This window comes from Bifidobacterium pullorum subsp. saeculare, assembly GCF_016899725.1.
In the GTDB taxonomy this organism is placed as follows: Bacteria; Actinomycetota; Actinomycetes; order Actinomycetales; family Bifidobacteriaceae; genus Bifidobacterium; species Bifidobacterium pullorum_C.
Map to the genome: position 1 here is coordinate 172,750 of NZ_JACLYU010000002.1, position 57,180 is coordinate 229,929.

Genomic DNA, 57,180 nt, shown 5'->3' on the forward strand with positions numbered 1-57,180 from the left:
CTCATCATGCGCGAGGGGTGGCGCACGGAGGCGAAGTCGTTGGAGAAGGTGCCACCGACGCGGTGCGTGGGCGACTGCGGGTTGTCGAGCGCGGGGAACGCCGCCTCCAGGTGTTTGAGGCAGCGCAGGCGAGCGTCGTAGGCGGCGTCGGAGGAGACGGGGGCGTCGTCGATGTAGTAGGCGATTTGGTCGGATTCGACCCAGGCGGCCACGCGCGCCCACAGGCGGTTCGCGCGCTCCGCGTCCAGCGTGGTCACGTCGAGGCGGTCGAGGCGCTCGGCGTCCGCGTCGGTGCGGGCCAGGGCCGCGATCCACGCCTCCGAGCCGGGCGTCTGGCGCGCGGCCCCGGTGTCGGCGACGACGGCGGGCGTCCCCGGGTCGTCGAAATCCCATGCCAGCTGTTCGTCCGCCATGCCAGGCTCCCTCCGTTCGATGCTGTGCGGCCGTCCCCATTATGGCCGCGGCCCTGGCCCGGGGCCGCTCAGGCGTTGAGCGAGCGGAGGAACTGCGCCTGCGTCACGTCGATGCCGTCGGCCTCGCCGTCGTCCATGCGGGCGGCCGCCACCGTCAGGGTGCGGGCGGGCACGAACATGCCCTCGTCCACGCAGACGCGGGCCGCGTCGTGCACGATGCCGGCCACCTCGGTGTGCGGCCAGACGGGCAGGTCGTGCGCGGCGAGCGTGGCCACGGCCTCGTCCACCGACTCGGGCACGCGCACGCACTGCGATTCGGCGCGCGAGACGAGCTCGCCGAGCTCGCCCTCCAGCGCGGCGATCTGGCCGGGCGCGATGCGTTCGGCCATGATGTACGCGGCCGCGGCCGTGTCGAAACGGTCCTGCATCCACTCGGCGTAGGCCAGGCGGTAGTAGGCGAAGGCGGCGTCGTCGCGGTCGAGCGCCACGCGCAGCGCGTTGAGGCAGGCGGCGCGCGCCAGGTCCCAGTCCTCCTCGCGGGCCAGCTGCACCGCCAGGCGCATATGCGACAGCGGGTAGGCGGGCGCGTACTTGACCATCGCGTTGAGATGCGGCAGCGCGGCCTTGGCGCCTTTGAGCTGGGCCAGCACGTCCGCCATCTCCATATGCGCGTAAAAGAGGTTGTCCGGGATGAGCACGGTGGTCTCGTCGCCGGTGGCGAACAGGCGGTTGTACACCACGCGCTCGGCGTAGGAGTTGAAGTAGCGGGGCACGCCCGGCCCTTGCGCGAACAGCGCGTCGAGCCTGGCGATGGCGGCCTCGGCCGTGTCGATGGCGCGGTCCACCTGGCCGGAGAACAGCTGGTCGCGGGCCTTGACACGCTCACGGTCGAGCTCGTCGGCGAGCGTGAATTCGAAGTCGGGGGTGTCGCGCCCGTCGATGAGCGCGCTCGTGGCCTGCGGGGCGAGCTCGGTGAGCTCCGGGTCGCCGAGGCGCCGCACGATGCGCATCGCCTCCTGCGCCTTGGCGACGGATGGCTTGCTCCCGTCGGCGGCGAGACGGTGCAGGTCGGCGACCGCGCGCTGGAGCAGGTCGGCGCGTTGGATGGCCAGGCCGGTGGCGTCGGCGGTGCCGAGGACGCGCCGCGCCCCGGGGGTCAGGTCCTTGTCGATGAGCTCGGGTTCCTCCTGGGCGCCGGCGGGCGAGAAGCGCGCGTCCCGCAGGTCGAAGGCCGCCTCGGTGGGCAGCAAGTTGCCGTGGCCGTCCATCTCCAGCGTGGCATGGAACCTCAGGTAGGCGTCGATCGGGTGGGCCAGTCCTTCCTGCCACAGCATGGCGAGGAAGGCGTCGCGGTCGAAGGTGACGGTGACGAGCGTGCGCACGGTGGGGTTGCGGCGCACCGCGTCGAGCGGATTGCCGTCCTGGCCGGAGCCGTCCTGCGGCCGAGGTTCCTCCCCGTCCGGGGCCGGGGACGGCTCGTCCGCGGTCCCGCCGTTGGTCCGACGGGCGTCGGGGCCGAGGCTGAAGACGGTTTCGTCGATGTCGCCGCCGCGCATGAGCTCCTCGAACTGGCGATCGAGGCTGTCCTGGACGTCGGCCGGTTCGGACGGGGCCGCGCCTTCCCCGGCGTCGGTGCCCTCGCCGGAGGCGGGGCCGCCCGGCTCGCGGCCGGGGCCGGGCATCTCGCCGGTCATCGCGCGCAGGGTGTGCGTGGGGTCGCCGTGGACGTCGCCGTCCTTCGGGTCGCCTTTGCCGCTGCCCGCGCCCAGGTCGCCGGCCGGCATGCGTTCGAAGCGGGCGAGCGCGTCGTTGGTCATCGCGGCGATGGCGGAGTCCTGTTCGGCGACGGCCTCCTCCAGGCCGATGGAGTCGATGTGCAGCGAGACGCGGCGCACGCGCGCGTCGGCGCCGAAGGCGAGCGCGGCCATCATGAGGCCGACGCGCAGGTTGTACACGGCGCTCATCGCGGCGCGGGCGTCGTCGTCGAGCTGCTTCCAGCCGTGAGTGGCCTCGTCGTAGCGGCTGTCGGGCATGAGCGCGGCGCCGGCGGTGGTGAAGCCGAGCGCGGCCTGGCCGCCCTCCAGGTCCACGCGGAAATCGGCGTCGAAACGGTACGGCAGGCGCAGGCGCCGTATGAGCGTGGCCAGGGTCTGGCGGTACACCCATTCGGAACCTTCGGCGTCACGCGGCAGGTCGTCGGGGTCCGCGAAGCCGGCGCCGGGGTCGGTGGGGTCGGGGCTGGCCGCGGCCATGCGCGCGGCGGCGCGCGCCTCTTCCACCAGACGCCATGCGGCGGCGGTGCCGTCGTCGTGCACGGGGTCGAATCCGACGCCAGGCTTCTCCTCGCCGGGCAGGGCGAGCAGGGCGGGGTTGGCCAGCAGGGCCATGTCGATCTGCGCGGCCTGGGCGCGGGTGACGGTGTCCTCGGTGGGGCCCACGCCGATGCGCGCGTTGCGTTCCAGCCAGGCGCTGACGGCGGCGAAGCGGTTGAGGTTGCCTTCGATCTTGAGGGAGGCGAGCGCCGGCTCGACGGCCATCTGGGAGCTCCAGACGAAGAAGTAGTTGCCCGAGTAGCTGGAGGTGTACAGGCGCAGGGGTTCTGCGCCGTGCACGGGTTCCAGGCCGCGCACCTCGCCCAGGGCGCCGGCCTCGCGCATGAGGTCGGCGAAGAGGTCCTCCAGGCCGGAGGCGCGCAGTCCGTGGGCGCGGGCCTCCATCGTGTCGTGCACGGCGCGGCGGATGGCGCCCATCGGCGCCTCGCGGTTGAGACGGCGGAAGATGTTGCCGGCGCCGAAGCCGAGCAGCAGCCCATTCATCGAAGGCAGCAGGTAGGTGGCGAGGAACGCGATGGCCAGGGCGTCGCGGTATTCCAGGCCGATGCGCATGGCGGCGGGCAGGTCGGCGCGCATCTGCTCCAGCGTGTAGCGGCCGCCCGTCTTGAGCCAGGAGGCGAGCCAGGTCATCCTGCCGTTGGCATCGCGGCCGACCACGCCGCCGGTGACCACGTCGAGCATGCGGGCCGTCTCGCCGGCACGGGGCGCGGCGTGCCCGAAGCGGGGGCCGTCGGGCAGCCGGGCGGTGCCCTCCTTGCCGAAGAGGAAGCGGGGCTTCAAGTCATGGGTGTCCATCGTCGGGTCGGTGCCGGCGAAGACGCGTCCCTTGGCGTCGGCGAAGGCGATCTGGGAGAAGTGGCGGCGGTCGGTGAACATGCCGATGGAGAAGCCGCGGCCGCGGGTCTGGGGCAGCTGGGCCCAGCCGAGCGTGAGTCCCGCGGGCACGCCTTCGAGCCCGGGGAACGTGCGGCGCTTGACCAGGGGTCCCAAGGCGATCGCATGGCGGCGCAGCTCGGCCACCGGGTCGGCGGGAGCGCCGGAGGCGCCGTCCGCGGCGCGCAGGGCCGCGGCCTCGACGGGGTCGTCGGCGAACAGGGCGCTCAACGTGGCGGCGAAGGGATTGGTGGCGGTCTGTTCGCCGCGCCGGCGCAGCCGCCTCCATTGGCGCCCCACCCGGGCCAATGCGTCGCCGAAGGCGTGGTCGCGGGCGCGATGCCGCTGGTCGGAGTCGTGGTGAGGCATGGCGCCATTGTCCCAATCCAGCCCGACATGGCCCCGCCCGTTCATGCCGTTAGAATAAATGGCGTGCCGAAGACCTCCCGTCCCCTCCCCTTAGCCGCCCGCCGCGCCATGGGTCCGCTCGCGCTCGCCGCGGCGGTGCTGCTGGCGCTGCTCATGGAGACGGTGGTCTTCAACCTGCCGTTCTGGCGCACCGTGGGCGCGAGCACCGACTCCGCCGCCCCCTACAACACGCTGGGCACGGGACTGGAGCGCACGGCGGAGGGGTTGCTGCGCGTCACCGACCCGACGCGCGCCTATCTGGAGCTCACGGCGGACGGCACCTCGGGCTACGCGCGCATCGACCCGGTGAGCGACGACCAGCTGCGGCGGGCGAACGAAGCCGCGGACCGGGCGGCGAAGGCGCTCGAGGAGGCCCTGGAGGCCGACCCCGCGCAGGCGACCACGATGAAGCCGGTCAAGAGGCCGGTGTCGACCGTGCATGTGCGCGTGGACGTGGGCAGCGCGCATGGCCGCGCGCAGTCGGCCTGCGCCGGCGCGCCGCGCTCCCTGTATCTCAAGGCCTCCGGCGCGGGCACGATGCGCGTGTGGATCGAGGAGCCGGCCGGCGCGGTGGTGCCGGTCGAGGCGGTGCGGGCGAATGTGCGCGTGCCGTTCTCGATCAGCGTGCCGCGACTGCTGGCCATGGCGTTGGCCATCGCGGCGGTGGCGGCCCTCAGGCCGGGATCGCGCCTGTGGCGCGTGCGGCTGGACACGCGCCGGCGCGGCCAGCGCCTCGCGTTCGCGGCGGTGTTCTCGCTGCTCGGCGTGGCCACGCTGGCCGCGGTGTACCTGACCTGCCGCTGGGCGGGGCCGATGGTGTTCCACAAACCCGGCGAATACACGTATGACTTCGACCAGTACGGCCATCTGGGCGACGCGATCCTGGCCGGCCACCCCTGGCTCGACCTGCCGGTGCCGGACGGCCTGGCCGCGGCGGCCGACCCGCATGACGTGCCGACGCGCAACCGGCTGCTGGCGCAGGGAGAGACCCTGTACTGGGACTACGCCTTCCGCGACGGCCACTGGTACTCCTACTTCGGCGTGCTGCCGGCGCTGCTGCTGTTCGCCCCGTACCGCGCCATCACCTCGCTGTTCGTGGACGGCGGCCTGATGATGCCGGCCGCGGCGGCCGTGCAGATCGAGATGTTCCTGTTCGCGTTGTTCGGCTCGCTGCTCGTGGTGCGCCTGGTCCGTCGCCTCATGCCCCGAGCGTCGCTGGCGGCCACCGTCATCGCGCTGGCGGCGTTCCTGCTCGGCGCGAATGCCCCGTACCTCATCTACCGCCAGAACTTCTACACGGTGCCCGTCGCCGCCTCGCTGGCGCTGACCGTGGCGGGCCTGTGGCTGTGGATGGGCGCGGACACCTCGCGCCCGCCGATGGCCGCGCGCGACCGCTGGCAGGTGGACGGGGCCCGGCCGCTGTCCCTGCCGCGTCTGGCCGGCGGCGCGCTGTGCATCGCGGCGACCATGGCCTGCCGGCCGACGTTCGCGCTGGCGGCGCTGCTCGCCTTCCCGCTGTTCTGGACGCAGATCCGCGCGATGCTGCGTGGGCTGGCGGCCGGACGCGTGCCCTGGCTGCACGCGCTGGTGGCGCCGGCCGCGATGCTGGCGCCGGCCCTGGCGGTGGCGGTGCCGCAGATGCTGTACAACCGGGCGCGTTTCGGCTCCCCGTTCGACTTCGGCGAGACCTACCAGATGACCGTCACCGACATGACGCGTTTCTCCCTGCCGGCGGCGAATGTGCCGGTGATGGTCGCCGAATACCTGGTCACGCCGCTGCGCCTGACACCGTATTTCCCGTGGATCGGCATCAGCCCGACGCCGCTGCCGGAGTGGGGGTATGCGGAGACGGTGATGGGCGGCATCTTCTTCGTCTGCCCGTTCCTGGCGCTCGCCCTGGCCACGCCGTTCCTGCGCCGCCGGCTGATCCGCGGAACGGACGGCGCCGAGGATCCGGCGCCATGGCGCTGGTCGCTGCCGACGGCGGCGCTGGCGCTCGCCCTGGCGCTCGTCGTCTTCGACTCGCTGCGCGGCGGCCTGGGCTGGCGGTACATGGCCGACTTCGGCTATCTGTTCGCCATCGCGGCGATGCCAGCGTTGCTGCTGCTGACCGGCGGCGTCCCCGGTCCGGACTCCCCCTCGTCCGGACGGCGGACGCTGGCCTGGCTCCGGCCGCTGGGGCGCGCCCTGGTGCGGTGGGCGGTCGTCCTGCTGCTGCTGGCCTGGGTGGTGCTCACGGTGCTCATGTGCTTCGCGCCGGGCCGGTCGGACGAGATGCTGGGCAACAACCCGGCGCTCTATCACGCCGTCGCCTCCTGGTTCACGCTGCTCTAGTCGGACGGCTGGCCCCGCGCGGGCGGCGTTTCAGCCGTTTTTCAGGTGGCTGCCAGCGTTCCGCCACCCCGGCCCCATGGCAATGCCAAGGCGGTTGTTTATCATGCTTCCTGTCGTCTGTCAATCATCTCAGGGAAGTATGCGACGCATGTCCACCAGCGCACCATTACACAAGCGGGCCATCCTCTGGGGCACCGCGATCCTCACCGTCCTCGTCGTGGCGGGCCTGTGCCTGACCTCCGAATCCGATGTGACCGCCTCAGTCAGGCAGCGGCGCGTGGAACGGCTCAACGCGGCCGTCGAGAACGTGTACACCGAAGGCTACCAGCGCATGGCCGACGAACAGCTCGCCGAGCTGCGCGGCGAAGGCGGCCAGGGGCTCGACGCCATGGTGCTCGCCGAGAACCCCTATGGCACGAACACCACCTCCCTGTACGTCTACTTCACCACCGACGCCCCCGCCAAGGTGACCTACACGGTCTCGGCCGAAGGCTACCCCGACTTCACCCGCACCGCCCAGGAGGGCGGCGCCGGCGGCGTGGCCGGCACCATGGCCGCCTCCGCGGACCTCGACGGCTCCGACGCCTACCAGAGCGTCCATGAGTTCCTCGTCCTCGGCCTCATCCCCCGGGTGAGCAACACCATCACCTTCACGCTCGAGGACACCGACGGGAACACCACCGAGCGGACGATCACGCGCCAAGGCCCCAAGCTGCTCGGCGACGAGGAGGTGCGGCTCGAGGCCACGGTGGCCCCGGCCGCCGGTGCCGACCTGGGCGACGGCCTGTACGCCGTGCTCGGCAACGATTCCGACGATCAGGACTTCATGTACCTCTACGACACCGCCGGCGTGCTGCGCGGCGAGATCCCGCTGCTCTATTACCGCGCGCACCGCCTGCTCTTCGACGGCGACGGCCTCATGTGGTTCTCCGCCTCCACCAAGCATCTCGTCGGCATGAACCGGCTGGGCAAGCTCGTGAAGATCATCGACCTGGGCGACCGGTTCATCCTCCACCACGACTACGCGCTGGACGCCGACGGCTCCATCGTCTCCCTGGCCACCGAGCTCGGCCGCGACGACCACGCCGTCCAGGACCAGGTTATCAAGGTGGACACCCGCACCGGCAAGGTCAGCCGTCTGCTCGACGCCGGCGAACTGTTCGCCGATTACAAGGCCTCCACCACGCACGCCGGCATCGACGAGTCCGACCCGACCGCCACCGGACGCTGGGATTGGATCCACTTCAACACGATCCAGCTGACGGACGACGGCGGCGCCATCCTCTCCGCCCGCGAAACCTCCACGATCATCAAGATCGACGACCTCGAGACCGACCCGACCGTCGCCTGGATGGCCGGCGAGCGCAGCGTCTGGGACGGCTTCCCCGCCATCCAGGACCTGTTCCTGGACAAGGACGGCGACTTCCCGGACACCGGCGGCCAGCATTCGGTGACGGTGGAGACCGATCCGTCGCTGGGCGATGGCCGCTATTACCTGACGATGTTCGACAACAACTTCGGCTACGCCTCCACGCGCCCGGACTTCGACTGGACCGTCATCGACGGCATCTCCACCGCGCAAAGCTCGAAGGACCCGCATTCGCACTCGCAGTTCCGCCGCTGCCTGATCGACGAGCGGGCCGGCACCTACGCCGAGGTGGACGCGTTCGACGTGCCGTATTCGCCGTATGTGAGCTCCGAACAGGTGCTGGACAACGGCGCCATCCTGGTGGATTCGGGCATGCAGGGCCTGATCGGCACCTACTCGCCCGACGGCGAACTGCTCGCCCAGTACCGCATGGAGCCGGACATCAGCTACCTGTACCGCGTCTACCAGTACGGGTTCCACGGCTTCTACTTCCAGTGATCGTCCAGCGGGAGGCGGGGGCGGGCCGGCGCCCCGCTGTCCATGCCGCCCAGGCCTACAATGGGCCCATGGGATTGTTCAGGCACCGCGCGGCCCCCGCGCCCGCATCGCTCGTCTTCACACTGGACCAGGCCGGCCACACCTATGACGACGGCACCATCGGCCTCGGCCCCACCACGCTGACCATCGCGGAGCGCCGCACGGCCGTCATCGGACTCAACGGCTCCGGCAAATCGACGCTGCTCGGCCTGCTCGACGGCACCCTCGCCGCGACCTGCGGACGGGTGGCGCTGGCCGCGGCCGACGGCGGCGAAACCCTCGACCCGAGCGTGAAACGCGACGTGAAACGCATCGACGCGATCGTGGGCCGCGTGCGCCGCGAGGAGGTCCCGAATTCCTTCCGCCGCGCCGCGAACGTGTCCGAGGCGGTGGACGCCACGCTCAAGAGGCTGGGTGTGCCCGAGGCGGAACGCCAGGCGCGCATCGGCGCCGTGTTCGCGCATTTCGACCTGACCACCTCGGCCCGGCGCCATGTGGACGAGCTGGATTCCGAGCACCGCCATCTGCTGGCCATCGCGGCGGCGCTGGCCAAGGCCCCGGCCGCCGTCGTGGCCGACGAGCCGACGAAGGGACTCGACGAGGTGGGTTCGGCGCGGGTGGCCCGCGCGCTGTTCTCCTACGACCGTCAGGTGGTGTTCGCCACGCATGACACGGCGCTCATCCAACGCCCCGAATACGCGGTCGACCGCGCGCTGCTGCTCGATTCCGGACGCGTCGTGTTCGACGGGACGCCGGCCGAGACCGCCGCCCGCTACGAGGAGCTGGTGCGCCGCCGCTTCGAACAGGCGCGCGCCGCCCGGGGTTGAGGGACGGCCGTCAGACGCCGCACATGCGATTGACGGTGGCGAGCACGGCGGCGACGTTGCGGCGGAACTCCTCCGGCTCGGGCAGCAGGGACAGCGCGAGATATCCGTTGGAGGCCATGTCGAAGAAGTAGCCGGGCTGGCCGGTGAGCCCCTGGCCGTGGATGAGCGCGAGCACGAGCTCGTTCTCGTCGAGCGTGGCGGGCACGCGCAGCAGCACGTTCCAGCCGCCTTCGGCGCGCAGCACGTCCACCAGGCCCGCCGGATCCGCGTCGAGCATCCTGTGGAGCGCGGCGAGGTTGCCGCGCACGCGCTCCCCCACGCGCGCGGTCTGCCCGGACGCCGCGGCGAGCAGTGCGGGCAGCCGGCCGGCGATGAGGTCGCTCATCGGCAGGTAGTCGTCGGCGATGACGTCGAGGCGGCGCAACGCCTCGTCCACATCCGCCCGCGGGCCGGAGACCTCGATCCAACCGACCTTGGCATGCGGGGCGGCGAGCATCTTGGAGAAGCCGTCGAGCGCGAAGGTGAGCACGCCGCGTTCGCCGGCGAGGCGCGCGTTGCCGTCGAAGGGTTCGAGCGCGTAGTCGTAGAACACCTCGTCGGCGATCAGCGCCACGCCGTGCTCCCGGCACAGCTCCACCAGGCGCGCGCGTTCGACCGGCTTGACGTAGGAGCCGGTGGGGTTGTTGGGGTTGATGACGACGAGCGCGCGGATGCGCGGGCCGTCCGGACCGTCCAGGATGCGCGCCAATTCGGCCAGGTCGATGGTCCAGGAGCCGTCGAAGCCGAGCTGGTAGGCGATGGCGTCCACACATTCGAGACGGGCGATGGATTCGATGAGCGGATAGCCGGGCTTGGGGGCGAGCACCGCGTCGCCCGCGTCGCACAGCAGCTTGATGAGCCAGGAGTAGGCCTCGGAGGTGGAGCTCAGCAGGTACAGCCGCTCCGGGTCGACTCCGGCGCGGGTTCGGCCAAGGAAAGCGGCGAGCGCCTCGCGGGCGGTGCGGGGGCCGCGCGGGTCGGCGGCGTACACACCGGGCACCTCGGCGGGGGCCAGTCCGTGGCGGGTGGGGTTGGAGTCGTTGAGCCGGCCGAGCGCGACGCCGGCGCGGCGCGCGTCGGCCTCGGCCGCCGCGATGGGGTTGGGCGCGCTGGCATCCACGCGCCGGGAGAAGTGCACGGTCATGCGCTCCACCCTACTCACGGCCCGGCATACGCCGAGGGGCCGGGACGGCGAACCGTCCCGGCCCCTCATGACGGACCTTCCGTATCCCGGACAATCAGGCCTTGGTGCTGGCGTAGTAGGCGGCGCCGACGATGCCGGCCTCGTTGCGCAGCTTGGCGGGCACGATCGGCGTCTTGATGTCGATCAGCGGCAGGAACTTGTCGCTGTTACGGCTCACGCCGCCGCCGACCACGAACAGGTCGGGGTTGAAGTACTTCTCCATGAGCGCATAGTACTTGGTCAGGCGCTTGGCCCACTTCTTGTAGCTGATATCCTTGGCGTCCTTGATGGAGGAGGCCGCGTACTTCTCGGCATCCAGGTGCTTCTCGTCGAGGATGATGTGGCCGAGCTCGGTGTTCGGGATGAGCACGCCATCGTAGATGAGGGCGGTGCCGATGCCGGTGCCGAGCGTGGTGGCGATGACCAGGCCCTTCTCGCCCTTGGCGGCGCCGAACTGCTGCTCGGCGAGGCCGGCGGCGTCGGCGTCGTTGACCACGACGACCGGGCGGCCGCACATCTCGGAGAACACGGCGGTCACGTCCACGCCGATCCAGGACTGGTCGAGGTTGGCCATGAAGTCGAGCGGCTTGCCCGGCTTGATCGGCGCCGGGAAGGCGATGCCGACCGGGGCGTCCTCGGGCACCTCGAAGTGCTCGAGCTGCTGGCGCACGACCTTGGCGACGGCCTCGGGGGTGGAGACCTCCGGAGTGAGGATCTTGAGGCGGGGTTCGGCGAACTTGCCTTCCTCCAGATTCACCGGCGCGGCCTTGATGCCGGAGCCGCCAATGTCCACGCCGAACGCCTGTGCTGTCTCAATCATCGCTGACCTCTTTCTTCGTTGTTGGAGGTGATGGTGGTTTCGAACCGACAAGGGGCATTGTAACGCACCGGGCAAGCCGCCGGAGCCGTTGCCGCACAATCGGTGCAAACGTATGCATAACCTGTTGCGCGCCCGGTGTTTCGTGAGCGCTCACGGCCCCGGCGGCCCGAGGCGGCCGCCCGCCCGGCCGCAGGGAGGCGCAACGGTTGCGCGGCGCATGGGCGGCGTGTATATATGGGAGGCGCCAAGTTCAGGGAAGGTGCAAGTCCTTACTGGCGGTGACGGAGCGCGGGCCAGGCCCGCCGTCCTCCGAAGCCCGCGACCCGCGCAAGCGGCCGATCCGGTGCGAATCCGGGGCCAACGGTGACAGTCCGGATGAAAGAACGGAGCGCTCGCATGAGCATGATTTCGCATACCCAATCCAAGGATTCCGGCTCCCGCGCCGACCACGGCACGCGCGCGCACGCCACGGGCGTGGCAGACGCGGGGCGGTGGTCGACGCACCGCATCGCCGTGTACGCGCTGTTCGTCGCGCTGGCGATGGCGACGAGCTTCCTCGAATTCCCGATCTTCCCGGCGGCGCCATGGCTTAAATACGACCCCTCCGGCATCGTGTGCCTGGTGGCGGGCTTCGCGTTCGGCCCGGCGGCCGCGGCCATCGTCTCGACGCTCGGCTTCGTGCCGCATGTGTTCACGGATCCGTGGGGCGCGCTCATGGCCATCCTCGTCGCGGTGTGCCTGTCGGTGCCGGCGGCGCTGGTGTACCGCCGCATGCGCACGCGCGCGGGAGCCGCGCTCGGCCTGCTGGCCGGCGCGGCGCTGGCGCTGGCGGCGGCCATCTGCGGCAACCTCGTCATCACGCCGATGTACGCGGCGATGTCGGTGGCGCAGGTCGCCGCGCTGGTGGTGCCGGTGCTGCTGCCGTTCAACCTGCTCAAGTTCGCGATCCACGCGGCCGTGACCTTCCTGGTGTACAAGCCGGTCGTCGCGCTCGTCGACCGCTGAGGCGCCGGACGATGACATCCTTTCCCGGCCCGCCCGCGCCCGACGCCGCGCCGGCCAAGCTGGAGCATGTGCGCTTCTCCTATGACGGCGGCGCCACCTGGGCGCTGGACGATGTCTCGCTGACCATCCAGGCCGGCGAACGCGTCTGCCTGGTCGGCGCGAACGGATCCGGCAAATCGACGCTGGCGCGCCTGCTCGCCGGCCTGGCCGCGCCCGACGGCGGCACGGTGACGCTGTTCGGCCACCGCGCCTTCGACGACGCCTCCGGCGCGGACACACACGCCTACCGCGCGGCGCGCCGGCTCATCGGCGCGGTGTTCCAGAACCCGGAGGACCAGATCGTCACCACGGTGGTCGCCGACGACGTGGCGTTCGGCCCGGAGAACCTGGCCCTGCCGCGCCAGACCATCGGCGACCGCGTCGCCCGCACACTGGACGCGGTGGGCATGGCCGGCCGCCGGCGCGACGATCCGACGCGGCTGTCCGGCGGCCAGCAGCAGCGCGTGGCCATCGCCGGCATGCTGGCGATGCGGCCGCGCCTGCTCGTGTTGGACGAGCCGACCGCGATGCTCGACGCCGCCGCCCGCCGCGAGGTGCTCGCCATCCTCGACCGGGTGCAGGAGGCCGGCACCGCCATCGTCCATGTCACCCACCATCCGCAGGAGACGGCGCACGCCGACCGCGTCATCCGCCTCGACCACGGCCGCGTCATCGCCGAGACCCGGCCCGAATCGGACCGCGCCGTCCCCCGCCGCGCCCAGGCGCCGGCGCGCGCGGCGGAGCCCGCCGCCGGCGGGGACGTGGCGCTGGACGTGCGCCAGGTGCGCTTCGCCTACCCGGGGGCCGCGGCGCCGGCCTTGGACGACGTGTCGCTGACCGTGCGGCAGGGCGAGGTGGTGGCGCTTATGGGCCCGAACGGCTCGGGCAAATCCACGCTGACCCGACTGCTGTGCGCGCTCGAACGGCCCGACGGCGGCGCCATCCGCGTCGGCGGGGTCACCTTGACTGGCCGCAAGCCGCGCCGGCGCGAGCTGACGCGCCTCAGGCGCACCGTCGGCCTGGTCATGCAGCATCCCGAACGCCAGCTGTTCGCGCCGACAGTGCGCGAGGACGTGGCGTACGGGCCACGCAACCAAGGACTGGCCGAGACGGACGTGCAGGACCGCGTGGACGACGCGCTGGCGCTGCTGCGCATCGGGGCGCTCGCCGGGCGCTCGCCGTTCCACCTGTCCGTCGGCCAGCAGCGGCTGGCGGCCATCGCCGGCGTCATCGCCTGCCGGCCCGAGGTGCTGGTGCTCGACGAGCCGACCGCCGGACTCGACGACGCGGCGCGCGAGCGCGTCGCCGGCCTCGTCCGCGACCTTAAGGCGCGCGGCGTGGCCATCCTGCTCATCACCCATGAGGCGGACGAGGCCGCGGCCCTCGCCGACCGCGTCGTCCACCTCGACCATGGCCGTGTCGTCCCGGCCGGCGACGCCGACCGGAATACCGGGGCCGACGGGGCGCGGCCGGCTCCGCAGCCGCCGGCGTCGTTCGTCGCCCGGCTCGATCCTAGGGTGAAGACGGTGGCCACGCTGGCGGCCATGTTCTCGGCCTTCGCCATCGGCTCCCCCTGGCAGCTGCTGCTGGCGGCGCTGGCCGTCGGCGCCGTCGTCACGGCGTCCAGGTTGGCCCCGCTGCGCCTGCTCGCCTCGGTGCGCCCGTTCCTCGTGCTGTTCGCCGTGATGGGCCTGCTCAACGTGGCCGTGGTGCGCACGGGCACGCCGCTGGTGGCGTGGGGCTGGCTGCTCGTCACGGACCGGGGCCTGGCCACGGCGGGGCTGTACGCCTGCCGGTTCGCGCTGGTCATCCTACTGGGCGCCGTGTTCCTGGCCACGACGACGCCGACCGCGATAACCGACGCCTTCGCCTCCCTGCTCACCCCGCTGCGGCGCCTGGGCCTGCACACGCAGGAGCTCACGCTGGTGCTGAGCCTGGCGCTGCGCTTCCTGCCCACGCTGACCGGCGAGGCGCGGGCCATCATGGACGCGCAGTCGGCGCGCGGCGGATCGATCGAAACCGGCTCGCCGCCGCGGCGCATCCGCGCGATGGCCGCCATCGTGGTGCCGGTGCTCGCCGGCGCGCTGCGGCACGCCGACGGCCTGGGCCTGGCGTTGGACGCGCGCTGCTACGAGGCGGGCGCCCCGCGCACCCCATGGCACGAGCTGAGGGTGCGGGCCGGCGACGTGGCCTTCGCCGCGGCGACGGCCGGCTTCGTCGCCGCGCTCGTCGCGCTCGGGGCGGTGACGTAGACCCGCCGCGCCGGCCCGCCGCTACAATGAGGCGCATGGATTCGCAGGAGTTGATCCGCCGGCTCATGGACCTGACCGGCATGAACGCCGCCCAGTTCGCCAAGGCCACCGGGTTGACGGAGTCGATGGTCTCGCGCACGCTCAACGGCAGGAACGACCCCTCGTTCAACAAAATCGCCGGAGCCGTGGAACGGCTCGGATTCTCCATCGCGTTCACGCCGATCAGCATGGGCGAGCTCGAGGCCGCCGCCCTGCGCCAGGCGCGCGACGGCTCTCCCGCCGTCGGCGCCAGCGCCGACTGAGACGGCCGGCTGTCCACGCGCCCGCATAGCGTGGGGCGCGGTAAATGCACAAGCAGGGGAACCCCGGGAAGCGCGGGGTTGAGAGTGGCTTTGAGGCCAGACCCTTGGAACCTGTTGGTTAAGACCAGCGTAGGGAGCACCGCATGAGCGCAGTCTCGCCGCATCCATCGGGCGCATCACATCCGCGCCCCCAGACCGATCCCATCCCCGCCGTGGGCGAAGCCGTCGCCGCCGACGACCCGCTGCGCGCGCGCATCGCCGCCGCCGTGCGCCGGGTACGCGAGCAGACGCCGCTGGCGCAGTCGTTCACGAATTTCGTGACGATGAACCTGGTCGCCAACGCGCAGCTGGCGGCCGGCGGCACGGCCGCGATGAGCTTCATCCCGGACGACGTGCTCGCCACCGCGGCGATGGCCGGCGCGAACTATGTCAACGTGGGCACGCTGATGCCGTTCCACCGCGAGGCGCTGGCGGACATCGCCGCCGGCTTCGCGCGCCAGGGCCGCCCGTGGGTGCTCGACCCGGTGGCCGCCGGCATCGGACGCACCCGCACCGCCATCCTCACGGCGATGCGCGAGGTGCCGCCGACCATCGTGCGTGGCAACGCCTCCGAGATCCTCGCGCTCGACGCGATGTGGGGCCTGTCCGGCGGCGAGGCGCCGGCCGCGAACGGTCCGGCCGGCGTCGAGTCGATGGACGAGGTGGACGCCGCCGAGGCCGCCGCCCGCCGCATCGCCCGCCATCTGAGCGCGCACCTGCCCCAGAAGGTCGCCGGCCGCGTCTTCGACGACGGCACCGGCCCGTCGCCTGCGCGCGGCGCGGTCGCGGTGTCCGGTCCCATCGACCTGGTCACCGACGGCGAGACGACCTACCGTCTGCCGGGCGGCAGCGCGATGATGACGAAGATCACCGGCGCCGGCTGCTCGCTGGGCGGCGTGACCGCCACCTACCTGGCCGTGGCCGACCCGCTGGTGGCCGCGCTGGCCGCCTCGCTGCTCTACGACCGTGCCGCCGAGACGGCCGAGGCCGCCTCGCATGGCCCGGGATCGTTCCAGGTCGCCTTCCTGGACGCCCTGTGGGACACGACCGCCGACCAGGTGGCCGCCTCCCCCATCCTGCGCGCCGGCTGACGGCGCCCATCGGATTTCCCGCCGGCATCGGTTCCGCCGGCGGAGGCCCGCAGGAGGGCCAGGGGGAGCCTTCCGGCGGGTCCGCACCCGTTTCCCCACGCACCGCATCCACCAAGGAGCATCATCATGACCGACACCTATCCCTACGCCTCCATGCGCGACAGCTTCGACCTGCGCGCCTACTTCGTCGTCGGACCGGGCGACTGCAAGGGCCGTCCCCTGACCGACGTGGTCGACCAGGCCCTCGCCGGCGGCGCCACCTTCGTCCAACTGCGGGCCAAGGGCGCCGACGCCAAGGAACTGACGGACATGGCGCAGGACATCGCCCAGATCATCGAGGACAACGGCAGGTCGGACAGCGTCGCCTTCGTCATCGACGACCGCGTGGACGTGGTCTGGCAGGCGCGCAACATGGGCATCAAGGTCGACGGCGTGCACATCGGCCAGACCGACATGGACCCGCGCCAGGCGCGCGCCCTGCTCGGCGACGAGGCGATCGTGGGCCTGTCCGCCGAGACGGAGCGGCTGGTCCGCCTGATCAACGAGCTGCCCGACGGCTGCATCGACTACATCGGCGCCGGCCCGCTGCACGTGTCCGTCACCAAGCCGGAGGCCTCCGTCGGCGGCAACGACGGCTCCGGGCGCACGTTGGACGCCGCCCAGATCGACACGATCTGCTCGGCCTGCTCGTTCCCGGTCGTGGTGGGCGGCGGCGTGACCGCGGCCGACATGGACATGCTCGCCCATACCAAGGCGGCCGGCTGGTTCGCGGTATCCGCGATCGCCGGCGCGGCCGACCCCGAGGCCGCCACCCGCGCGATGGTGGACGGCTGGAAGGCCGTGCGCGGCAAGGAACGCCACGGCTATGCGCCGCGCGTCACGGAAACCGCCGAGGAGGAGGCCGCCGAGGCCGCCGCCGCCAAGCAGGTGGCGGACGCGGGCAAGCGCTTCACCAACGCCAAGGAGGCCAAGGACGCGGCCAAGCTCGCCAAGCAGCAGCGCGTGGACATCGCCGCCCGCGGCTCCGCGCAGCGCGACAAGGCGCATATCCGCAAGACCCGCACGGTGCATTTCGAGAACGAGCACGGCGCCTACGACCTGAAGATCCCCTACACCGAGATCAAGCTGTCGGACACGCCCGGCGTGGGCCCGAACCCGCCGTTCATCGACTACAACACCGAAGGCCCCAAGTGCGACCCGAAGGAGGGGCTCAAGCCGCTGCGCGAGCAGTGGATCCTCGACCGCGGCGACGTGGAGGAGTACGAAGGCCGCGCCCGCAACCTGGAGGACGACGGCAAGCGCGCGATCAAGCGCGGCCGCGCCACCAAGGAATGGCGCGGACGCCAGCACAAGCCGCTGCGCGCCAAGGGCCATCCGGTCACGCAGATGTGGTACGCGCGCCATGGCATCGTCACCCCGGAGATGAAGTTCGTGGCCGAGCGCGAGAACTGCAGCGTGGAGCTCGTGCGCTCCGAGCTGGCCGCCGGCCGCGCGGTCATGCCGTGCAACATCAACCATCCGGAGGCCGAGCCGATGATCATCGGCTCGAAGTTCCTCACCAAGCTCAACGCGAACATGGGCAACTCGGCCGTCACCTCCTCCATCGACGAGGAGGTGGAGAAGCTCACCTGGGCCACCAAGTGGGGCGCGGACACAGTCATGGACCTGTCCACCGGCAACGACATCCACACTACGCGCGAATGGATCCTGCGCAACTCCCCCGTGCCGATCGGCACCGTGCCGATGTACCAGGCGTTGGAGAAGGTGGAGGACAACGCGGACGAATTGTCCTGGGAGCTGTTCCGCGACACCGTGATCGAGCAGTGCGAGCAGGGCGTCGACTATATGACGATCCACGCGGGCGTGCTGCTGCGCTACGTGCCGCTGACGGCCGACCGCGTCACCGGCATCGTCTCGCGCGGCGGCTCGATCATGGCCGAATGGTGCCTGTCGCACCACCAGGAAAGCTTCCTGTACACGCATTTCGACGAGCTGTGCGACATCTTCGCCCAGTACGACGTGGCCTTCTCGCTCGGCGACGGCCTGCGCCCCGGCTCGCTGGCCGACGCCAACGACCAGGCGCAGCTGGCCGAGCTCATGACGCTGGGCGAGCTGTGCCGGCGCGCCTGGGCCAAGGACGTGCAGGTGATGATCGAGGGCCCGGGCCACATCCCCTTCGACACGGTGCGCATGAACATCGAGGTGGAGAAGGCGATCTGCGCCGGCGCCCCGTTCTACACGCTGGGCCCGCTGACCACGGACACGGCGCCCGGCTACGACCACATCACCTCCGCGATCGGCGCCACCGAGATCGGCCGCTACGGCACCGCGATGCTGTGCTATGTGACGCCGAAGGAGCATCTGGGCCTGCCGAACAAGGACGATGTGAAGACCGGCGTGATCACGTACAAGATCGCCTGCCACGCGGCGGACATCGCCAAGCACCATCCGCACGCGCAGGACCGCGACCTGGCGATCAGCAAGGCGCGCTTCGAGTTCCGCTGGCTCGACCAGTTCAACCTCTCCTACGACCCGGACACCGCGATCGCGTTCCATGACGAGACGCTGCCCGCCGAGCCGGCGAAGATGGCGCACTTCTGCTCGATGTGCGGCCCGAAGTTCTGCTCGATGGCCATCTCGCAGAACATCCGCAACCAGTTCGGCGGCAGGGCCGCGCAGCAGGGCCTGGCCGGCATGGTGCTGGGCGAGCCCGCGGCCGGCATCGCCGTGCCAGCCGCCGGGGCCAACGTGGCCGACACGGCCCGCAGCATGACCGAGATGACCCGCCGCTGACCCGGCGACGCCCCCGCCCTGCCAACGACAAGGAAAGGACCACCCGCATGACCATGACGCTGCCCGCTGTGCTCGCCATCTCCGGCTCGGATTCCTCCGGCGGGGCCGGGGCGCAGGCCGACCTCAAGACGATGCTCGCCAACGGCGTGTTCGGCATGAGCGCGATCACCGCGCTCACCGCGCAGAACACGCTGGGCGTGCGCGCCATCCAGGACACGGAGCCGGCCGTCCTCGCCGACCAGATCGACGCGGTGTTCGAGGATATCCCGCCGGCCGCGGTCAAGATCGGCATGGTCTCCTCCGCCGCGCTCATCGACGTCATCGCCGCGCGGCTCACGGCCCACCATGCGCGCAACGTGGTGCTCGACCCGGTGATGGTGGCCACCTCCGGCGCCCGGCTCATCGGCGACGACGCCATCGCCGCGCTGACGGGCCGGCTGTTCCCGCTGGCCACTCTCATCACGCCGAACGTGCCCGAGGCGCAGGTGCTGCTCGAAGCCGCCGCCGGCGGCGCCGTGGCCCTCGAGGCGGCCGACTGGGGCGACGGGGCGCCCGAGGCGATCCGCACGCCGCGGGACATGGAGCGGGCGGCCTTGGCCATCGCCCGCGCCTACGGCTGCGCGGCGCTGGTCAAGGGCGGGCACGCGGTCAACGACGCCAACGATGTGCTCGGCGAGCCGGATGGCACCGTCATCTGGTTCGAGGGGCGGCGTGTGGACAATCCGAACACGCACGGCACCGGCTGCACGCTGAGCTCGGCCATCGCCGCGAACCTGGCCAAGGGCGAGCCGCTGGCCGACGCGATCCGCCACGCCAAGGCATATCTGACCGGCGCGCTCGAGGCCGGGCTCGACCTGGGCCACGGCTCCGGGCCCATGGACCACGCCTGGCGGTGGCGCGGCGCACGGGCAGACGTGCGGGCATGATGGAGCGCAACCACCCGACTCCCCGACCGGAGAAGACCACAGCAGACTAGAAAAGGAGGCCATCATGGCCATCGACCGTTATGCCGAACGGCAGGACGTCCCTGTCGACCCGGAAACCGGCAAACCCTATCTCAACACGGTGGCGGCGCTGGCCATCGCGCCGAACGGCGTGGGCGCGGAGCTGAGCGACTACGTGGCCCAGGCCATCGCGGTGATCCGCGACTCCGGGCTGCCGAACGAGACGAACGCGATGTTCACCAACCTCGAAGGCGATCTGGACGAGGTCGTGGCGGTGGCCGTCGCCGCCGCGAAGAAGCTCGCCGAGCAGGGCTACCGCACCGGCGTGACGCTCAAGCTCGACATCCGCCCCGGCTTCACCGGCCAGCTCGCCGAGAAACCGGCCCTGGTGGACCATCTGCTCGCCGAAGGCACCGACGGCGCCCCGCATACGGCCTGAGCCGACGCATCATGCGGCGGGCGGGCGAGGTCCGGCAACACCCCGGACCTCGCCCGCCCGCCGCGTCATTTTCACTGGTCGGCGTCCGGATCCTCCTCGTCGGCGGCCGGCCCCAGCAGCAGACGCTCGGACAGATTCACCACGAGCAACAGCGCGCAGGTCATGAGCACGATGACGACGGTGGCCGCGAACACGAGCGGCGTGCTGAACGAGTTGTACGCCGCCTGCAGCCAGATGCCCATGCCCTGGCGCGCGCCCAGATACTCGGCGGTGGAGGCGGTGGCGAACACGTAGGCGGCGGTGACGCGCACGCCGCCGTAAATCTGCCGCGCCGCCACGCGCAGCTTGACATGCCACAGCGTCCAGGCGCGCGAGGCGCCACAGGTCAGCGCCACGTCGGAGAAATACCGCGGCACGGCGTCCAGCCCCCGCACGGTCTGCACCGCCACGGGGAACAGGCCGAACACGGCGGTGATGACAATCTTGCCGGGGATCTCGAAGCCGAACCAGATGAGGAACAGCGGCGCGATGGAGATCAGCGGCAGCGTCTGCGCGGCCGCGAGCAGCGGATAGCAGGCCGCTTCGAACACCTTCGAACAATGCAATCCCACGCCGACGAGCACGCCGAGCGCCACGGCGAACAGGAAGCCGACGGTTCCCTCGAACCCGGTCACCGCCGCGGCGGCGCCAAGCGTGCCCCAGGTGCCGGCGATGGCGCGGATGATGTCCGTCGGCGCGGCGATGATCGCCGGATCGACATGCCCGAGCGTGACCCAGGCCTGCCAGCCACCCAGCAGCACCGCCACGGCCACGATGGTGGGCACGCGCCGCCGCAGGCGCCGTCCCGCGCGCCGCAGGGCGGCATAGGGCCCGGGCAGGCCGGTGGTGCTGTGGTGTCCGCCGGCCACAGGCCGGCGGCTGATGCGATCGATCGCCATGGTCACCTTGCTTTCCTTCGGATCCGTCCGGGGCGTGCCGCAGTAAGGTGAGGAGCCTGCGCGCCCGCCGGACGGGGAATACGCCCCATGAGTATAGCCGAGGGCGGCGCCGGCCATCCCCGGGACTATGCTGGTGCGCGGCCAGCGTGCGGCCGAGCGGCATGCCCCGGGGTATGGGGACTGCGGCCGGCCAGGGGACGCCGGCCATGGCGACGTCCATCCCTTCGCAGGCCCTCCGGGTCGTTCTCTGCCGTCGGCGCGCGCCTGACATCCCAGAGAACGGCCGCTTTCAGGAAGGACCAGGGATCCTCATATGACGACGCATCGTCCAATGACCCACCGCCCCATGTTCACCGCGCTCCGCCGCCGCGCCGCCAAGGCCGCCGCCCTCGTCGGCGCGGCCGCCATGGCCGCCGGCCTGGCCGCCTGCGGCGCCGGTTCCGGCACGGCCGGCGCCTCCGGCTCGGACGGCGGTCTGCGCAAGGTCACGTTCATGCTGTCGTGGGCGCCCGACACGAACCATATCGGCGTCTACGTGGCCAAGCACCAGGGCTGGTTCCGTGACGCGGGCCTCGACGTGGACATCGTGGCCGTCGCGCAGGCCGGCGCCGAACAGGCCGTGAACACCGGAGTCGCCGACTTCGCGCTGTCGAACCTGACCAACGTGGGCATCTACGACCTCAAGGGCGCGCATCTCAAGGAGGTGCTGCAGGTGCAGCGCAAGTCCAGCGCCATCTGGTGCGCGCTCGCCTCGAACACCGCCATCCACTCGCCCAAGGACCTCGACGGCAAGACCTTCGCGACCTTCGGCTCCAACGAGTCCGACGCGGTGGTACGCCGCATGATCCAGCACGACGGCGGCAAGGGCGAGTTCGACAAGGTCACCGTCGGCACCTCCACGTTCCGCACACTGCAGTCCGGCAAGGCCGACTTCGGCGGCTTCTACGCCACCTGGGAGGGCGTGCAGGCCGAGATGTACGGCCCGAAGCTCACCTGCTTCACCGAGCCCGACTACGGCGTGCCCGGCAACGCCGATTCGATCGGCATCATCACCGCCGACAAGACGATCGAGCAGGACCCCGACCTGGTCCGCGCGTTCACCCAGGCCACGCAGCGCGGCTACGAGTACGCCTACGCGCACCCCGACCAGGCCGCGGACATGCTCGTCGAGGAGGCTCCGGACGCCAACCTCAAGCAGGACTTCGTCCGCCGCAGCATGCAGGTCATCGTCGACGGCCAGTACTGGGGCGATCCGAAGGCCATCGCCGACGGCAGCGAGACGCTCGGCGCCATCGACTACGACGGCGTGCAGCAGTACTTCGACTTCCTCGCCGAGTCAAACGCCTACACCGACGCCAGCGGCGCCACCGTCCGCCAGGCGCCCCAGGCGCGCGACCTAGCCACCGACGAGTTCCTCAAGCGGTGAGCCGCGCATGGCCACGATGACCACGCGCGTCCTCGCCAGCATGGACACCGGCGTCGACGACGCCCTGGCCCTCGCCTACCTCGCCGCCGCGCCCGGCTGCGAGCTGCTCGGCGTGATCGGCACCTACGGTAATGTGGCCATGCCCACGGCCGTGCGCAACACGCGGTATGTGCTCTCGCTGCTCGGAGCCGGCCAGGTGCCGGTGCTGGCCGGCTCCGCGCATCCCACCTGGGCCGACGCCTTCGTCCCGGACGCCGGATGCGCCGCGTTCCACGGGCCCGACGGCCTCGGCGGCTGCGGCCCGGCGTCCGGCGGCACGCCCGGGGCCGGCGCCGTGCCGGCGGACGCGGCCCCGCCCGTCGGCGTCGTGTCGGTGGGCGGCTACCCGTGGGGCGACCCGCATGCGAATCCGGCGCGGACGGCGCCGCAGCCCGAAGACGGCGACGCGGCGGCGGACGGCATCGATTTCCTCGTCGAGCAGGTGCGCCGCCATGGGCGCGGCCTCACCGTGCTCGCCACGGGTCCCCTGACCGACGTGGCCGAGGCGCTGCGCCGCGCGCCGGACATCGCGCCACGGCTGCGGCTGGTCATGATGGGCGGCAGCCTCACCCAGCCGGGCAACTGCTGGGACGCGGTGGCCGAGACGAACGTGATCCAGGATCCGCAGGCCGCCGACCGGGTCTTCCATTCCGGCGCGGACGTCACCATGGTCGGCCTCGACGTGACGCACCGGTGCCTGCTGGGGCCGGACGCCGTGCGCCGCTGGCGAGGGCGGGCCGGCGAAGCCTCGCCGCTGCGCGTGCTGGCGGATATGGCCGACTTCTCGATCCTGGCGAACCGGCGCGCCGACCCCGCGCTGTTCGCCGGCGGCATGCCGCTGCACGACCCGCTGGCGGCGGCCGTCGCGCTCGACCCGACGCTGGTGACGACGGTGGACCTGGCGATGCGCGCCGAGACCCGCACCGCCGACGGCCACGGCGTGCGCGGCCGCACCATCGGCGACCCGACCGGCCTGGTCGATCCCGCCGTCCCGCGCACGCATGTCGCCCTCGGCGTGGACGCGGACCGGTTCCTCGGCCTGTTCGCCGATCGTCTGGCCATGTGGGCCGACCGGGCCATGCCGGCCCCGTCGGCCTGCTGAAGGAGCCGCCGAGCGTGTATCGTTTGACCTATGGTCACGATGAAGCAGATCGCCCAACGCACGGGCGTGTCCGTCTCGACGGTCTCCCTGGTGATGAACCACCGCGACGAGGGCCGGGTCAAGCCCGAGGTCGCCGCGCGCGTGCGCGCCACCGCCAAGGCCATGGGTTATGTGGTCAATCCGATGGCCAGCTCGCTGCGCACGAACCGCACGCATATCCTCGGCTTCGTCAGCGAGGAGGTGGCGACCACGCCGTACGCGGGCGGCATCATCCGCGGCGCGCAGGACGCGGCCAGCCGCTTCGGCTATGTGATGATCACGGTGAGCGTGGACGGCCAGGACGAGGACGCGGAGATCGCCGCGCTCAAACGCTACGGGACGGACGGCTTCCTGTACGCGAAGATGTCGAACTGCATCACGCGGGTGCCGGCCTCGCTGGAGCGCGAACCGCTGGTGCTCGTGGACGCCACCGACCCGGACAACCGCTTCCCCAGCGTGGAGCCGAACGAGTTCCGCATCGGCTATGACGCGACCTGCCGGCTTGTCGACGCCGGCTGCGAACGCATCGCCTACATCGGCTGCACCGAGCCGATGCTCGCGCAGGACGGCCGTCTGGCCGGCTACCGCGCCGCCCTGGAGGAGACGGGCGCGGGGTACGACCCGTCGCTGGTGGTGGACGTGCTCGACAACGGGCCGGCGCTGCGCGCCGTGTCCGCGCTGTTCGACCGCGCCCGGCCGGACGGGTTCTTCTGCTTCAACGACGCGCGCGCCTGGTACGTGTACGAGTGCGCGGCTCGGCGCGGGCTGACGGTCGGCCGCGACCTGTCCGTGGTGGGCGTGGACAACCACCGCGTGCTCGCGGAGACGCTCGACCCCCGCCTGACGACGGTGGAACTGCCACATTACGAGATGGGCTACTGGGCCGTGTGCCGGCTCGTCGCCGGCATCGAGGACCGTCCGCTCGACGGCATCGACATGCCGCGCACCACCGCCGCGATGCCGCCGCTGGACGCCCCCTCCCCCGCGCGCATCCACTGCGCGCTCATCGAGAAGGAATCCGTGCGCACGGCGTGAGGCGAGGGGCAGACGCACCCGCCTGCCCCTCCCATGGTCGGCCGCGCCGCACTCACCCCCGCCCGTGACCCGCCGCCTGCGACACGCCGGCGACGGCGACGCCCAGGTCCACGCAACGCCAGTAATTCAATCGTTTGACGACCATAGCTCGCAAACCCCTTCTTCAATCGTTTGACGTAAATCGTTTGACAAACTATGCTGACGCCCCGTCCGCATCGGCACGGCAGCCGGAGGCGGACGGGGCCCGGACCGGCCGCGCTGACGCTGGCCCGTCCCCGCGCACCGATCCAACGCGACACAAGGGAGAGCAGCTATGGCACGCACCGCCACATCGGCATGGAGGAACCCCTCCTATCTGCAAAGTTCGTTCGGCATCTTCATGTTCTTCTGCTCGTGGGGCATCTGGTGGTCCTTCTTCTCGAGGTGGCTCACCGACCCCACCCACGGCCTGGGCATGACCTCGGCCGAGCAGGGCACCATCTACTCGGTCAACTCGCTGGCCACGCTCATCATCATGTTTGTGTACGGCGTGATCCAGGACCAGCTGGGCATCAAGCGCCGCCTGGTCGTCGTGATCGCCGTGATCGCCGCGCTGGTCGGCCCCTTCGTCCAGTTCATCTACATGCCGATGCTCGTGGCCGGCGGCACCACCCGCTTCCTGGGCGTGCTCATCGGCTCCGTCGTGCTGTCCGCCGGCTTCATGTCCGGCTGCTCCCTGGTCGAGGCGATCACCGAACGCTACTCGCGCAAGTTCAACTTCCAATACGGCCAGTCCCGCGCCTGGGGCTCCTTCGGCTACGCGATCGTGGCCCTCGTCGCCGGTTTCCTGTTCAACATCAACCCGCTCATCAACTTCTGGGTGGGATCCGCCTGCGGCCTGGGCATGCTCCTGGTCTACCTGCTGTGGGTGCCCGCCGAGCAGAAGGACGAGCTCGCCCGCGAGGCCGATCCGAACGCCCCGCGCACCAACCCCACCGTGCGCGAGATGCTCGGCGTGCTCAAGATGCCGGCCCTGTGGGTGCTCATCGTGTTCATGCTGCTGACCAACACCTTCTACACCGTGTTCGACCAGCAGATGTTCCCGAACTACTACGCCTCCCTGTTCCCCACCATGGAAATCGGCAACGCCACCTACGGCACGCTCAACTCCTTCCAGGTGTTCCTCGAGTCCGCGATGATGGGCCTGGTGCCGATGCTCATGCAGAAGATCGGCGTGCGCAACGCGCTGCTGCTCGGCGCCTTCGTGATGTTCGCCCGCATCGGCCTGTGCGGCGTGTTCCATGACCCGGTGAGCGTGTCCATCGTCAAGCTGTTCCACTCCATCGAGGTGCCGCTGTTCTGCCTGCCCGCGTTCCGTTACTTCACGCTGCACTTCGACACCAAGCTCTCCGCCACGCTGTACATGGTGGGCTTCCAGATCGCCTCCCAGGTGGGCCAGGTCATCTTCTCCACCCCGCTGGGCCATCTGCACGACACGATGGGCGACCGCCCGACCTTCTTCACGATCTCCGGCATCGTGCTCGCCGCGCTCATCTACGGCTTCTTCGTGATCAAGAAGGACGACCAGCAGGTCGACGGCGACCCCTTCTACACCGACCGCCAGCTCAAGGCCATGGCGGCGGCCAAGCCGCAGGCCTGACCCGTCCCCGTTCCCGGCACGTTTTCGAAAGGCATCCGACGATGAGCGACCTCATCCCCGCACCCCACTCCATCCCCAACATCGATACCCCCGTCCTCGACCCGATCCGCGACCACGCCCAGGAGCTGGCCAAGGCCGAGGCCGGCGTCGCAGCGCTCGCCGCGACGCGCGACGACCGCTGGTACCCCGCCTTCCACATCGCCTCCGACGGCGGGTGGATCAACGACCCCAACGGCCTGTGCTTCTTCGGCGGCCGCTGGCACGTGTTCTACCAGCTGCACCCCTACGGCACCCAATGGGGGCCGATGCACTGGGGCCACGTCTCCTCCGAGGACATGGTCACCTGGCGCCGCGAGCCGATCATGTTCGCCCCCAGCCTGGAGCAGGAGAAGGACGGCGTGTTCTCCGGTTCCGCCGTCGTGGGCGACGACGGCCGCCTGCGCTTCTACTACACCGGCCACCGCTGGAACAACGGCGTGGACGACGCCGACGGCCAATGGCAGGTGCAGATGCTCGCCGAGCCGGACGACGACACGCTGACCTCCGCCACCAAGCGCGGCATGGTCGTCGACTGCCCGCGCCAGGCCGTGGACTCCCACTTCCGCGACCCGAAGGTGTTCAAGGCCGGCGGCGTGTGGTGGATGGTGTTCGGCGTGTGCTCGGCCGCCCGCCGCGGCCAGATGTGGCTGTACCGCTCCGACGACATGGTCACCTGGCGTTTCGAACGCGTGCTCTTCGAACACCCGGACCCAGACGTGTGGATGCTCGAATGCCCCGACTTCTTCCCGCTGCGCGGCGCCGACGGCCGCGAACGCTGGGTGATCGGCTTCTCCGCGATGGGCGCCCGGCCGCGCGGATTCGCCAACCGCAACAAGGACAACGCCGGCTACCTCATCGGCTCGTGGGAGCCGGGCGGCGAGTTCGTGCCCGAGGAGGCATACCGCCCGTGGGACGCCGGCCACAACTTCTACGCGCCTCAGTCCTTCACCGCCCCCGACGGACGCCAGCTCATGCTCGGCTGGATGAGCCCCTTCGACGAGCCGGCGCCGATGCAAGCCGACGGCTGGTGCGGCAACCTCACCCTGGTCCGCGAGGTGAAACTGGACGACGCCGGCTTCCTGGTCACGCCGCCGGCCGCCGAGATGACCGGGCTGCGCCTCGGGACGACCGACATGGGCGCGCTGTCCCTCGGCTACGACGAGGAACGCACGCTCGCCGCCGACGCCGGCCCCATGGAGATCGAGATGACGCTCGACCTGGCCGCCTGCGCCGCCGACCGCGCCTCGCTGCGCGTGCACGGCACCGACGACGGGTCCTTCCTGGCGGTGTGCTACGACGCGCAGATCGGCGCCGTGACCGTGGACCGCGCCGCCGCGCCGGCCGGGGCGCCGCACGGCTGCCGCGTGGCGCCGCTCGACCCCGACGAGCTCGCCTGCGGAACGCTCGATTTGCGCGTGTTCGTGGACCGCGGCTGCGTGGAAGTGTACGTGGACGGCGGCCGCCATGTGCTCAGCGACTACAGCTACCCCGGCGCGGGTCCCCGCGCCATCAGGCTCGTCGCCGAGGGCGGCCCGCTCGAGGTGCGGGCCCTGGCGACGCACCGCCTGCGCTCCATCGGCCTGGAGTAATCGAACGACGACGGCCGCACCGGAGGATCTCCGGTGCGGCCGTCGTCGGTTATTTGGTCACGCCGCCGAAGCGGCGGTCGCGGTGGATGTAATGGTCGATCGAACGCCACAGCACCTCGCGGCCGCAATCGGGGAACAGCTCGGGCACGAAGTCAAGCTCGGCGTAGGCGGCCTGCCAGGGCAGGAAGTTGCTCGTGCGCTGCTCGCCAGAGGTGCGGATCACCAGGTCGCAGTCGGGAATGTCCGGGGTATACAGGTGGTCGGCCACCATTTTTTCGGTGACGCGGTCGCCGCTAATCTTCCCGTCGCGCACCTCGCGCGCGATGGCCGCGCAGGCGTCGGCGATCTCGGCACGGCCTCCGTAGTTGATGCAGAACACCACGTCGATGACCTTGTTGCGCTTGGTGCGTTCCATCGCCACCTCGAGCTCGTCGATGACGGACTTCCACAGCCGGGGCCGGCGGCCGGACCAGCGCACGCGCACGCCCCACTCGTCCATCTGCGCCACGCGGCGGTGGATGATCTCACGCGAGAAGCCCATGAGGAAGCGCACCTCCTGGGGGCTGCGCTTCCAGTTCTCGGTAGAGAAGGTGTACAGGCTCAGATAGCGCACGCCCGCCTCGATGGCGCCGGCGATCGTGTCGAACACCACCGGCTCGGCGGCCTGGTGGCCGCAGGTGCGCGTCAGGCCGCGCTGCTGCGCCCAACGGCCGTTGCCGTCCATGATCACACCGACATGCCGGGGCACCTTGCCCTTGGGGAAGTCGGGGATGCGGGAAGGGTCCGAGAACGGGGCGGCGGGGACGTCCAACGACGTGTAATCGACGTGTTCAAAAGCCATAGTCCCCCAATCTAGCAAGCGGCGGGGATGCCGCCCTCCCCCAGCAGGCGCATGGAGCGCAGCGGACGCTCCAGATAATGCTCGCCCCAGTCCTCCACGGCCTGCTCCGTCTCCGGCAGCAGCGGGGCCTCGTCCAACACCTGCCAGTCGCCGTTGACCAGCGCGTCGAGCTGCTCGCGCACACGCGGGTCCAGCGGCCGCGACTCGGGCGTGTGGTCGAGGTGGCACATCACGCCTCCGGCGGGCACGGACAGGTACATCGCCCCATCCGCGGAGACGCCGAGGGGCCGGCCGCACACCACGCAGGCGCCGAGCCGCGGCTCCCAGCCGGCGAGGGTCAGCGCGCGCATCACATAGGAGGCGCCGATGGCCGCCGGCGCATGCGCCCGCCTGGCGAGCGACGCGAGGGCGGCGATGAGCAGCCGGTACTGGGCGGCGGTGCGCTCGCCCTCCGCGCTGACGAGCTTGTCCGCAGTCTCGACGATGAGGTTGGCGGCCGCGTAGGCGCCGTAGTCGGCGCAGATGGACGCCGCGTACGGCGCGATCGACTCGGCCTGGGAGATGACGTCCAGGGACCGGCCGGAGGCGATGAGCAGGTCGACGCGCATGAATGGCTCCAGCCTGCCGCCGAAGCGCGATTTGACGCGCCTCACCCCTTTGGCCACGGCGCGCACCTTGCCATGGGAGCGGGTGAGCAGCGTGATGATGCGGTCGGCTTCGCCCAGCTTGGCGGTGCGCAGCACCACGCCCTCGTCACGGTACAACGGCAACGGGCACACCCCCTCAGTACACGAACAGACCCCAGAAGGCGAAGACCAGCAGCACGGAGAACATCGCGAAGCTGGTGATCCAGAACAGCGCGCGTCCCAGACGCGTGGCGGCGATCACCGGCTCGCGTCCGGTGACGATGCCTGCGATGGCGCCGCGGCTGGGCGGCCAGCGCAGCACGCCGCGGCCGATGGACACCTCGATGAGCCGGGCGATCACCCGCGACCACGCCCACACCACCGCCGTGCACACCACTTCGATGAACGGCCAGCTCCACTGCATCACGCCGGGGTCCTCGGCGGGGGCGGCGCCCCACGCCAAGTGCACGACGCCCATGACCACCTGCCCCAGGCCGGCGCCGAACACGACGAGCGCGGCCAGCGTGGCCAGCGTCACCGTCAGCAACATACCGCCGAAGCCATGCGCATAGCCGAGCGCCGGAGCGGAGCGGCGGCGCGCCGTGCGCCAGATCCACCGGCCGAGCGCGACGAGTCCGGTCACGGCGGCGGCGAGCAGGGACAGGATCATGAGCGCGTGCAGCGCCAGCCCGTAGATGGTGCCGGCGCGGTTGGGCCGCAGCCCGGTGGGCACGGCGATGGACTGGTAGATCGTGGCGCCGGCCACGCGTTCGCTGGTCTGCGTGAGCCCATGCGTGGTGCCGACGGCCCAGTCGATCAGGTCGTCCACGTACCGGTCGGCGAAGGGGGTGTCGGACTGGGCCTCGTCGCCGAGGCGGAGCACATGGTTGGCGATCGGGTAGCTGCGGATGGTCATGTTCCGGTTGCCGGCCCGCTGCGCCTCGGTCACCATCGCCTCGGCGCCCTCGACCTGCGCGGTCATCACATCCTTGGAGCCGTAGGCGATGAACGTGGGGATGGCGTAGGTGGCGGGGTCGAGCACGGAGATGTCGAAATTGGCGAAGCCCAGCATCCCCGAGTCGATGCTGAACACGCGCCGGACGATGGACTGGTAGCCGTCGTGCGCGCCGACGAGCGCGAAGTCCTGGGAGACGAAGAAGCCGAGCGCGTGCCGCGGCGAATACACCATTGGGCTGAGCAGCACCTGGAAGGCGACGTCGGGGTCGTCGGCGAGGAGGTAGCCGGAGATCCACGTCGATTCGGAGGTGGCGTAGATGCCCACCTGGCCGGCGTCCACGCCGGGCAGGGAACGCAGGTAGTCGATGACGAGGTCGTAGGCCTTGGCGGAGGCCGGGTAGTCGCGGTCGAGGTCGGTGGTGGACCAGACGGGCTTGTCGAGCACGGCGGTGACGAAGCCGGCGGAGGCGAGGTCCCGGGCGACGTCGCCGAAGGAGTCGTCGCAGCTGCCGTAGCCGGCCCCGTGCATGAACACGACGCCGGGCCGTCCGCCCGCCGCGCCGACGGGCTCGCGCACCAGCACGCGGATGTCCTGGATCTCCTGGCCGGCGGCGGAGGCGGGGCGCGGCGCCGGGTCGCGGCCGTCGGCCTGGGCGACGAGCGAGCCGTCGCGGGCGACGCTCATCGTCACGTACCGTTCGCTCACCTGGTAGTCGCCGCGCGCGTCGAGCCGGATGCCGTCGGGGTTGGCGAAGGTGACGGCCGTGTCCGGGCTGAGCGTGGCGAACGTCTGCCCGGTGGGTTCGTTGTTCCATGGCACGGTGGTCAGGCCGGAGATCGTGACGAGCAGCGCCATGAGGATGACGAAAATGGGCAGGGAAAGCATGAGGCGCCGCCCGCGCGACCAGGGCGCGGGGCTGGCGGTGACGGGTTCCTCTTGCTTCGGCACGTCGGTCATTGTACCCGCGCGGCCTCGACGCCCCATGGGCGCCGCCGCGCACGGCCGTGGCCCGGGCCGCGCAAGCCGCCCGCCGGCTCAGGTGTGGTGGGCTCCCCCGGTGACCGGCACGACGACCGGCCCGCTGGAGGCGGCCGGCACCTGGCCGGCCGCCTCCATCTCGGCGGCGATGCGCTGGGCCTGCGTCAGCAGCGTCTCGACGATCTGGTCCTCGGGGACGGTGGCGATGACCTTGCCCTTGATGAAGATCTGGCCCTTGCCGTTGCCGGAGGCGACGCCCAGGTCGGCCTCGCGCGCCTCGCCGGGACCGTTGACGATGCAGCCCATGACGGCCACGCGGATCGGCGCGGTCACGTCCTTGAGTCCCTCGGTGACGGCCTCGGCCAGTTGGATGACATCCACCTGGGCTCGCCCGCAGCTCGGGCAGGAGATGATGTCGAATTTGCGCGGGCGCAGGCCCAGGTATTCGAGCAGCTTGCAGCCGACCTTGACCTCCTCGACCGGCGGCGCGGACAGGGAGACGCGGATCGTGTCGCCGATGCCCTCGGCCAGCAGCGCGCCGAAGGCGAGGCAGGATTTGATCGTGCCCTGCCAGGCGGGGCCGGCCTCGGTGACGCCCAGGTGCAGCGGCCAGTCGCCTTTGGATGCCAGGAGCCGGTAGGTCTCCACCATGGTGACGACGTCGTGGTGTTTGACGGAGATCTTGAAGTCGTGGAAGCCGACGTCCTCGAACATGCGCGCTTCCTTGAGCGCGGAGGCGACCAGCGCCTCGGGCGTGGGGCCGCCGTATTTGGCGTAGAGCTCCTTGTCGAGCGAGCCGGCGTTGACTCCGATGCGCAGGGAGATGCCGGCGTCGGTGGCGGCCCGGCAGATCGAGGGGCCCACCTCGTCGAATTTGCGGATGTTGCCGGGGTTGACGCGCACGGCCGCGCAGCCGGCGTCGATGGCCTCGAACACGTACTTGGACTGGAAGTGGATGTCGGCGATGACCGGGATCGGGGACTTGGCGCAGATCTCGGGCAGCGCGTCGGCGTCGTCCTGGCTGGGCACGGCCACGCGCACGATGTCGCAGCCGGCGGCCGTCAGCTCGGCGATCTGCTGGAGCGTGGCGGGCACGTCGGCGGTCGTGGTGTTCGTCATCGACTGTACGGAGATGGGCGCGCCGCCGCCGACGGGCACGGGGCCGACCATGATGCGGCGCGAGGGGCGGCGCGGATGCAGCGGCGACTCGCTGGTGAGCTCGGCCGCGTCCCCGGTTTTGCGGAAGGGTTTGTTCTGGTTCTCGGGCATGGTTTCGGGCATGAGGGTTCCTCGGAGGCGCCGGCGTGGCCGCCGGCGCGGTGGATTGGTTCGGATGGGTGGGGCCGCTCAGGCGGCCTTGCGTGCGATGAGCTCGTCGGCCAGGCGGCGGGCCTCGGCCTCGACGGCCAGCATCTCGGGCACGTCGGCGAAGTACGGGTCGCCGCGCAGCCCGGCGTCCATCGCGTCGATGACCTCGCGCACGGTGTCCACGATGCCCAGGTACGGCAGGCGGCGGTCGAGGAAGGCGTGCACGGCCTGCTCGTTGGCGGCGTTGAGCACCGCCGTGTGCTTCTCGGAGGCGGCGAGGCATTCGCGGGCCAGGCTCACGGCGGGGAAGGCCTCGTCGTCGAGCGGCTCGAAGGTCCAGGTCGCGGCCTGGGTCCAGTCGCAGGGCGCGGCCACATGGTCCATGCGCTCCGGGGCCGACAGTCCCAGCGCGATGGGCAGGCGCATATCGGGCGGGGAGGCCTGGGCGATGGTGGCGCCGTCGCGGAACTCGACCATGGAATGGACGATGGACTGCGGGTGCACGGTCACGGCGATACGCTCGGGCGGCATGCCGAACAGGCGGCTCGCCTCGATGACCTCGAGGCCCTTGTTCATCAGCGTGGCCGAGTTGATGGTGACGACCGGGCCCATATGCCAGGTCGGATGGTTGAGCGCCTGCTCGGGGGTGATGTCGGTCATCTCGTCGCGCCGCATGCCGCGGAACGGGCCGCCGGAGGCGGTGACGACCAGGCGCGTGACCTCGCCGTGGGTGCCGCTGCGCAGGCACTGCCAGATGGCGGAATGCTCGGAGTCGACCGGGTTGATCTGGTCGTCCTGCGTCTGCGCGGAGAAGAGCAGATGTCCGCCGGCGACGACGGATTCCTTGTTGGCCAGGGCCAGCTGGGAGCCGGCCTGGAGGGCGGCGATGGACGGTTCCAGGCCGATGGAGCCGGTGATGCCGTTGAGCACCACGCCGGCTCCTGCGCCGGCCAGCGCGACGACCGCGTCGGGCCCGGCCTGCACGCGCGTGTAGCGCGCGCCGGCCTGATCGAGGGCCTCGCGCAGTTCGCCGGCCTTGGCGGCGTCGAACACGGCGACGTCGGGCACGTTGAAGCGCGCCGCCTGCTGGGCGAGCAGGTCGATGTGCGCGCCGCCGGCGGCGAGGCCGGTGACGGTGAAACGGTCGGGATGGCGGGCGATGACGTCCAATCCCTGGGTGCCGATGGAGCCGGTGGAGCCCAGGATGGTGACGGTGGTGGTGCTGCCGTTCACTCGGAGGCCTTCTTCCCATCGTCGGTGGTGCGCGGAAGTTCGTCGTCGAAGGTGGGGAACGACAGGTCCGGGATGTCCGCGTCGAAGGACAGGGAGGGGCGGAAGGAGAATTCCGAGGTGTTCAGCGACGGCTGCTCGAGGTCCGGGATCTTCGGCACGAAGACGGGCTGCGGCTCGCTGACGGCGGGCTGGATGACCGGGACGGCGGCCGTGGGCATGGAGGAGGGCGCTGGCATCGCGGGGGCCGGCGGCTCCTGGGGTGCCGCGGGCGTCGTGGGGGCTGGGGCGGCGGAGGGAGCCGTGGACGGGACCGGCGGCACGGGATGGTAGGCCGGTCGGGTCGCCTGGGTCGTCGGTGCGAAGGACGGCGCGACGGCCGGGACCGGCGTGTGCGTCGGAGACGACACGGTGCGGGCCGGAGACGCGGTGTGGGGCTCGGCCGCGGCGTGGGTCGGCGACGACGCGGCGGTGCGGGGCGTATGGCTCGAGGCGACGGTGCGGGCCGACGCGGCGGGCGCGAACGACGGGATCGTCGGCGCCGCGGCAGGCGCGGCGGCGGGCGCGGCGGACGCGGTGAACAGATGCTGTTCGGCCTCGTGCAGGGCGTCGAACGACTCCCGCGTGGTGGGCGCGAAGGCGCGCGGCGCCTCGTCGTCAGCCGGCTGCGGCGGGGCGGCGGGGGCCTGGCGTTGGGTGTCCGGGGAGAACAGCGGGGCCACGCCGCCGGGCAGTGCGGCGGGGGCGGGCGCGGCGTCCGCGCGGGCGGCCTCGTCCTCGGCGAGGGCGTCGCCCACGCGCTCATAGGATTCGATGCGGCTGAGCAGCTGGGCGCAGGCGTTGAGGAAGTAGTCGACCTCACGCTCGTCGTACCCCTTGGCACCCTTGCGCTGGGTGAACACGCTGTTGGACACGGCCGTGGCGGTCACGCCCTCCAGGGTCTTGGCGTCAAGGCCTTGGGGCTGCGGCAGCCCCAGGTCGAGGGCGGCTTTGTCCGCCACCCGGTCCACCAGGCGGTCCACCTGCTTGCGGTCGTAGGAGGGATGCTTGGGCTTGCCGCCGTCGAAGCGTTCGCGTGGCTTGCGCTCCAGATGCCGTTCGATGGACCGGTACAGCTCCTCGGTGGCGGCGCGCCATGCGACGCGGCCCTTCTGCCCGATCTCCCAGGCGGTCTGCTTGTCCACCACGGCTCGCTCGAGGCGTGCGAGCGCGGCGTCCACCTGGGCGATGACGTAGCCGTCCTTCACCGCGTCGAAGGAGACGTTCTGGATGTCAGCCTGGGTGAGCTGGGCGCCTTCGCCGTCGTACAGCTTGTGGGCCTTGCTGAGGAACGCGTCCACCTGGGCGGGATCATAGCCCCATTTGCGCTTGCCTGCGCGCGCGATGCCGGTTGCGGCTTGCTGAACCATCGGTCCTCGACCTCCTCGGGATATGCGTGGCACTGGGCACCACCATACGCGTCGTTTGGGACGCGCGGGCCGCCGTTCACAGGATTTTTGCGGCGCGCGCCGCGGGAATCAAAGTGGTCCCGCCCGGGCTCGAACCGGGGACACCCGCCGTGTAAAGGCGGTGCTCTGACCAACTGAGCTACGGGACCAGGGGGTCGGGGCCCCGGTCAGCGCCCCTTGCCGAAGGCGCGCAGATGGATGCCGTTCCAATCGTCGCTCACGGTGATCGGGGTGGCGGCGTTCATGCCGGCCGTCTTGGCGGCGGACTGCACGGTGCTGGAGCTCGCGGCGCCGGGGCGGCCGGGCTTGGGGGTGAGCACCCACAGGGGCCCGTCCTGGCCGAGCACGGCGTAGGCGTCCACGATGGTGTCGGACAGCTCGTCCTCGTCGTCGCCGTCGCGCCACCAGATGATCGCGCCGTCCACCGGGTCGCCGTAATCCTCGTCGACCAGGTCCTCGCCGGTGAGATTCTCGATGCGGGCGCGGATGGCATCATCCACGTCGTCATCCCACAGCCATTCCTGCACGATGTCGCCGGCGGCGAATCCGAATTCCTCAGCGTTCTGCGATGCGGTTTGATTCACGTCAGCCACAATACCAACACTCGGCGAACAGCCATGTGAACGACTCGCTCCGCGGAACGCCGGCTCCGGCGACTCCGGTGGATCCGGCCGGCGCCCTCTGGGCGCCTCACCGCTTGGAGTCGTCCACGGCGCAGTGCGGCAGGCTGTCCCCCTGTCCCTTGCCGATGGCGACGAGCGCGTCGTAGGCCTCGGCCAGCGTGGAGACCCGCACGTCGCGCAGGCCCTGGGGCACATGGCCGACGACCTCGTCGCAGTTGGCGGCGGGGGCGAGGAACCAGGTGGCGCCGTCGCGCTTGGCGCCGAGCATCTTGAGACGGATGCCGCCGATCGCACCGACCTTGCCATCCCGTGCGATCGTGCCGGTGCCGGCGATGGTGTGTCCGCCGGTCTCCTCGGTGGCGGTGAGCTTGTCGACGAGGCCGAGCGCGTACATGAGGCCGGCGGAGGGGCCGCCGATCTCGTCGACGTGCATCGTCGCCGTGGCGCCGTCGGGCACGGCCATGCCGCGTCCGCGCATGAACGCGAACGCCGCGGCCACGGCCTTGTCCTGTGACGAGGCCATCTGCCGGGCGGTGCGGTCGGCGTATTCCTCGCCGCTTTCCCCGATGGGCACGACGGCTTCGCTCGGCAGCACGACCTGCTGCGGGTCGAACCACGCCCACAGCGTCTGCGCGGCGGTGACCGGATAGCCGGGCACGCCCTCGGCGGTGACCGTGACGAGCAGCAGCCGGCCGGAGTCGCGGTGCGTCTCGGCGCCCTTGACCGCGATGACCGGCCGTCCCCCGGATTCGCCGAGCACGTCCTGCGTGGGCCCCGGCCATTCGACCGTGTAGCCGCCGGGCAGGCAGAGCATGACGACGGCAAGGGCGACGGCGGCGAGCCCGGCGAGGCAACGGGCCGAGCGCGCGGCGAAGTAACGGTGCAGGCGGCGCAGGATGGGCATGGTCTCCCAGTGTAGGCGGCGCCCTGGGCGCCGGCCGGGCCGGCCCTTGCATATTCCCGTATGCGCGGGGCGCAACGGCGCCGCGGGCCGTACACTGGGCCGTATGGATGAGAACGCGATTCACGATTGGCTGATCCGCTGCTTCGGCCCGGTGCAGGGCGAGATGGCGTGGGACCAGATCTCCCGGCTGCCGGACGCCATCAAGGAGCAGCTGCTGAGCCAGGACCCGAGCACGCTGCCGGACCCCTCGCAGGTGCAGCAGATGATGGCCGCGTTCACCGCGGGCGGGCTCAACACGATGGGCGACATGCAGCAGGCCGTCGAATCCGGCCCGATCAACGTGCGGCTGGCGAAGTCGCTGGCTCTGCAGCAGGCGAGCCAGGGCGCCCAGAACTCGGTTTCGGCGGCCGAGGCGCAGTCCTTCCGCGGCGCGCTGAGCGAGGCCAACCTGTGGCTGGACACCGCGTGCGCCTTCGACCCGGCGCCGGGCGAGCCCGAGGTGCTCACCCGCGCCGCGTGGGTGGAGGGCACGATCGACGCGTGGGCGAAGTTCGCCGCGCCGGTGGCCCAGTCGATGAGCGACGCGCTGGCCTCGGTGCTGTCCGAACGGCTGGGCGGGGCGCTCGGCGACGGCGAAATCGCCGGCATGTTCGCCGGCCCGGTGCCCATCCCGATCCCCGAGGGCATGAAGGACCCGGTCCAGCTCATGAAGCTGCTGGGCAACACGTCGTTCGCGATGCAGCTGGGCCAGGCGGCGGGCGCGCTGAGCCGCGAGGTGCGCGGCAGCTTCGACCAGGGCATCGCGCTGCTGCCGAACCCGGCGGGCGGCCTCATCGCGCAGAACGTCGTGGCCTATGCGAAGTCGCTCAACGGCGAGGCCCCGGCCGCCGGCGAGTCCGGCGAGACCGGCCATCCGATCGGCTTCGCCAGCGCGAAGGCCGGCGCTCCGGTGCCGGAGGGCGCCGCGGGCACGCTGCCGGTGGACGGCATCGGCGAGGCCGAGCGCATCCCGCAGGACGAGGTGACGGCGTTCCTCGCCCTGGTGGAGGTGGCGCACGCCCGCCTGTTCGCGAACGTGCCGTGGCTGATGCCGCGCTTCGAGGCGCTGATCGGCAAGTACGCCCGCGGCATCGCCATCGACCTGGACGCGATGGAGGAGCAGATCCGCGGCGCGGAAAGCATGGACCCCGAGTCGCTGTCCGACGCGGTGAACCTGACGAAGGTCGCCATCCCGGACACGCCGGAGCAACAGGAGGCCCTGGCCTCGCTGCAGAACCTGCTGGCGCTGGTCGAAGGCTGGGTGGATTGCGTGGTGTGGCGCGCCGGCATGGCGCATATCCCGCATATCGAACAGCTGCGCGAGATGCTGCGCCGCGAACGCGCGGTGGGCGGCCCGGCCGAGCGCACCTTCGAAAGCCTGCTCGGCATGCGCCTGCAGCCGAAGCGGATGCGCGAGGCGGCGGCACTGTGGGAGATGACCGGCGCGGCCGAGGGCGACGAGGCGCGCGACGCCAAGTGGACCCACCCCGACCTGCTGCCCGCCCTGCCCGGCGCCGCGAAGCCGAAGGACTCCGCGCCCGGCGCCGGCCCGGCCGCCGCCGACGGCGCGGCCAGCGGCGACGCCCATCCGGCCGGCGGCACGGCCGCCGGCGCGAACGACGCCACGCTGTCCGGCGACTCCTCCTCAATCGATTGGGATGCCGAGCTCGCCGCCCTCCTCGACGCCGAACACGGCGACGACGAGGGTGACGGCGACAGCGACGGCGGTTCCGACGACGCCAAGGACGCCCCCGATTCCACCGACTCCCCTGACTCCCCGAATTCCCCTGACTCCGCCGACTGAGCCCGCTCAGCCCAGGAAGCGGGAGATGCGGCGGCCGGCGCCGGAACCGTCCTTGGTGCGCGCATAGGACAGGTGGAGCGAATCCTCGGCGCGGGTGACCCCCACGTACAGCAGGCGCCGCTCCTCCTCCAGGGCGGCGCCGGGCGCCGGCGAACCGTAGGGCAGCAGCCCCTCGCTCAGCCCCACCAGGAACACATGGCGGAACTCCAGGCCCTTGGCCGCGTGGATTGTGGAGATCGTGACCTCGCCTTCGGGCGCCTGCCCGCCGAGCCGGTCCTCCAACGCCTTGGCGGCGTCCTGGTCCGGGGCGAGCGCCGCGCCCGACCAGCCGGCGTCGCGGCGCACCCGGCACCGCAGTCCCTCGCGCCTCAGCGCCGCCACAAAGGCGGGGCCTTGCGCGTTGATGCGCGTGAGCACCGCGAAATCGCCGGGACTCATGCCCTTGCCCACGCCGCGGGCGATGCGCGCGGCCACGCCGGCGGCCTCCTCCTGGTCCGAGCCGTACACGGTGCGGGTGATGCGGGTGCCGGAAGCGCGGGCGGACCTGAGGCGCAGGTAGTCGCCGCGCTCGGGCGAGGCGGCGAGCACCCGGTTCGCATAGTCCACCACCTGCGGCGTGGACCGGTAGTCGACGGCCAGGTCGATGTCCGCGGCGATCGGCGCGAACTCGTCCGCGAAGGCAGTGAGATAGTAGCTGGTGGCGCCGGCGAAGGAGTAGATGGTCTGCGCCGGGTCGCCCACCACGCACACGTTGGCGTTGGGCCGCCCCGCCCCGGCCCCCGCGCCGCCGTCGCCATGGCCGAGCCACAGGCGCAGCAGCCGGTGCTGCAGCGGCGAGACGTCCTGGTACTCGTCCACCGTCAGCCAGCCGATGGACCGGCGCACACGCGCGGCCGCATCCTCGAAGTCCTCCATGACATGGCACATCACGAGCAGGATGTCGTTGAAGTCGATCCGGCCGTACGCGCTTTTCTCCCGCTCATAGTTGACCAGCACGTCGGCGAAGCGGCCGGCGTCGAGCCCGGCGGGCGGCTCGCGGTGCGTGGCGGCGACCACGCGCGCGTAATCCTGGGGCGCCACGAGCTGCACCTTCGTCCAGTTGACCTCGGCCTGCACGGCGCGCACGGCGGCCGCGTCCCAGTCGGAGGAGCCGGTCGCGAAGCGCAGCGCCCGCTCCACGGTCGTGCCCATGTCCTCGGCCACGCGGGGCGGCTCGGTGTCGCTCACGTCGTCCCACACCCGCCACAGCTGGTGCAGGGCCGCGGAGTGGAAGGTCTCGGCCGTCACCTCCTGGCCCACGCCGAGCGCCGTCAACCGCGAGCGCATCTCGGCGGCGGCCTTGCGCGAGAAGGTCACGGCCAGCGTGCGCGCCGGATCCCAGGCGCCGACGGCGCAGGCGTGGGCGATGCGGTGCGTGATCGTGCGCGTTTTGCCGGCGCCGGCGCCGGCCACGATGCGCACCGGCCCCTCGAGCGTGGTGGCGGCGCGTCGCTGCGCCTCGTCGAGCTCCCCCAACGCCGCGTCGACGGCCGTGTTCCCGCGAGATTCCATACCGTCATTGTATTAGTGTGGAAGGGTGACTCAACGTAACGACCTGACGCTGGCGGCGCTCGCCTCGGCCGCCATGCCCAACGTCCCGGTGGCCGGTGTGCGCGCCGTGGCTCCGGCCGGCGGCACCGATGCCAGGCTCGGCATCGACCGCGCGGTGGTGCAGGACGCGGCCGGCAGGATGTACGACGTGTACGCGGCGGACGACGAGGCCGCCTGCAAGCGTCTGCAGGCGCGGGTCCAGGCGGCGCGGACGCTCGCCGAGGCCCGCGAGCCCAACGGCCTAGGCTTCGCGATGGACCGCGTGGTCGCCTTCGTGCCCGGCGGCACCGAGGACAGCCGCAAGGGGCCGACCGGCGGCACCGCGGTGATGGTGCTCCAGCACCAGGAAGGCGAGGCCCGCGACCTGGCGCTGCTCACCCATGACGACTGCATGGCCATCGGCACCGCCATCGGCGCAGTGCACCGCCTCAATCCGGCGTTCCTCGCCCAGGCGAAGTACCCGGTGTACACCAACGGCCAGATCCGCGCGCAGCTGCTCGCCTGGATCGCCAACCTGCGCCAGGCCGGCCATGTGCCGCAGGAGATCACCACGAGCTGGTCGCGCATCGTGGACACCGAGGGGCTCTGGTCGTTCGCGACCTGCATGGTACACGGCGGATTCGAGGACGGCGACGTGCGCTTCTCCGGCTCCACCGTCACCGCGATCGGCAACTGGCAGGACATGCAGGTCAACGATCCGGCCCGCGACCTGGGCTGGATCTTCTCCAAGCTCGACGAGGACCACCGCAACGCGGTGCTCACCGCCTACGGCCGCATGATGGGCAACCGTCTGGACGACCTCATCATGCTGCGCGCGAACCTGTGGGTGCAGATGGAGCAGGTGGGCGATTTCATCCGCGCGCTGAGCCGCGCGGACAGCGCCGCCATCGCCCGCTTCCGGGCCCAGGTGGACCAGCTGGCGCACCGTCTGGCCGCGGTGGCGCCGGCCGCGCGGCCCGCGGCCGCCCCCAAGGCGGGCGCCGCCGGCGACACGTCGGATGCCACCAACCCCTCGACGATCACGGTGGGCACGCTGCTCAAGGAAGGCGAGCGCCGCCAGGCGGCCCGCGCCGCCGAGGAGCGCGCCCGTGCCACGGTCCAGACCGCGCGGCCGGCCGCGACCGTCGACCGCACGGCGGACGGCGACCGCACCGGCTCGTCCTCGGTCACCGCCGTCGCCGCCGCCGATTCCGCGGTGACGATCGCCATCGCGGACCTGCCCGACGACACGCATGACACCGGCGAAGCCATGGCCGCCGACGCCACCGCCGACGCCACGCCGACCGCGACCCCCGCCACGCCGCGGACCGGCCGTGACGCGCATGACCCGGTGACCATCGCCATCCCGTTGCTGGAGCGCGAGGAGCGCGCGCTGCGCGACGCCCGCGCCGGCCTGGACGGCACGGCCGACGACACGCATGACACCGGCGAGGCCGCGGTCAGCGCCACGCCCACCGCGTAACCCGCCCGCGCCGCCCGCCCTCCGCGGCAGAATCGACGGCAAGGGCGCAACGCCCCACAGAAGCACCGAATACGAAGGAGCAATGCCAATGGACATCGAACTGGGCATCCAGAACGTGACCAAGCCCGTCAACTTCTCCACCGACGCCAGCGCCGACGAGGTCGGCCAGGCCATCGCGGACGCGGTGGAGCACGGCGCTACGTTGAACCTGACCGATGGGAAGGGCCGTCACATCATCGTGCCGGCCGGCGCGCTCGGCTACGCGATCATCGGCTCCGAGACCTCCCATCCGGTCGGCTTCGGCTCCCTGTGAGCCGCCGGCGGGCCTCAGCCGTCAGAGCGGCCGTCAGAGCAGGTCGAGGTCGGCCACAAGGGTGGCGGAGCCGGTGAGGCGCACGTCCCCGTCGCTGACCTCGACGCGCAGCACGCCGCCGCGCACGGTGATGTCCCACACGCCGACGCCGGTGTGGGCGCGCAGCGTGACGGCGGTGGCGCACAGGCCGGTGCCGCAGGAGAGCGTCTCGCCGCAGCCGCGCTCGTTGACGCGCATCGTGGCGGCGCCGGCGTCCTCGCCCAAGGCGTCGATGCGGACGAACTCGACGTTCTGGTCGGTGGGGATGGCCGGGCTGACCACGGGTTTGACGGCCAGGTCGAGGTCGGGCACGTCGGGCAGGCCGGCGCAGGCGAGCGCCTCGCGGAGCGCGGGCGTGCGGTCGATGCCGGCGGCCGCGCCGACGATGGCGACGACATGCGGGTTGCCCATGTCCACGAAGGTGCCGGGCGCGGAGCCCTCGGTGCCGGGAATCGAGACGCGGTGGGCGCCGCGCTCCCCCATCCTCCAGGCGCCGATGTCCACGCGGAACACGTCGCGCCCATAGGGTTCCAGGTCGCCCAGGTAGGCGAGCTCCTTGACGCCGGCGCGGGTGCCGAGGCGGAACGTGCCGCCGGCGAACAGACCGGCGCGGCGGGCGAACAGCGCGGTGGCGCGGGTGCCGTTGCCGCACATCTCCGCCAGGGAACCGTCCGCGTTGCGGTAGTCCATGAACCATTCGGCGCCGCCCTGCGCGCAGGCCTCGCGCTGGGCGGCGGTGAGGTCGGCCACGGCGTCGGGCCGGGTGAGGCGGATGAGGCCGTCGCCGCCGACGCCGAAGTGACGGTCGCACAGGAAGCGGACCTCCGCGGCGGTGGGCTCGCGGTCGCCCGCGGCGTCGAGGTAGAGGACGAAGTCGTTGCCGGTGGCATGCGCCTTGGTGACGCGCTGGGGAATGCTCATGGGCCCTAAGCTTAGCCGCGGCGGGCGCCGCCGCTCCGGCCGACACCCCCGTCACACCCGCCCGAGGTGCGTCGGACATCCGGGAGTAGGCTGGGAGGGATTGCAACCAAGGAGGCACGATGGATACGACGGCACCGATCGGAGTGTTCGATTCGGGACTGGGCGGCATCTCGGTCGTCCGGCAGCTCAGGAAGGACCTGCCCGGCGAACGCGTGCTGTATTTCGGCGACTCGGCGAACGCTCCCTACGGCACCAAGACGCCGGAGCAGGTGCGCAAGCTGAGCTTCGCGATCGTGGACCGCTTCGTGCGCCAGGGGGTCAAGGCCGTCGTCATCGCCTGCAACACCGCCACCAGCGCCTCGGTGAACGAGCTGCGCGCCACCTACGACATTCCGATCATCGGCATGGAGCCGGCGCTCAAAGTGGCCTGCGACCGGGGCCATGGGCACCGGCAGCGCGTGATCGTGGCCGCCACTCCGCTGACGCTGCGCGAACACAAGTTCGCGGCCCTGATGGACCGGTTCAAGGCGGACCACACCATCTACCGTGAGCCATGCCCGCAGCTTGTGGAGATCGTGGAGTCGGGCCGGCTCGACGACCACGACCTGGTCATGCGCACGCTGCACGGCTACTTCGACTGCTACGACCTGGCGGCGATCGACTCGGTGGTGCTCGGCTGCACGCATTTCGTGTTCTACCGCGGCTATTTCCGCGAGCTGCTGCCGGAGACCGCGGCCATCATCGACGGCAACGCCGGGACCGTCCACCATCTCAAGGAGGTGCTGGCCGAACGGCGCATGCTCGCGCCGGCCACGGCGGCCGGCTCGGTCAAGCTCATGAACTCCTCCCCCGACCCCCGGCTCATGGACCTATCGCGCGAACTGCTCATGCGCAGGCAGTGAGCGGCGGCGTACCGCCATGCGGACGCCGCGCGGATCCACCGGGGAGACATACGGAAAGAATAGGCATATGACCCAACAGCACACCACAACGCATCGCACCGCACTCGTCGACGTGGGCGGCGGCTTCCGCGCCATCTTCGGCTGCGGCGTGATGGACCATCTGCTCGACCACGGCATCGACTTCGACCACTGCTACGGGGTGTCGGCGGGCGCGGCGAACCTCACCTCGTATCTGGCGCGCCAGAACGGGCGCAACCACACGTTCTACACGCAGTACGCGTTCCGCAAGGAGTACGCGAGCGTGGACAGCTTCGTGCGCCACCACAACTTCGCGAACCTCGACTACATCTACGGCACACTGTCCAACCACGACGGCGAGAACCCGCTCGATTACCAGGCGATCGCCGCCAATCCCGCCGGCTTCACAGTGGTGGCCTGCGACGCCCGTGACGGCTCCACCAAGTACTTCGACAAGTCTCGCCTGCACCAGGACGACTACGACATCGTCAAGGCCTCCTCCGCGGTGCCGGTGGCCTGCGAGCCGTATGTGGTCGACGGCGTGCCGTACTTCGACGGCGGCATCGCCGATCCGGTCCCGGTGCAGAAGGCCCTCGACGACGGCGCCGACCGCGTGGTCGTGATCCTCACCCGGTTGAAGGATGTGCTGCGCGAGCAGAAGAAGGACGTGATGCCGGCCCGCATCCTCAGGCACACGTACCCGGCCGCCGCCGAACGGCTGTTGGAACGGTACCGGACGTACAACGACGAGGTGGCGCTGGCCAAGCGGTACGAGCAGGAGGGCCGCGTGCTCATCCTCGCGCCGGAGGACCTGTACGGCCTGTCCACGCTGTCGAAGTCCTACGAGGGCCTGGAGCGCATGTACCGCGCCGGCTACGCGGCCGCCGAGGCCATCCCGGCGTTCCTCGCCTCCTGAGGCGGCGCGGGGTCAGTGTAGGCTGGGTGGGCGTCCGGTGAGCCCAGAACAGGAAGAGACCCATGGCCCTGACCAAGAAGCAGACCAAGCAGCTGCGCGCCCTCGCCAACCAGTTGAAGCCGATGGTGTTCGTCGGCAAGAACGACGTCACCGACACCGTGGTCAAGCAGGCGAGCGAAACCCTGGACAAGCACGAGCTCGTCAAGCTCGCCGTGCAGGACGGCTCCGGCCTGACCGCCAAGGAGGCCGCCGGGAACATGGCCGGCCAGCTCGGCGCCGAGGTCGTGCAGACCATCGGCAACCGCTTCGTGCTCTACCGCCGTTCCAAGCGCAAGGACGTGGAGCACATCAAGCTCGTGCGCGAGTGAGCCGCGGCCGGCACGCCAGGCGTCCGGCCACGGCCCCGCCGCATGCCGGCTAGCGGTCGGACATGCGGAAGGCGTTGCGCATGAGATTGCTCGTGGTGTACAGCACCTCGCCGAGCAGCTTGGACGTGCGGGCCTTGAGCCAGGAGGCCATCGCCTCGTTGGCCCGCTCGAGCGCCGGGGCGGTGGCGTCCATCGCCGCGGCGCCGCTTCCGGCGGCATCGGCCGCCACCGCGCGGTCGGTGGCGTGCATATGCGCGTGGCCGTGCGCGAGCACGTCCTCGCGGTAGTGCTCGATCGCATTGGAATTGTCCGTGTGGTGGGCGTCGGCGAGCGCGGCGACGATGCGGTTCGTCCAATACAGCGACTCGGTGCTCACCTCGGCGCCGGTGTTGCTCAGATACTCCGGCGTGCCGGTCACGTTCGCGTAGAACGGGGCGAGCGCGGTGTGCGGCTGGGAGCCGTAGGCGATCCACATCACGCTGCGCAGCGGCTCGGGCACGCGGCCGCGCACCTGGAGCGCCACCAGATGGCCGGTGCGGTTGATGCCGATCGGCCGGTACATGCGCCGGGTGCGTTCGTCGCCCTTGCGGCCGTACGGGTCGTAGGAGGTGCCTTCGAAGTGGGAGGACATGAGGGCGTCGATGTCCTCGATGCTCACCTTGCGCTCCGGCCGGCGGCACCAGGGCAGGTCGTCGGATTCGGGGTGGTAGGCGGCCTGCGGCGAATCCCAGTCCTCGCTGGGGTTGAGGTAACGGTGCATGTACCAGGCGCGCGGCGTGTTGTAGATGTGGTCCTTCTCGGTGCGGGTGCCGAACAGCGCGCGCGGGTTGAAGCGGCGCGGCCCCTCCCCCGCCGGGGCGGCGCCGAAGCCGGGCCCGGCCGCGTCCATGGTCACGTCGAGATCGAAGTCGCGGATGAACTCGCGCAGGTCGGCGCTGCACAGGTGCTCGCGTCCCTCGCCCAGCGCGTCGTCGAGGTCGAAGTCGTCGAGGCCGAGCTGGTTGGGGATCGCGGCGTAGCAGTCGTCGGGCACGCGGCGGGCGATCCAATGGTGGCCACCGATCGTCTCGACGTACCAGATCTCGTCGGCGTCGCTGATCGCGATGCCGTTGGCCTCGTAGGTGCCGTGCTCCTCGAGCAGCGCGCCGAGGCGGAGCACGCCCTCGCGCGCGGTGGCCACATACGGCAGGACGAGGCTGATGAAGTCCTCCTCGCCGATGCCGCCGGGCGCCTCGGGGCGGTAGCCGGGCTCGCCGGGCGTGCCGACGGCCGGCATGAGCTCGACCATCGGGTCGGCGCCGAGCACGCGCTCGTTGACGGCGATGGTTTCGGTGGCGCTCATCGCCACGTTGTGGATGTTGGCGCCGGCCTCGGCGAGCACGCCGCGCCCGGGCAGCGCGTTCGGCACGATGGCGTAGCGGCAGGGGTCGTCCGGCAGGTCGATTTCGATATGGCTAATCTCGGCCCGGTAGTGGCGCGGCTGGTCGGCGGGGTTCACCGCGACGAAGCGCTTGGGGTCGTAGCGGCCGGAGCCGGAGTCGTCGTTGCGGGCCACCAGCGTGGACCCGTCATAGCTGGCGTTCCTGCCAACGAGGATAGTGGTGCATGGCATGCCCTCCACTGTACCGCCGCCCGTCGGCGGCGCGGCTCAGCGCTCGCCGCGGGCGAGGGCGGTGATGCGTTCCATGAAGCGGCCGAGGAAACGGGGCACGTCCACGTCGACCGCGGCGAGCGTGGTTGCGACGGGATCGTTGAGGCGGGCGGGGTCGCCGATGGTGCGGCCGCGGGTGGGGCCGTCCACGTCCACGCGCATGTTGATGGGCAGCGTGTCCACCAGCGTCGGGTCGAGGGCGGTGGCGACGGCCAGCGGGTCGTGCAGGCCGCAGCCGCCGAGGTGGGGCGCGATGGCGGCGTAGGCGCCGATGTAGTAGTCGGTCATGTCGGCGAGGAAGTCGCCGGCGGGAGTGCCCAGGGCGCGCCAGGTGCGCGTCTCGGCCGTGGTGAGCAGCGTTCTGAGCGTCACGTCGAGGCCGACCATCGTCACGGGCGCGCCGGAGCGGAACAGGCTGTCGGCGGCGTCCGGGTCCTGGGCGATGTTCGCCTCGGCCCAGGCACTGACGTTGCCGGCGACGGTGAGCGCGCCGCCCATCATCACGATGCCGCCGACCTGGTCCTTGATCCCGGGGGCCTTGGCGAGCGCGGCGGCGATAGTCGTCATCGCGCCGGTGGGCACGATGACCAGGTCCTTGCCGTAGGTGGCGGCGGCGTCGATGATGAAGTCGACGGCCGGTTCGGATTCCGGCCCGCGGGTGGGCTCGGGGATGGTCACCTCGCCGATGCCGTTGGCGCCGTGGATGCGGCGGGTGCCTTCGCTCACCGCGAAGGAGCCGACCCGGCTGGCGTGGGGCAGGCCCCGGTACACCTTCACCTCGGGATGGCCGAGCAGCTCGGTGACGGCGAGCGCGTTGCGCACGCCCTGGTCGACGGTCACGTTGCCGAAGGTGCCGGTGATGGCGAGGAGCTCGGCGTCGGGGCTGCCCAGCGCGTAGGCGATGGCCAGCGCGTCGTCGATGCCGGTGTCGAGGTCGAGGATGAGCTTGGTGGTCATGGGCGTCTTCCTTCCTAGGTCCGGATGCGTGGGTGCCGGCGTCACTCCGGCAGGTTCATGAAGTCGGTGTCCTTGAGGTAGTTGGCCCCGTCGGTGATGTCGTACTGGATGAGCCGGTAGTCGTCCACCAGACGCTTGGTGGCGGCGTCGAAGTCCTCGGGGTTCATCGGCTTGCCCTCCGGGTCGAGGTAGATGTCGCTGCCCTCGGGGATCTGGTTCCAGCCCTGGATCTTGTTGACCACGGGCGGTTCCATCGCGGCCACCTTGGCGTGTAGCTCGGTGAGGAACGCGATGTACGGGGAGACCTTGGCGTCCATATGCTCGGCGGCCTGGGCGATGAAGAAGTTCGGCGAGGAGTACTCGTCGTCGCCGATCTTCGTGCCATGGCTGGCGGAGGCCTGGTTCGACCAGATGAAGTAGTCGGTCAGGTGCAGGGCGAGCGAGTTGTTCTCGTCCTGGCTGGCGGAGGAGTAGATGCCGGGCAGGTGGTCGCCGTAGAAGACCACGGTGACGGGCTTGTCGAGCTTGTCCAGCTCGTCGAGGAACTCCTTGGTGGCCTGGTCGGTGATCTCGGCGCCCTTGGCGTAGGTCTCGATGGACATGCGCTCGTCCTTCTCCAGCGGCGTGCCGGTAGTGGACTCGGCGTGGAACTCGTTGTCCGGATACCACTCGTGGTACGGCATGTGGTTCTGCATGGTGATGAGCTGCAGGAACTGCGGCTTGTCGGTTTTCCTGAGCTCCTCGAGCGTGCTCTGGTAGGAGGCCGCGTCCGAGACGTAGGGGCTGGAGCCGAGCTTGTCCTGATGGGAGATGACGTCCGGGCCGGTCAGCGTGTAGAACTTGCCGAAGCCGAACTTCTTGTAGTTCGTGGCGCGCGAGTACATGCTCGATTCGTACGGGTGCAGGCCGATCGAATGCTTCGGCGCGCCCCACATCTGGTTGATCGTGGGCATCCAGTGCTCGGTGGGCACGAGCTGCTGGTACGGGCTGGTCAGGGAGGAGTCGAAGTTGGCCATCGACAGGCCGGTCAGCCCCATGTACTCGAGGTTGGCGGTGCCGCCGCCGTAGCCGGAGGAGAGCATGAGGCCGGAGGTGGTGTGCTCCTTGATCTGGCGGATCTGCGGCATCGCGTCCTGGTTCATCTTCAGGCCGGGCACGCGCGCCGGGTCGGAGAACGATTCGGACAGGATGTAGACCACCGAGGAGTCGGTCATGTTCGCCGAGCGGGTCCGGTTGATCTGGTCGGCGGCCTTCTCGTAGCGCGCCGCCACCTGCCGCATCGTCTCCTCGGAATAGTCGGCCGGCTTGTCCATCACCTTCGGGTTGAGCTGGCGCAGGAAGGCGACCAGGGGGCCGTTACGCTGGGCGTCGTACACGGAGTCCCACATCGAGGGGATGTCGCCCATCGCGGAGGAGAAGGACTTGGCCCAGGAGCCGACGGTACTCACCTGCATCGTGTACAGCGTGAGGAAGCCGCCGGGCACGATGATGAGCAGCAGGCGGCACACGGTGTTCAGCGCGGTGCGGCGCGGGTCGGCGCCGGAGCGGAACACGCGGCCGTGGCGGCCGTCGAGCCAGTACAGCACCCAGCACAGGGCGAACAGCGCCACGCCGGCGACCGCGGCGCCGAGGACCACCCAGTGCGCCCCCGGCGGCATGAAGCTCATGAGGTTGCCAGCGTCGGCCTTGAGGAAGCTCAGGTCGGCGGGCAGGATCGCCTCGTAGCGGATGGACACCTTGAAATGCTCGATGACCGCGATGATGATGGCCAGGGCCAGGATGAGCGGCGTGGCGATCCAGAAGCGGTTGAACAGCATGAGCAGCGCCAGGTACACGATGCCGAGCAGCAGCATGTTGAGCACGCAGACGAAGTTCGCCTGCGTGAACATCTTGGTGAGGAAGCCCCAGCCGACGGTGGGGCTGGAGAGCTGCACGCGCGTGGCCGACAGGGACACGCCCCATTCGAGGATGCCGACGCAGACGGCGTCCACAGCCACGAAGATGACCGCGTACAGCCATCCGGGGAACATCCAGCGCTCCTTGCGCATCACGCCGAGCATGCGCTTGGCGCGGCGCCGGGATCCGCCGTCCGCCCGGGCGCCGCCGTCCGCGCCGCCGGGGCGCGCGATGTGCAGTTCCTCGATGTCCCCGCCCTGGGGTGCCTGACGTTCGTTCACAGTCTCGCTCATAGCCTTTCGATTCTTCGCATCGATGGTCGATGGCGTGCGTGCCGCGCCTCCCCCGCCCATGCCGGGCGGATGGTCTGCTTCGGCACAGTCAACGTTTCATTGTGCTGGTGTTTCCTGACAATTCACTTGGCGGAGCGGTCTTCGCCACCACTTCCGCACTTCTTCGACCACGATATGCGCACGGGGAGGCGCGGCACCCCGCGCGCTCCCCTGATTGGTCCCGGAGCGGTCCCCGATTCGTTCCCCGGGCGGCTCACCGGACGGCGTCGGCGAAGTCACCGACCAGCGTGGTCATCCAGTCGAGCAGATCGGTGTACTGCTTGGGCATCTGCTCGGTGAGGTCGACGATCGGCACATCGGCGGCCTTGGCGGCGCTGGTGAGATAGTCGGTGGTGGAGTCGGACTCCTGCGAGTTGAACACGAGCATCTTGATGGAGCCGGAGGCGAGCGCGTCGGTGAAGGCCTTGATATCGGCGGGGCTCGGCTCGGATTCGTTGGCCGAGGCCGTGGCGTAGCCCTTGGGCGTGGCGTCGGTCATGCCCAGGTCGTCGGCCAGGTACCAGGCGACGGATTCGGTGGCCGCGTAGGGCAGACCCTTGAGCGTGGCCGACGCGTCCTTGATCTTGGACTCGAGTGCCTCGGACTGCTCATGCCAGGCCTTGTTGAGCTTGTCGAACTGCGCCTGGTGCTCCGGCATCGCCTTCTTGTAGGCGGCGGTGATGGCGTCGGCGGTGGCGACGCGCACCTTGGAGGAGAACCAGACGTGCGGGTTGCCGCCCTCCTTGATGCCGCCCGCCTTGGCCGCGTCGACCAGCGTGGCCTTGGTGCCGTCGGCGGCCTTGGAGGCCCACGGGTCGTAGTCGGCGCCGTTGACCACGGCCACGTCCGCCTTGCTGAAGGCCGCGATGTCCCCGGTCGTCGGCTCGTAGTCGTGCGCCTCCACATTCGTGGAGGTCATGATGGCGGTGACATCGACCAGGTCGCCGCCGAGCGCCTGGGCGACCGAGCCCCACTGGTTGATCGAGGCGACGACCTCGAGTTTGTCCGCGCCGGCGTCGCCGGAGCCGGCGTGCTGCGATCCGCAGGCGGCGAGGGAGACGAGCGCCGCGCCGGCGGTCAGGGCGGCCAGGGCGCGCTTGGCGATGGATGCGAATGACATGGGGTGTTCCTCTCTACATGCCGGGGATTCCCCGGCGTCCGAGAATCACCATAACACATAATGAGAACTATTATCAATTTGAAGATGTTCCGATGTGTCGCCGTCTTCTTCGCCCTTCGCATGCACAGACGCAGGGGCCCGCGATTCCATACGGCGAACCGTACCCCTGCACGGCGAACCGTACGCTGACTAGCAGTAAGCGTACGGTTCGCCGTACTGACACGAAGGCCATGCGGCAAACCGTACTGTGACGGCGCGTAAGAGTACGGTTCGCCGCACTGAATTCACCTGTATACGGCAAACCGTACGCTGAGCGGACGTAAGAGTACGGTTCGCCGCACAAGCACCGCACGCTGCCCGGAATGATACGGGAACACATCCGCCCGTAGAACCGTGCCGCAGCGTGACTGAGGGTGGCTGATGGCCCGCTCTCCACCCCCAGTCAGCTTCGCTGACAGCCCCGCCGGCGGGGGGGGGCCAATCCATCCCGCCTGCAGCGGGAGACACGGCCTGTTCCGGACAACGGGCCTGGCTACTCCCGGGGATTCTCCCCGCGGCATTCGGGGCACAGGCCGAACACCTCGAGCGTGTGGCGTTCGACGGTGAAGCCGTGGCGGTCGGCGATGCCGCGCAGCCAGGTCTCGCTGGGCGGCTCGATCTCCACGGTGCGGCCGCAGTTGCGGCACACCAGGTGATGGTGGTGGCCGTCGTCGCCGCACAGGCGGAACAGTTGCTGGCCGTCGAGACGCACGGTGTCGGCCTCGCCGGCGTCCGCCAAGGCGTTCAACTGGCGGTACACGGTGGCCAGGCCGACCTTCTCGCCGGCGTCCTCGAGCCGGCGGAACAGCTCCTGGGCGGAGATGAACCCGTTGCACTCCCGCAGCTCGGAACGGATCGCGTCTTTCTGCCGGGTGTTGCGTTCGGTGCGTTCGCTCATGGCCGGTCTCACGCCACCTTGAGGTCGTCCCAGCAGCCGGTGGCCTCCAGCTCGGAGACGGTGCGGGCGGGGTCGTCGGTGAGCACGGTGATGTGGCCCATCTTGCGGTCGTGGCGCACCTCGGCCTTGCCGTAGTCGTGCACGTTCCACTCCGGATGGTCCTTGATGAGCGCGCGCGTGGGCTCCACATGCTGGCCGAGCACGTTGACCATGACGGCGGGGCTCAGCAGCCGCGGCTGCTCGAGCGGCCAGCCGGCGATGCCGCGGATATGCGCGTCGAACTGATCGAAGGAGCACGCCTCGATCGTGTAGTGACCGGAGTTGTGCGGCCGGGGGGCGAGCTCGTTGACGATGACGCGGTCGTCCTTGGTGACGAACAGCTCGATCGCCAGCGTGCCGGCCAGTTCGAAGCCCCGGGCCAGGCGGATGGCGAGCTCGTGCGCCTCGCGGGCCACCTCGGCGCTCACCTCGGCGGGGGCGATGGTCATGTGCAGGATGTTGTGGCGGTGTTCGTTGCGCACGATCGGGAAGGTCACGTAGTCGCGGCCGTTGCCGGAGACGAGGATCGACGCCTCGAAGGCGAAGTCGACGAAGCCCTCGAGGATGGACGGCGGGAAGCCGCCGCCGCGGTCGGCGCGCGCCCGCACCTTCTCCAGGTCCGCGTCGGAGCGCAGCACGGTCTGGCCGTGGCCGTCGTAGCCGCCCTCGCAGGTCTTGAGCACGGCCGGGTAGTGGATCTCGTCCAGCGCGGCGTCCAGCTCCTCAGTGCTGTTCACGGCGCGCCACGGCGCGGTCGGCGTGCCATGGTCGTTGATGAACCGCTTCTCGCGCACGCGGTTCTGCGTCACGCGCAGCAGGTCGGTGCCCTGCGGGGCCGCGGCGATGCCGCGCACCGCGTCGATGGCGTCGGCGTCCACGTTCTCGAACTCGTAGGTGAGCACGTCGCTTCTCTCGGCCAGCTCGTGGATGGCGGAGCGATCGTCGTATTCGGCGGTCACCTGGAAGTCGGCGACCTGCGCGGTCGGGCAGTCGGGGGTCGGGTCGAGCACGCCGACCTTGAACCCCATGTAGCGGGCGGACAGGGCCATCATGCGCCCGAGCTGGCCGCCGCCGACGATGCCGATTGTGTCACCGGGCAGCAGCATGGCCTTGCGGCCCTGGGTTTCCTCAGACAAGCTGGGCATTGGATTCGGTCACCTTCTCCTTGAGTTCTTCGCGGTAGTCGGCGAGCGCGTCCGCCAGCCTCGGATCGAAGGCCGAGAGCATCTGCACGGCCAGCAGGCCGGCGTTCGTGGCGCCGGAGTTGCCGACGGCGGTGGTGGCCACCGGGATGCCGCCGGGCATCTGCACGATGGACAGCAGCGAATCCCAGCCGGAGAGCGCATGCGAGCGCACCGGCACGCCGATGACGGGCAGCGTGGTCTGCGCGGCGACCATGCCGGGCAGGTGGGCGGCGCCGCCGGCGCCGGCGATGATGACCTTGAGGCCGGCCTCGCGCGCGTTGTGCGCGAACTCGGCCATGAGCTCGGGGGTGCGGTGGGCGGAGACGACCTGCTTGAGGTACGGCACCTGGAAGCGGTCGAGGATCTCGCAGGCGTGCTTCATCGTCTCCCAGTCGCTCGCCGATCCCATGATCACGGCGACTTCGGGCGTGGTTCCTTCGGTCATTATCATTACCTCCGCGTTATTGAGAATACGAGTTCACTATACGCCTCCCCGGCCCGGCGGGCGGCCGCCGGGCCGGCCCGGCTCACAGCTCGATGGCGGCCTTGCCGAACAAGTCGCCGTCCATGACGCGGCGGAACGCCTCCGGCGCCTGGTCGAGCCCGTGGTACGTCGTGTCGAGCACCGGGTGCAGGTCGGCGTGCTCCACGAAGCGCAGCAGGCGGGCGAAATCCTCACGCGTGCCCATCGTGGTGCCCTGCACGCGGATGTCCTGGAAGAACACGCGCGTCAGCTCGGCGCCGGGCTGGTCGCCGGTGGTGGCCCCGCACACGGCGATCGTGCCGCCGGGGCGCACCGAGCGCACCGAATGGGCCCAGGTGGCGGCGCCGACGGATTCGATGACCGCGTCCACCTTGCGCGGCAGACGTTCGCCGGCGCCGACGGCCAGGTCGGCACCGATGGCGAGCGCCTTGGCGCGCTTGGCCTCGGACCGGGAGGTGACGAACACCTCCAGCCCGGCCGCGTGTGCGAGCTGGATGGCCGCGGTGGACACGCCGCCGCCCGCGCCCTGCACGAGGATCGTGTCACCGGGGCGCACGCCCGCCGAGGCGAAGACCAGCGAGTAGGCGGTCAGCCAGCTCGTGCCGAGCGCGGCGGCCTCGGCCATCGTCAGGTTCGCGGGTTTGGGCAGCACGTTGGCGGAGGGCACGGCCGTTATCTCGGCCATCGTGCCCGGGTAGCGCTCGGAGAGGATGGAACGGCGTTCGCCGGGGGCGACGCCGTTGCCGTCGGATCCGACGACGGTGTAGGGGACCACCTCGGCGCCGGCCTTGAGACCGTGCCTGCCGGGGATGTCCTCCATGAGCACGCCGGCGGCGTCGGTTCCCAGGATCATCGGGCATTGGGAGGCGGCCAGGCCCACGCCTTTGAGACTCCAGACGTCATGGTGGTTGACGGTGACCGCCTTGACTTGGATCGGCGACCAGTACGGACGGGCCTCGGGTCCGGGCTGCTCGCCCACCGTCAGCACGTCCAGGGGGTTCACGGCATCGATGCCGGATGCGTACACGGCCTTCATCGGCGCTCCTTCACAGGGATTGGGGCTGGCGCCGCCCATTGTACGACCACCGTAGGCACATGTCATAACCCCAGCCGATGACCGCGATAACCGTCCATAAGCAAAGGGGATGACCGGGCCTGCACGTCAGATGGCATCGGCCGATAGGCTCATGGGCAACGTCAACAGAGAGGGGGAATCTCATGACAGTCAAACCATTCACCATCGCCGCCGCAGTGGCCGTGATAATCGCAACCGCTCCGCTTTCGGCCTGCGGCTCCTCGCCATCGGCGTCCGGCGACGGCGCGACCGTTGTCCGTTTCGCTTTGGAAACGCAGGATCCGCCGTATTCGTACGCCGGTGAAGATGGCACGCCCAAGGGATTCGACGTCGACGTGCTCAAGGCCCTTGACCGCGAGCTCGGCGGTTACCGGTTCGAATACTCGTCCGTGGACTACCAGACAGCGTTGGCCGGCACGAAGCAAGGTCGCTATGACGCACTGATCGGCGCGTTCTTCGCCACCCCGGCCCGCGCCAAGCAGTATCTGCTGTCCAAGCCGTACGACTACTACTTCATGAATCTCGTCGTCCCCGAGGAAAGTCCCATCGATTCGCTGCAGGACCTCGATGGCAAGACACTTGACCCCATTGTGCCCACGGATGGCCGGTACACCGCGATCCAAGCCTGGCTGAAGCGCCACCCCGACATATCGATCACCGTGCCGACGGTCACCAGCCAAGAGACCTTTCCGGACATGTTCAGGGCCGTGCACGATGGCACCTATGACGCCGTGTACCTGTCCAAGGCCCAATACGACGGGGTGGCAGACTCGCTGGGCTTCCCCATGAAGGTCACTGCCCCGGTCGATGCCGCGGGCACCGTCATCCTGTACGACAACAGCCAGCGGGACCTGCGCCATGCGGTGGATGGCGCCATCGACCGGCTCGTCGACGACGGCACCCTGCCCAAGCTCAACCAGCGTTACTTCCATCAGGACGACTTCGCGCTGGCGCGTCAGCTTGGCGTGGCACCGCGGGAATCATAGGACGGCTGCCATGCCATCGGGATTCTGACATTCCATCGTCCCCGGGCTCCTGGCGCATGTGCCGTCCACACTCCTGTACGCGGCAGTTCCCATAGCTGCGTCTCTCGTTTTCGGCACCCTGCTATGCATGGTGCGGACCGGCAGGGGGGTGCGGATGTTTTTTTGGATGGTCGTGCGGCCAGTCCAAGGCTTCTGCGGTATTGCACGGGGCTCTGCCGGCCCGGGGATTTCTTGGTGCGTGTCTCATTGTGGTGGGTCAGGTAGGCGGCGAGCCGCCCGTGGAACTCGTCGTAGGCCACGTCCTTCCGGTCGCGGCAGTGGAGGAATTCGTTCCTGGGCCTGCCGAAGGATCCCTCGGCGGCGGCGTTGTCGGGGCCGCGGCCCTTGGCGCTCATGGACCGGACCAGCCCGTGTTCCTCGCGGATGCGGATCCATCCGGGCCGCCGGTGGTGACAGCCCCGGTCCGAGTGGGCCGTCGGTGTCTCGCCGGGCGCGGGCGTGGCGATGGCGTCGAGCGGCATGCCGTCGGCCATGGCCGCGTCCGGGCTGCGCGACAGCCTCCGGGAGACGACCATGCCGTCGAAGCGGTCGATGACCGGGGACGGCCGGCGCTTGTAGCCGTCCATGGCGGACCGGGTGGCGTCCGTCGGCCACGGCCGGTTCGGCGCCCCGGCGTGGAAGTCGCGCTCCACGAGGTTGGCGGGCGCCTCGGACGGCTCCCCCCTGTGGGGGCTCCGCCGCCTGGGCCTCTTCGGGCACACGGGCCGCGGCCCCTCCTCGCCCATGATGCGGCGCGCCGCCTTCTCCGAGACGGCCGGCGGGTCCGTCCCGTCCCGCCGCGGCATGGCATGGATGGCGCGGTAGCCCCGCACGCGCCCGCCCCTCTCGGACAGGGCGCGTATCCGTCCGCGCGGGACGGCATGCCTGTCGCCGGCCTCCATGGCCGCGCGCTGGCAGTGGTGGGCGCCGCGCCCGGGACCCGTCGCGCCGGGGGCGGCGGCGGGACCGGACCCGCCCCTGACCCGTTCCACGGCCCGCGTCTTCTCCCGGTTCGCCGGCCCCTCCGGGACGGGACGCGGGTCGCCGGCCTTTGGAATGCCGATGGTCTCCCTCGTCACCGCGTTCTCCGGACGCAGCTCCGCCATCCTCCGCCTCGGCTCGGCCGGATCGTCGCAGCCGTCGTCCGGCCGAGCGGCGCGGACGTCGCGCTCCCTCGCCATGGGCCCGCCGATTCCTTCCCCCTCGAACGCCTCGGCCCGCCTCCCCGCGCCCGTCGGCGAGCGGCCGACGTCCCTGGCGACGGCGGCGCGGCTCTCCCCGGCGATCACGCGCCTGGCGGCCCCCG

At 70.8% G+C, this 57,180-nt stretch carries 45 protein-coding genes, 1 tRNA gene, 1 pseudogene and 2 riboswitches (2 of these 49 cut by a window edge); of the genes and pseudogenes, 22 read left to right on the plus strand and 25 right to left on the minus strand.

What is annotated here, in order from left to right; genetic code table 11:
• Together ligA and H7U32_RS02125 are read right to left on the minus strand one after the other, a co-directional pair.
• A protein-coding gene (gene ligA, locus H7U32_RS02120) for an NAD-dependent DNA ligase LigA (protein WP_204467631.1) crosses the window boundary here: on the minus strand, positions 1–413 show its start. 2,284 nt of this gene lie to the left of the window's left edge; only the first 413 of its 2,697 coding nucleotides appear in the window; its start codon is at positions 411–413; the stop codon falls past the left edge of the window.
• 68 nt (positions 414–481) lie between these two features.
• Positions 482–3,988, minus strand: a complete 3,507-nt coding sequence (locus tag H7U32_RS02125; RefSeq protein WP_204467632.1) for a tetratricopeptide repeat protein — start codon at positions 3,986–3,988, stop codon at positions 482–484.
• A gap of 108 nt (positions 3,989–4,096) precedes the next feature.
• Between H7U32_RS02125 and H7U32_RS02130 the strand changes: the two genes are divergently transcribed.
• The 3 genes from H7U32_RS02130 to H7U32_RS02140 all read left to right on the plus strand — a co-directional run bounded on the left by H7U32_RS02130 (position 4,097) and on the right by H7U32_RS02140 (position 9,094).
• Positions 4,097–6,361, plus strand: a complete 2,265-nt coding sequence (locus H7U32_RS02130) for a hypothetical protein (RefSeq protein ID WP_204467778.1) — start codon at positions 4,097–4,099, stop codon at positions 6,359–6,361.
• Between the two features lie 148 nt (positions 6,362–6,509).
• Positions 6,510–8,228 (plus strand): aryl-sulfate sulfotransferase, encoded by a 1,719-nt coding sequence (locus tag H7U32_RS02135; RefSeq protein ID WP_440201421.1) that lies wholly within the window; start codon positions 6,510–6,512, stop codon positions 8,226–8,228.
• 68 nt (positions 8,229–8,296) lie between these two features.
• Positions 8,297–9,094, plus strand: coding sequence for an ATP-binding cassette domain-containing protein (locus H7U32_RS02140; protein WP_204467636.1), 798 nt, complete (start codon positions 8,297–8,299; stop codon positions 9,092–9,094).
• Positions 9,095–9,104: 10 nt separating this feature from the next.
• On the opposite strand, the gene H7U32_RS02145 is transcribed toward H7U32_RS02140, so the two are convergent.
• Together H7U32_RS02145 and ppgK are read right to left on the minus strand one after the other, a co-directional pair.
• Positions 9,105–10,277, minus strand: coding sequence for a pyridoxal phosphate-dependent aminotransferase (locus H7U32_RS02145; RefSeq protein WP_204467638.1), 1,173 nt, complete (start codon positions 10,275–10,277; stop codon positions 9,105–9,107).
• A gap of 94 nt (positions 10,278–10,371) precedes the next feature.
• Positions 10,372–11,136, minus strand: a complete 765-nt coding sequence (ppgK, locus tag H7U32_RS02150; RefSeq protein ID WP_204467640.1) for a polyphosphate--glucose phosphotransferase — start codon at positions 11,134–11,136, stop codon at positions 10,372–10,374.
• A gap of 242 nt (positions 11,137–11,378) precedes the next feature.
• A riboswitch (FMN riboswitch) is annotated at positions 11,379–11,525 on the plus strand.
• Between the two features lie 13 nt (positions 11,526–11,538).
• Between ppgK and H7U32_RS02155 the strand changes: the two genes are divergently transcribed.
• The 7 genes from H7U32_RS02155 to H7U32_RS02185 all read left to right on the plus strand — a co-directional run bounded on the left by H7U32_RS02155 (position 11,539) and on the right by H7U32_RS02185 (position 20,040).
• Positions 11,539–12,141, plus strand: a complete 603-nt coding sequence (locus tag H7U32_RS02155; RefSeq protein ID WP_239457439.1) for an ECF transporter S component — start codon at positions 11,539–11,541, stop codon at positions 12,139–12,141.
• A gap of 11 nt (positions 12,142–12,152) precedes the next feature.
• Positions 12,153–14,432 (plus strand): energy-coupling factor transporter ATPase, encoded by a 2,280-nt coding sequence (locus H7U32_RS02160; protein ID WP_204467643.1) that lies wholly within the window; start codon positions 12,153–12,155, stop codon positions 14,430–14,432.
• 35 nt (positions 14,433–14,467) lie between these two features.
• The gene (locus H7U32_RS02165; protein WP_204467645.1) at positions 14,468–14,734 is read left to right on the plus strand and encodes a helix-turn-helix domain-containing protein; all 267 of its coding nucleotides are present in this window, start codon (positions 14,468–14,470) and stop codon (positions 14,732–14,734) included.
• A 44-nt stretch (positions 14,735–14,778) separates the two neighbouring features.
• Positions 14,779–14,887, plus strand: a riboswitch (TPP riboswitch).
• Positions 14,888–14,946: 59 nt separating this feature from the next.
• Positions 14,947–15,864, plus strand: coding sequence for a hydroxyethylthiazole kinase (locus H7U32_RS02170; RefSeq protein WP_440201425.1), 918 nt, complete (start codon positions 14,947–14,949; stop codon positions 15,862–15,864).
• A gap of 126 nt (positions 15,865–15,990) precedes the next feature.
• Positions 15,991–18,657, plus strand: a complete 2,667-nt coding sequence (gene thiC / locus H7U32_RS02175) for a phosphomethylpyrimidine synthase ThiC (protein WP_204467648.1) — start codon at positions 15,991–15,993, stop codon at positions 18,655–18,657.
• 47 nt (positions 18,658–18,704) lie between these two features.
• Positions 18,705–19,583, plus strand: coding sequence for a bifunctional hydroxymethylpyrimidine kinase/phosphomethylpyrimidine kinase (gene thiD, locus H7U32_RS02180; protein ID WP_204467650.1), 879 nt, complete (start codon positions 18,705–18,707; stop codon positions 19,581–19,583).
• A 64-nt stretch (positions 19,584–19,647) separates the two neighbouring features.
• Positions 19,648–20,040, plus strand: a complete 393-nt coding sequence (locus H7U32_RS02185; protein WP_204467652.1) for a thiamine-binding protein — start codon at positions 19,648–19,650, stop codon at positions 20,038–20,040.
• Between the two features lie 71 nt (positions 20,041–20,111).
• On the opposite strand, the gene H7U32_RS02190 is transcribed toward H7U32_RS02185, so the two are convergent.
• Positions 20,112–20,978, minus strand: a complete 867-nt coding sequence (locus H7U32_RS02190) for an ABC transporter permease (protein WP_204467779.1) — start codon at positions 20,976–20,978, stop codon at positions 20,112–20,114.
• A gap of 346 nt (positions 20,979–21,324) precedes the next feature.
• On the opposite strand from H7U32_RS02190, the gene H7U32_RS02195 reads away from it, so the two are divergent.
• The 5 genes from H7U32_RS02195 (at position 21,325) to H7U32_RS02215 (ending at position 27,886) form a co-directional block, all read left to right on the plus strand.
• A complete protein-coding gene (locus tag H7U32_RS02195; protein ID WP_239457420.1) occupies positions 21,325–22,404 on the plus strand; it encodes an ABC transporter substrate-binding protein in 1,080 nt (359 codons plus the stop codon).
• Between the two features lie 7 nt (positions 22,405–22,411).
• Entirely contained in the window at positions 22,412–23,545 is a 1,134-nt protein-coding gene (locus tag H7U32_RS02200) for a nucleoside hydrolase (RefSeq protein ID WP_204467656.1), read from the plus strand.
• A gap of 30 nt (positions 23,546–23,575) precedes the next feature.
• Positions 23,576–24,619 (plus strand): LacI family DNA-binding transcriptional regulator, encoded by a 1,044-nt coding sequence (locus H7U32_RS02205; RefSeq protein ID WP_204467658.1) that lies wholly within the window; start codon positions 23,576–23,578, stop codon positions 24,617–24,619.
• Positions 24,620–24,932: 313 nt separating this feature from the next.
• Positions 24,933–26,258: an MFS transporter gene (locus tag H7U32_RS02210; RefSeq protein ID WP_204467659.1), complete on the plus strand. Its 1,326-nt coding sequence runs from the start codon at positions 24,933–24,935 to the stop codon at positions 26,256–26,258.
• Between the two features lie 41 nt (positions 26,259–26,299).
• Entirely contained in the window at positions 26,300–27,886 is a 1,587-nt protein-coding gene (locus H7U32_RS02215) for a glycoside hydrolase family 32 protein (protein WP_204467661.1), read from the plus strand.
• A gap of 49 nt (positions 27,887–27,935) precedes the next feature.
• On the opposite strand, the gene H7U32_RS02220 is transcribed toward H7U32_RS02215, so the two are convergent.
• The 9 genes from H7U32_RS02220 to H7U32_RS02260 all read right to left on the minus strand — a co-directional run bounded on the left by H7U32_RS02220 (position 27,936) and on the right by H7U32_RS02260 (position 36,802).
• Positions 27,936–28,727 (minus strand): isoprenyl transferase, encoded by a 792-nt coding sequence (locus H7U32_RS02220; protein ID WP_204467663.1) that lies wholly within the window; start codon positions 28,725–28,727, stop codon positions 27,936–27,938.
• Between the two features lie 11 nt (positions 28,728–28,738).
• Positions 28,739–29,497 carry a DNA repair protein RecO gene (recO, locus tag H7U32_RS02225; RefSeq protein ID WP_204467665.1) on the minus strand — a complete coding sequence of 253 codons (759 nt, stop codon included), beginning with the start codon at positions 29,495–29,497 and terminating at the stop codon, positions 28,739–28,741.
• A gap of 13 nt (positions 29,498–29,510) precedes the next feature.
• Positions 29,511–31,268, minus strand: coding sequence for an alpha/beta hydrolase family protein (locus H7U32_RS02230; RefSeq protein WP_440201422.1), 1,758 nt, complete (start codon positions 31,266–31,268; stop codon positions 29,511–29,513).
• Between the two features lie 78 nt (positions 31,269–31,346).
• Positions 31,347–32,558: a flavodoxin-dependent (E)-4-hydroxy-3-methylbut-2-enyl-diphosphate synthase gene (gene ispG / locus H7U32_RS02235; protein WP_204467781.1), complete on the minus strand. Its 1,212-nt coding sequence runs from the start codon at positions 32,556–32,558 to the stop codon at positions 31,347–31,349.
• Between the two features lie 78 nt (positions 32,559–32,636).
• Positions 32,637–33,830 carry a 1-deoxy-D-xylulose-5-phosphate reductoisomerase gene (gene dxr, locus H7U32_RS02240; protein WP_204467669.1) on the minus strand — a complete coding sequence of 398 codons (1,194 nt, stop codon included), beginning with the start codon at positions 33,828–33,830 and terminating at the stop codon, positions 32,637–32,639.
• Positions 33,827–35,236 (minus strand): DivIVA domain-containing protein, encoded by a 1,410-nt coding sequence (locus H7U32_RS02245; RefSeq protein ID WP_204467671.1) that lies wholly within the window; start codon positions 35,234–35,236, stop codon positions 33,827–33,829. Before H7U32_RS02245 ends, dxr begins: the two co-directional genes overlap by 4 nt.
• A gap of 114 nt (positions 35,237–35,350) precedes the next feature.
• Positions 35,351–35,424, minus strand: a tRNA-Val gene (locus H7U32_RS02250).
• 18 nt (positions 35,425–35,442) lie between these two features.
• Entirely contained in the window at positions 35,443–35,868 is a 426-nt protein-coding gene (locus tag H7U32_RS02255) for a DUF3052 domain-containing protein (protein WP_323804553.1), read from the minus strand.
• A 97-nt stretch (positions 35,869–35,965) separates the two neighbouring features.
• The gene (locus tag H7U32_RS02260) at positions 35,966–36,802 is read right to left on the minus strand and encodes a S16 family serine protease (protein WP_204467674.1); all 837 of its coding nucleotides are present in this window, start codon (positions 36,800–36,802) and stop codon (positions 35,966–35,968) included.
• A gap of 103 nt (positions 36,803–36,905) precedes the next feature.
• On the opposite strand from H7U32_RS02260, the gene H7U32_RS02265 reads away from it, so the two are divergent.
• On the plus strand, positions 36,906–38,645 hold the full coding sequence (locus tag H7U32_RS02265; protein ID WP_204467676.1) for a zinc-dependent metalloprotease: 1,740 nt from the start codon (positions 36,906–36,908) through the stop codon (positions 38,643–38,645).
• A 6-nt stretch (positions 38,646–38,651) separates the two neighbouring features.
• On the opposite strand, the gene H7U32_RS02270 is transcribed toward H7U32_RS02265, so the two are convergent.
• Positions 38,652–40,196, minus strand: a complete 1,545-nt coding sequence (locus H7U32_RS02270) for an ATP-dependent helicase (RefSeq protein ID WP_204467678.1) — start codon at positions 40,194–40,196, stop codon at positions 38,652–38,654.
• A gap of 73 nt (positions 40,197–40,269) precedes the next feature.
• Here H7U32_RS02270 and H7U32_RS02275 point away from each other — a divergent pair, with 73 nt between their 5' ends.
• The gene (locus tag H7U32_RS02275) at positions 40,270–41,697 is read left to right on the plus strand and encodes a phosphotransferase (protein ID WP_204467783.1); all 1,428 of its coding nucleotides are present in this window, start codon (positions 40,270–40,272) and stop codon (positions 41,695–41,697) included.
• 88 nt (positions 41,698–41,785) lie between these two features.
• Complete coding sequence (locus H7U32_RS02280) at positions 41,786–42,010, plus strand: DUF3107 domain-containing protein (RefSeq protein ID WP_204467679.1); 225 nt, start codon at positions 41,786–41,788, stop codon at positions 42,008–42,010.
• A gap of 33 nt (positions 42,011–42,043) precedes the next feature.
• Here the strand turns inward: H7U32_RS02280 and dapF are convergent, their stop codons facing one another.
• Complete coding sequence (gene dapF / locus H7U32_RS02285) at positions 42,044–42,970, minus strand: diaminopimelate epimerase (RefSeq protein WP_204467681.1); 927 nt, start codon at positions 42,968–42,970, stop codon at positions 42,044–42,046.
• A gap of 119 nt (positions 42,971–43,089) precedes the next feature.
• Between dapF and murI the strand changes: the two genes are divergently transcribed.
• The 3 genes from murI (at position 43,090) to H7U32_RS02300 (ending at position 45,174) form a co-directional block, all read left to right on the plus strand.
• Positions 43,090–43,872, plus strand: coding sequence for a glutamate racemase (gene murI / locus H7U32_RS02290; protein ID WP_204467683.1), 783 nt, complete (start codon positions 43,090–43,092; stop codon positions 43,870–43,872).
• A 67-nt stretch (positions 43,873–43,939) separates the two neighbouring features.
• The gene (locus tag H7U32_RS02295; RefSeq protein ID WP_204467684.1) at positions 43,940–44,806 is read left to right on the plus strand and encodes a patatin-like phospholipase family protein; all 867 of its coding nucleotides are present in this window, start codon (positions 43,940–43,942) and stop codon (positions 44,804–44,806) included.
• Positions 44,807–44,868: 62 nt separating this feature from the next.
• Positions 44,869–45,174, plus strand: a complete 306-nt coding sequence (locus H7U32_RS02300; protein WP_204467686.1) for a YhbY family RNA-binding protein — start codon at positions 44,869–44,871, stop codon at positions 45,172–45,174.
• Positions 45,175–45,223: 49 nt separating this feature from the next.
• Here the strand turns inward: H7U32_RS02300 and H7U32_RS02305 are convergent, their stop codons facing one another.
• The 8 genes from H7U32_RS02305 to H7U32_RS02340 form a co-directional block, all read right to left on the minus strand.
• A complete protein-coding gene (locus tag H7U32_RS02305) occupies positions 45,224–46,786 on the minus strand; it encodes a C69 family dipeptidase (protein WP_204467687.1) in 1,563 nt (520 codons plus the stop codon).
• 36 nt (positions 46,787–46,822) lie between these two features.
• Positions 46,823–47,782: a nucleoside hydrolase gene (locus H7U32_RS02310; protein ID WP_204467689.1), complete on the minus strand. Its 960-nt coding sequence runs from the start codon at positions 47,780–47,782 to the stop codon at positions 46,823–46,825.
• Between the two features lie 41 nt (positions 47,783–47,823).
• Entirely contained in the window at positions 47,824–49,971 is a 2,148-nt protein-coding gene (locus tag H7U32_RS02315; RefSeq protein ID WP_440201423.1) for an LTA synthase family protein, read from the minus strand.
• A 253-nt stretch (positions 49,972–50,224) separates the two neighbouring features.
• The gene (locus tag H7U32_RS02320) at positions 50,225–51,130 is read right to left on the minus strand and encodes a metal ABC transporter solute-binding protein, Zn/Mn family (protein WP_204467691.1); all 906 of its coding nucleotides are present in this window, start codon (positions 51,128–51,130) and stop codon (positions 50,225–50,227) included.
• A gap of 532 nt (positions 51,131–51,662) precedes the next feature.
• Positions 51,663–52,067 carry a Fur family transcriptional regulator gene (locus tag H7U32_RS02325; RefSeq protein WP_204467692.1) on the minus strand — a complete coding sequence of 135 codons (405 nt, stop codon included), beginning with the start codon at positions 52,065–52,067 and terminating at the stop codon, positions 51,663–51,665.
• 8 nt (positions 52,068–52,075) lie between these two features.
• Entirely contained in the window at positions 52,076–53,251 is a 1,176-nt protein-coding gene (gene purK, locus H7U32_RS02330) for a 5-(carboxyamino)imidazole ribonucleotide synthase (RefSeq protein WP_204467694.1), read from the minus strand.
• Positions 53,235–53,735, minus strand: coding sequence for a 5-(carboxyamino)imidazole ribonucleotide mutase (gene purE / locus H7U32_RS02335; protein ID WP_239457422.1), 501 nt, complete (start codon positions 53,733–53,735; stop codon positions 53,235–53,237). Before purE ends, purK begins: the two co-directional genes overlap by 17 nt.
• A gap of 82 nt (positions 53,736–53,817) precedes the next feature.
• Positions 53,818–54,810: a zinc-binding dehydrogenase gene (locus H7U32_RS02340; protein ID WP_204467697.1), complete on the minus strand. Its 993-nt coding sequence runs from the start codon at positions 54,808–54,810 to the stop codon at positions 53,818–53,820.
• A gap of 305 nt (positions 54,811–55,115) precedes the next feature.
• Between H7U32_RS02340 and H7U32_RS02345 the strand changes: the two genes are divergently transcribed.
• Entirely contained in the window at positions 55,116–55,835 is a 720-nt protein-coding gene (locus H7U32_RS02345) for a transporter substrate-binding domain-containing protein (RefSeq protein WP_239457423.1), read from the plus strand.
• A gap of 173 nt (positions 55,836–56,008) precedes the next feature.
• Here the strand turns inward: H7U32_RS02345 and H7U32_RS02350 are convergent.
• Positions 56,009–57,180, minus strand: a pseudogene (locus H7U32_RS02350) (IS3 family transposase) (its annotated part continues 190 nt past the right edge of the window); the annotation flags it as partial.

What these genes read in the sequence shown, in the direction of transcription:
- H7U32_RS02320 (WP_204467691.1), bottom strand. Translation starts at nt 51,130, where the DNA reads ATGTCATTCGCATCCATCGCCAAGCGCGCCCTGGCCGCCCTGACCGCC.
- H7U32_RS02145 (WP_204467638.1), bottom strand. Translation starts at nt 10,277, where the DNA reads ATGACCGTGCACTTCTCCCGGCGCGTGGATGCCAGCGCGCCCAACCCC.
- H7U32_RS02295 (WP_204467684.1), top strand. Translation starts at nt 43,940, where the DNA reads ATGACCCAACAGCACACCACAACGCATCGCACCGCACTCGTCGACGTG.
- purK (WP_204467694.1), bottom strand. Translation starts at nt 53,251, where the DNA reads ATGCCCAGCTTGTCTGAGGAAACCCAGGGCCGCAAGGCCATGCTGCTG.
- H7U32_RS02260 (WP_204467674.1), bottom strand. Translation starts at nt 36,802, where the DNA reads ATGCCCATCCTGCGCCGCCTGCACCGTTACTTCGCCGCGCGCTCGGCC.
- H7U32_RS02185 (WP_204467652.1), top strand. Translation starts at nt 19,648, where the DNA reads ATGGCCATCGACCGTTATGCCGAACGGCAGGACGTCCCTGTCGACCCG.
- H7U32_RS02220 (WP_204467663.1), bottom strand. Translation starts at nt 28,727, where the DNA reads ATGGCTTTTGAACACGTCGATTACACGTCGTTGGACGTCCCCGCCGCC.
- H7U32_RS02190 (WP_204467779.1), bottom strand. Translation starts at nt 20,978, where the DNA reads ATGGCGATCGATCGCATCAGCCGCCGGCCTGTGGCCGGCGGACACCAC.
- H7U32_RS02215 (WP_204467661.1), top strand. Translation starts at nt 26,300, where the DNA reads ATGAGCGACCTCATCCCCGCACCCCACTCCATCCCCAACATCGATACC.
- H7U32_RS02270 (WP_204467678.1), bottom strand. Translation starts at nt 40,196, where the DNA reads ATGGAATCTCGCGGGAACACGGCCGTCGACGCGGCGTTGGGGGAGCTC.
- H7U32_RS02165 (WP_204467645.1), top strand. Translation starts at nt 14,468, where the DNA reads ATGGATTCGCAGGAGTTGATCCGCCGGCTCATGGACCTGACCGGCATG.
- H7U32_RS02310 (WP_204467689.1), bottom strand. Translation starts at nt 47,782, where the DNA reads ATGACCACCAAGCTCATCCTCGACCTCGACACCGGCATCGACGACGCG.
- ppgK (WP_204467640.1), bottom strand. Translation starts at nt 11,136, where the DNA reads ATGATTGAGACAGCACAGGCGTTCGGCGTGGACATTGGCGGCTCCGGC.
- H7U32_RS02210 (WP_204467659.1), top strand. Translation starts at nt 24,933, where the DNA reads ATGGCACGCACCGCCACATCGGCATGGAGGAACCCCTCCTATCTGCAA.
- H7U32_RS02300 (WP_204467686.1), top strand. Translation starts at nt 44,869, where the DNA reads ATGGCCCTGACCAAGAAGCAGACCAAGCAGCTGCGCGCCCTCGCCAAC.
- H7U32_RS02125 (WP_204467632.1), bottom strand. Translation starts at nt 3,988, where the DNA reads ATGCCTCACCACGACTCCGACCAGCGGCATCGCGCCCGCGACCACGCC.
- H7U32_RS02160 (WP_204467643.1), top strand. Translation starts at nt 12,153, where the DNA reads ATGACATCCTTTCCCGGCCCGCCCGCGCCCGACGCCGCGCCGGCCAAG.
- H7U32_RS02205 (WP_204467658.1), top strand. Translation starts at nt 23,576, where the DNA reads ATGGTCACGATGAAGCAGATCGCCCAACGCACGGGCGTGTCCGTCTCG.
- H7U32_RS02325 (WP_204467692.1), bottom strand. Translation starts at nt 52,067, where the DNA reads ATGAGCGAACGCACCGAACGCAACACCCGGCAGAAAGACGCGATCCGT.
- H7U32_RS02245 (WP_204467671.1), bottom strand. Translation starts at nt 35,236, where the DNA reads ATGGTTCAGCAAGCCGCAACCGGCATCGCGCGCGCAGGCAAGCGCAAA.
- H7U32_RS02230 (WP_440201422.1), bottom strand. Translation starts at nt 31,268, where the DNA reads ATGACCGACGTGCCGAAGCAAGAGGAACCCGTCACCGCCAGCCCCGCG.
- purE (WP_239457422.1), bottom strand. Translation starts at nt 53,735, where the DNA reads ATGACCGAAGGAACCACGCCCGAAGTCGCCGTGATCATGGGATCGGCG.
- H7U32_RS02340 (WP_204467697.1), bottom strand. Translation starts at nt 54,810, where the DNA reads ATGAAGGCCGTGTACGCATCCGGCATCGATGCCGTGAACCCCCTGGAC.
- H7U32_RS02305 (WP_204467687.1), bottom strand. Translation starts at nt 46,786, where the DNA reads ATGCCATGCACCACTATCCTCGTTGGCAGGAACGCCAGCTATGACGGG.
- ispG (WP_204467781.1), bottom strand. Translation starts at nt 32,558, where the DNA reads ATGCCCGAGAACCAGAACAAACCCTTCCGCAAAACCGGGGACGCGGCC.
- H7U32_RS02140 (WP_204467636.1), top strand. Translation starts at nt 8,297, where the DNA reads ATGGGATTGTTCAGGCACCGCGCGGCCCCCGCGCCCGCATCGCTCGTC.
- H7U32_RS02130 (WP_204467778.1), top strand. Translation starts at nt 4,097, where the DNA reads ATGGGTCCGCTCGCGCTCGCCGCGGCGGTGCTGCTGGCGCTGCTCATG.
- thiC (WP_204467648.1), top strand. Translation starts at nt 15,991, where the DNA reads ATGACCGACACCTATCCCTACGCCTCCATGCGCGACAGCTTCGACCTG.
- H7U32_RS02135 (WP_440201421.1), top strand. Translation starts at nt 6,510, where the DNA reads ATGTCCACCAGCGCACCATTACACAAGCGGGCCATCCTCTGGGGCACC.
- H7U32_RS02195 (WP_239457420.1), top strand. Translation starts at nt 21,325, where the DNA reads ATGTTCACCGCGCTCCGCCGCCGCGCCGCCAAGGCCGCCGCCCTCGTC.
- thiD (WP_204467650.1), top strand. Translation starts at nt 18,705, where the DNA reads ATGACCATGACGCTGCCCGCTGTGCTCGCCATCTCCGGCTCGGATTCC.
- H7U32_RS02315 (WP_440201423.1), bottom strand. Translation starts at nt 49,971, where the DNA reads ATGAGCGAGACTGTGAACGAACGTCAGGCACCCCAGGGCGGGGACATC.
- murI (WP_204467683.1), top strand. Translation starts at nt 43,090, where the DNA reads ATGGATACGACGGCACCGATCGGAGTGTTCGATTCGGGACTGGGCGGC.
- H7U32_RS02265 (WP_204467676.1), top strand. Translation starts at nt 36,906, where the DNA reads ATGGATGAGAACGCGATTCACGATTGGCTGATCCGCTGCTTCGGCCCG.
- dapF (WP_204467681.1), bottom strand. Translation starts at nt 42,970, where the DNA reads ATGAGCATTCCCCAGCGCGTCACCAAGGCGCATGCCACCGGCAACGAC.
- H7U32_RS02280 (WP_204467679.1), top strand. Translation starts at nt 41,786, where the DNA reads ATGGACATCGAACTGGGCATCCAGAACGTGACCAAGCCCGTCAACTTC.
- H7U32_RS02275 (WP_204467783.1), top strand. Translation starts at nt 40,270, where the DNA reads ATGCCCAACGTCCCGGTGGCCGGTGTGCGCGCCGTGGCTCCGGCCGGC.
- H7U32_RS02155 (WP_239457439.1), top strand. Translation starts at nt 11,539, where the DNA reads ATGATTTCGCATACCCAATCCAAGGATTCCGGCTCCCGCGCCGACCAC.
- H7U32_RS02200 (WP_204467656.1), top strand. Translation starts at nt 22,412, where the DNA reads ATGGCCACGATGACCACGCGCGTCCTCGCCAGCATGGACACCGGCGTC.